The sequence below is a fragment of the Dolichospermum sp. UHCC 0259 genome (assembly GCF_009711935.1).
In the GTDB taxonomy this organism is placed as follows: domain Bacteria; phylum Cyanobacteriota; class Cyanobacteriia; order Cyanobacteriales; family Nostocaceae; genus Dolichospermum.
Map to the genome: position 1 here is coordinate 1 of NZ_VIKX01000201.1, position 50,934 is coordinate 50,934.

The 50,934-nt window shown below is 37.1% G+C and carries 42 protein-coding genes and 1 pseudogene; 20 read left to right on the forward strand and 23 right to left on the reverse strand.

All coding sequences use genetic code 11. The features are described 5' to 3' along the window. The 4 genes from FJR05_RS16245 to coaD all read right to left on the reverse strand — a co-directional run. Positions 1–824: NB-ARC domain-containing protein (locus tag FJR05_RS16245; protein ID WP_254446963.1), on the reverse strand; the 824-nt coding region annotated here is incomplete at its 3' end. 4 nt (positions 825–828) lie between these two features. Continuing rightward, positions 829–1,290, reverse strand: a complete 462-nt coding sequence (locus FJR05_RS16250; protein ID WP_168645060.1) for a hypothetical protein — start codon at positions 1,288–1,290, stop codon at positions 829–831. 218 nt (positions 1,291–1,508) lie between these two features. After that, positions 1,509–2,222 carry a DivIVA domain-containing protein gene (locus FJR05_RS16255; RefSeq protein ID WP_168645061.1) on the reverse strand — a complete coding sequence of 238 codons (714 nt, stop codon included), beginning with the start codon at positions 2,220–2,222 and terminating at the stop codon, positions 1,509–1,511. After that, entirely contained in the window at positions 2,150–2,683 is a 534-nt protein-coding gene (gene coaD, locus FJR05_RS16260) for a pantetheine-phosphate adenylyltransferase (protein WP_168645062.1), read from the reverse strand. The genes FJR05_RS16255 and coaD overlap by 73 nt, the downstream gene beginning before the upstream one ends. Before the next feature lie 13 nt (positions 2,684–2,696). Between coaD and FJR05_RS27000 the strand changes: the two genes are divergently transcribed. The 4 genes from FJR05_RS27000 to FJR05_RS16275 all read left to right on the forward strand — a co-directional run bounded on the left by FJR05_RS27000 (position 2,697) and on the right by FJR05_RS16275 (position 10,403). Beyond that, positions 2,697–2,846: a hypothetical protein gene (locus FJR05_RS27000; RefSeq protein WP_217385609.1), complete on the forward strand. Its 150-nt coding sequence runs from the start codon at positions 2,697–2,699 to the stop codon at positions 2,844–2,846. Between the two features lie 131 nt (positions 2,847–2,977). Further along, complete coding sequence (gene lgt, locus FJR05_RS16265) at positions 2,978–3,853, forward strand: prolipoprotein diacylglyceryl transferase (RefSeq protein ID WP_168645063.1); 876 nt, start codon at positions 2,978–2,980, stop codon at positions 3,851–3,853. Between the two features lie 124 nt (positions 3,854–3,977). Further along, positions 3,978–4,793: a precorrin-4 C(11)-methyltransferase gene (cobM, locus tag FJR05_RS16270; RefSeq protein ID WP_168645064.1), complete on the forward strand. Its 816-nt coding sequence runs from the start codon at positions 3,978–3,980 to the stop codon at positions 4,791–4,793. Between the two features lie 201 nt (positions 4,794–4,994). Continuing rightward, positions 4,995–10,403, forward strand: coding sequence for an ATP-binding sensor histidine kinase (locus FJR05_RS16275; protein ID WP_168645065.1), 5,409 nt, complete (start codon positions 4,995–4,997; stop codon positions 10,401–10,403). 47 nt (positions 10,404–10,450) lie between these two features. Here FJR05_RS16275 and FJR05_RS16280 read toward each other — a convergent pair whose 3' ends face one another. From FJR05_RS16280 to FJR05_RS16300, 5 genes are all read right to left on the reverse strand, one after another. Further along, positions 10,451–11,497 (reverse strand): DUF1611 domain-containing protein, encoded by a 1,047-nt coding sequence (locus FJR05_RS16280; RefSeq protein ID WP_168645066.1) that lies wholly within the window; start codon positions 11,495–11,497, stop codon positions 10,451–10,453. Beyond that, a complete protein-coding gene (locus tag FJR05_RS16285) occupies positions 11,481–12,533 on the reverse strand; it encodes a dipeptide epimerase (RefSeq protein ID WP_168645067.1) in 1,053 nt (350 codons plus the stop codon). The genes FJR05_RS16280 and FJR05_RS16285 overlap by 17 nt, the downstream gene beginning before the upstream one ends. Before the next feature lie 112 nt (positions 12,534–12,645). Next, entirely contained in the window at positions 12,646–13,518 is an 873-nt protein-coding gene (locus FJR05_RS16290) for a DUF4435 domain-containing protein (RefSeq protein ID WP_168645068.1), read from the reverse strand. Next, positions 13,515–14,726 (reverse strand): AAA family ATPase, encoded by a 1,212-nt coding sequence (locus FJR05_RS16295; protein WP_168645069.1) that lies wholly within the window; start codon positions 14,724–14,726, stop codon positions 13,515–13,517. The genes FJR05_RS16290 and FJR05_RS16295 overlap by 4 nt, the downstream gene beginning before the upstream one ends. A 586-nt stretch (positions 14,727–15,312) precedes the next feature. Continuing rightward, positions 15,313–16,152: an FAD-binding domain-containing protein gene (locus tag FJR05_RS16300; protein WP_168645070.1), complete on the reverse strand. Its 840-nt coding sequence runs from the start codon at positions 16,150–16,152 to the stop codon at positions 15,313–15,315. A gap of 198 nt (positions 16,153–16,350) precedes the next feature. On the opposite strand from FJR05_RS16300, the gene FJR05_RS16305 reads away from it, so the two are divergent. Continuing rightward, positions 16,351–18,261, forward strand: a complete 1,911-nt coding sequence (locus tag FJR05_RS16305; RefSeq protein ID WP_168645071.1) for a lipoxygenase family protein — start codon at positions 16,351–16,353, stop codon at positions 18,259–18,261. 93 nt (positions 18,262–18,354) lie between these two features. Here the strand turns inward: FJR05_RS16305 and FJR05_RS16310 are convergent, their stop codons facing one another. Beyond that, a complete protein-coding gene (locus FJR05_RS16310; protein ID WP_168645072.1) occupies positions 18,355–18,939 on the reverse strand; it encodes a hypothetical protein in 585 nt (194 codons plus the stop codon). Between the two features lie 174 nt (positions 18,940–19,113). Here FJR05_RS16310 and sipA point away from each other — a divergent pair, with 174 nt between their 5' ends. The 6 genes from sipA to FJR05_RS16340 all read left to right on the forward strand — a co-directional run bounded on the left by sipA (position 19,114) and on the right by FJR05_RS16340 (position 25,819). After that, positions 19,114–19,356, forward strand: coding sequence for a regulatory protein SipA (gene sipA, locus FJR05_RS16315; RefSeq protein ID WP_168645073.1), 243 nt, complete (start codon positions 19,114–19,116; stop codon positions 19,354–19,356). Positions 19,357–19,407: 51 nt separating this feature from the next. Further along, positions 19,408–19,965 (forward strand): peroxiredoxin, encoded by a 558-nt coding sequence (locus FJR05_RS16320; RefSeq protein ID WP_168645074.1) that lies wholly within the window; start codon positions 19,408–19,410, stop codon positions 19,963–19,965. 167 nt (positions 19,966–20,132) lie between these two features. After that, complete coding sequence (locus FJR05_RS16325) at positions 20,133–21,002, forward strand: polyphosphate kinase 2 family protein (RefSeq protein WP_168645075.1); 870 nt, start codon at positions 20,133–20,135, stop codon at positions 21,000–21,002. Positions 21,003–21,153: 151 nt separating this feature from the next. Next, entirely contained in the window at positions 21,154–21,747 is a 594-nt protein-coding gene (locus FJR05_RS16330) for a chemotaxis protein CheB (RefSeq protein WP_168645076.1), read from the forward strand. Positions 21,748–21,911: 164 nt separating this feature from the next. Then, on the forward strand, positions 21,912–23,810 hold the full coding sequence (locus tag FJR05_RS16335) for a CheR family methyltransferase (RefSeq protein ID WP_168645077.1): 1,899 nt from the start codon (positions 21,912–21,914) through the stop codon (positions 23,808–23,810). 629 nt (positions 23,811–24,439) lie between these two features. Then, on the forward strand, positions 24,440–25,819 hold the full coding sequence (locus FJR05_RS16340; RefSeq protein WP_168645078.1) for a cobyrinate a,c-diamide synthase: 1,380 nt from the start codon (positions 24,440–24,442) through the stop codon (positions 25,817–25,819). Here FJR05_RS16340 and FJR05_RS16345 read toward each other — a convergent pair. Further along, positions 25,779–26,747, reverse strand: a complete 969-nt coding sequence (locus tag FJR05_RS16345; protein WP_168645079.1) for an RsmB/NOP family class I SAM-dependent RNA methyltransferase — start codon at positions 26,745–26,747, stop codon at positions 25,779–25,781. The genes FJR05_RS16340 and FJR05_RS16345 overlap by 41 nt on opposite strands. A gap of 297 nt (positions 26,748–27,044) precedes the next feature. On the opposite strand from FJR05_RS16345, the pseudogene FJR05_RS16350 reads away from it, so the two are divergent. Together FJR05_RS16350 and FJR05_RS16355 are read left to right on the forward strand one after the other, a co-directional pair. After that, a pseudogene (locus FJR05_RS16350) lies at positions 27,045–28,496 on the forward strand (DUF2157 domain-containing protein); the annotation flags it as partial. A 746-nt stretch (positions 28,497–29,242) separates the two neighbouring features. Beyond that, positions 29,243–29,998, forward strand: a complete 756-nt coding sequence (locus tag FJR05_RS16355; RefSeq protein WP_168645080.1) for a GDYXXLXY domain-containing protein — start codon at positions 29,243–29,245, stop codon at positions 29,996–29,998. A 50-nt stretch (positions 29,999–30,048) separates the two neighbouring features. Here FJR05_RS16355 and FJR05_RS16360 read toward each other — a convergent pair whose 3' ends face one another. The 4 genes from FJR05_RS16360 to purE form a co-directional block, all read right to left on the reverse strand. Beyond that, positions 30,049–30,612 (reverse strand): Uma2 family endonuclease, encoded by a 564-nt coding sequence (locus FJR05_RS16360; RefSeq protein ID WP_168645081.1) that lies wholly within the window; start codon positions 30,610–30,612, stop codon positions 30,049–30,051. A 194-nt stretch (positions 30,613–30,806) separates the two neighbouring features. After that, complete coding sequence (gene sppA, locus FJR05_RS16365; RefSeq protein WP_168645082.1) at positions 30,807–32,624, reverse strand: signal peptide peptidase SppA; 1,818 nt, start codon at positions 32,622–32,624, stop codon at positions 30,807–30,809. A gap of 35 nt (positions 32,625–32,659) precedes the next feature. Further along, positions 32,660–33,715 carry a type 2 isopentenyl-diphosphate Delta-isomerase gene (gene fni / locus FJR05_RS16370; protein WP_168645083.1) on the reverse strand — a complete coding sequence of 352 codons (1,056 nt, stop codon included), beginning with the start codon at positions 33,713–33,715 and terminating at the stop codon, positions 32,660–32,662. A 186-nt stretch (positions 33,716–33,901) separates the two neighbouring features. Further along, positions 33,902–34,480 carry a 5-(carboxyamino)imidazole ribonucleotide mutase gene (gene purE / locus FJR05_RS16375; protein ID WP_168645084.1) on the reverse strand — a complete coding sequence of 193 codons (579 nt, stop codon included), beginning with the start codon at positions 34,478–34,480 and terminating at the stop codon, positions 33,902–33,904. 152 nt (positions 34,481–34,632) lie between these two features. Between purE and nagA the strand changes: the two genes are divergently transcribed. Continuing rightward, positions 34,633–35,805 carry an N-acetylglucosamine-6-phosphate deacetylase gene (gene nagA / locus FJR05_RS16380; protein ID WP_254446964.1) on the forward strand — a complete coding sequence of 391 codons (1,173 nt, stop codon included), beginning with the start codon at positions 34,633–34,635 and terminating at the stop codon, positions 35,803–35,805. A 21-nt stretch (positions 35,806–35,826) separates the two neighbouring features. Here nagA and FJR05_RS16385 read toward each other — a convergent pair whose 3' ends face one another. Then, on the reverse strand, positions 35,827–35,976 hold the full coding sequence (locus FJR05_RS16385; protein WP_168645085.1) for a hypothetical protein: 150 nt from the start codon (positions 35,974–35,976) through the stop codon (positions 35,827–35,829). Between the two features lie 217 nt (positions 35,977–36,193). On the opposite strand from FJR05_RS16385, the gene FJR05_RS16390 reads away from it, so the two are divergent. Then, positions 36,194–37,042: a M23 family metallopeptidase gene (locus FJR05_RS16390; RefSeq protein ID WP_168645086.1), complete on the forward strand. Its 849-nt coding sequence runs from the start codon at positions 36,194–36,196 to the stop codon at positions 37,040–37,042. Between the two features lie 168 nt (positions 37,043–37,210). Continuing rightward, positions 37,211–37,816 carry a peptidoglycan-binding domain-containing protein gene (locus FJR05_RS16395; protein WP_168645087.1) on the forward strand — a complete coding sequence of 202 codons (606 nt, stop codon included), beginning with the start codon at positions 37,211–37,213 and terminating at the stop codon, positions 37,814–37,816. On the opposite strand, the gene wecB is transcribed toward FJR05_RS16395, so the two are convergent. The 3 genes from wecB to FJR05_RS16410 form a co-directional block, all read right to left on the reverse strand. Next, on the reverse strand, positions 37,805–38,929 hold the full coding sequence (gene wecB / locus FJR05_RS16400) for a non-hydrolyzing UDP-N-acetylglucosamine 2-epimerase (protein WP_168645088.1): 1,125 nt from the start codon (positions 38,927–38,929) through the stop codon (positions 37,805–37,807). The two genes, FJR05_RS16395 and wecB, sit on opposite strands and share 12 nt — an antisense overlap. A 121-nt stretch (positions 38,930–39,050) precedes the next feature. After that, on the reverse strand, positions 39,051–39,629 hold the full coding sequence (locus FJR05_RS16405; protein ID WP_168645089.1) for a hypothetical protein: 579 nt from the start codon (positions 39,627–39,629) through the stop codon (positions 39,051–39,053). Positions 39,630–40,151: 522 nt separating this feature from the next. Then, a complete protein-coding gene (locus tag FJR05_RS16410; protein ID WP_027401051.1) occupies positions 40,152–40,871 on the reverse strand; it encodes a Crp/Fnr family transcriptional regulator in 720 nt (239 codons plus the stop codon). 374 nt (positions 40,872–41,245) lie between these two features. Between FJR05_RS16410 and FJR05_RS16415 the strand changes: the two genes are divergently transcribed. Further along, on the forward strand, positions 41,246–42,034 hold the full coding sequence (locus tag FJR05_RS16415) for a DALR anticodon-binding domain-containing protein (RefSeq protein WP_168645090.1): 789 nt from the start codon (positions 41,246–41,248) through the stop codon (positions 42,032–42,034). Between the two features lie 443 nt (positions 42,035–42,477). Here the strand turns inward: FJR05_RS16415 and FJR05_RS16420 are convergent, their stop codons facing one another. The 4 genes from FJR05_RS16420 to FJR05_RS27390 form a co-directional block, all read right to left on the reverse strand. After that, entirely contained in the window at positions 42,478–43,320 is an 843-nt protein-coding gene (locus FJR05_RS16420) for a Cof-type HAD-IIB family hydrolase (RefSeq protein ID WP_168645091.1), read from the reverse strand. 459 nt (positions 43,321–43,779) lie between these two features. Then, positions 43,780–43,977, reverse strand: coding sequence for a hypothetical protein (locus FJR05_RS27380; RefSeq protein ID WP_254446965.1), 198 nt, complete (start codon positions 43,975–43,977; stop codon positions 43,780–43,782). After that, the gene (locus FJR05_RS27385) at positions 43,974–44,189 is read right to left on the reverse strand and encodes a hypothetical protein (RefSeq protein ID WP_254446966.1); all 216 of its coding nucleotides are present in this window, start codon (positions 44,187–44,189) and stop codon (positions 43,974–43,976) included. The genes FJR05_RS27380 and FJR05_RS27385 overlap by 4 nt, the downstream gene beginning before the upstream one ends. An 11-nt stretch (positions 44,190–44,200) precedes the next feature. Further along, a complete protein-coding gene (locus FJR05_RS27390; RefSeq protein ID WP_254446967.1) occupies positions 44,201–44,428 on the reverse strand; it encodes a hypothetical protein in 228 nt (75 codons plus the stop codon). Positions 44,429–44,579: 151 nt separating this feature from the next. Between FJR05_RS27390 and FJR05_RS16435 the strand changes: the two genes are divergently transcribed. The 3 genes from FJR05_RS16435 to FJR05_RS16445 form a co-directional block, all read left to right on the forward strand. Continuing rightward, positions 44,580–45,554, forward strand: coding sequence for a transposase (locus FJR05_RS16435; protein WP_254446968.1), 975 nt, complete (start codon positions 44,580–44,582; stop codon positions 45,552–45,554). A 651-nt stretch (positions 45,555–46,205) separates the two neighbouring features. Continuing rightward, positions 46,206–49,109: a DNA polymerase I gene (polA, locus tag FJR05_RS16440; RefSeq protein WP_174783736.1), complete on the forward strand. Its 2,904-nt coding sequence runs from the start codon at positions 46,206–46,208 to the stop codon at positions 49,107–49,109. A 357-nt stretch (positions 49,110–49,466) separates the two neighbouring features. Then, a partial coding sequence (locus FJR05_RS16445) for a Calx-beta domain-containing protein (protein ID WP_305791113.1) occupies positions 49,467–50,934 on the forward strand: 1,468 nt, incomplete at its 3' end.

Below are 50,934 nucleotides of genomic sequence, written 5' to 3' on the forward strand. Positions count from 1 at the left end.
ATCCTTTCATAAAGGGAGCGGTAGAACCATCTTTTCAGCATTTCTGCTAAAGATATCTGGCGTTTTCTAATATAACGACCAACCAATTGTAAAGCCAGAGGTAAGCAACCTAAACGCTGACAAAGTTCCTGTGCTTGTGCTGTTTCTGAAGTTAATTTATCAGCACCAATCAATTCAGATAGTAATGCCAGTGCCTCTAATTCAGAAAGGATTTGCAAAGACAAAGAACCAGATAAATCTAGCTTTAGTCTCGTTGTGATCAAAACCTGAAATTGAGATGGTTGTGGCGGCAAATAAGGCTGAATCGCCGGATAATTCTGGACATCATCAAGAACTACTAAAGTATTACCTTTTTGCCAACGTTGCCAACACCAACTTACCTGTTCTAATAAATCAACATGATCCGGTGGTTGTAAACCTAAACTTGTGCGACAAAATTGAATAATTTGTAAACCAATATTTTGATCTCTAGCTTGCAACCAACAAATACCCCCAGGATAAGTATTTAATTGTAAATGCAAAAAAGAATATTGGGTTGCCAATTCAGTTTTACCAATACCACCCATACCTTCAACAGCAGCAATCACAGCCGAATTATTTGCTTCTAAATGCTGATGAATCAGTACCAGTTCCTTTTCCCGTCCGACAAACTTCTTTGTATTACTACCAGGGATATTGTGAGGAAACCCTGTAGGTGGAGGAATATCACTTAAATTATTGACGGTTTGATAAATTTGAGTAATATTTCCAACTGTGATATTACCCCCAGCTTGGACATTTTCAAAGATTTTCTGGACATTTTGAAAACTGGGATTTATAGTCATAATTTTAAGATTCTTGACTTAAATTACCCACATCAATATTGCCAGCTTTGATATCTGTGAGCATGGTTTGTTCAATTGAACCACCACTCCGGGTAGTTTTTTGGGTGATATCCTGAGCTTTTAAATCTCCAGTTAATTCAATTCCACTCAAAATCACCTGACGGATATTTTCATCTTGTGCTTTTAGTTCTTCAACCAGCAATTTCAGTTGATTGGCAAAAGTTTCATCAGCATTAATGTATGCTTGCAATTCATCTTGTAACTTAGTTTTATTTACTTCATTTGGATCTTTTTCCGCACGAATCAATAAACCTTCCATTCCTTCGGCTTTTAGCTTTTCTCTAGTAGCGCTAACCAACTTTGCAAAAGTATCCGCGACTCCTTTCGCTAAAGCTTTTCCACCTTCTTTGAGTGCTTCGGAAAAGAACAAGGAAACAATTACCGCACCAGTGAGTGGTTCTACCATAAAAATTACACCTTAATTGATTAATACAGCACAAGTATATATCATTCGCAACAGGTCAAGCAACAAACAAGAAATTTCCAGCCTTTGCTTATTTGCATTTCTGCGCGAAATAAAATCTCTACCAATACTTTTCGGTTAAGGCTAAAAAACAGTAACTTCTGGGCGAAAAAAACAGTAAATTCTGGGCGCAGGCCCTGCGCCCCTACGGTGAGGTGATACTATCTTTTTTTGGAATTATGGGGGCGTTGTTGGGGGTGATCTCCATTTTTAGGGACACTAGCAGAATTTAATTGTTTGCGACCATTAGTAATAATTTTTAACATTTCTTGAATATCCTGTTCAATATTAGCCAGAACGTTATCGGCGTATTTATCAGCACCATCTTCAATTTCTTCGGCTTGGGAAATTGCAGTTTGGCGCATTTCTTCTAATTCTTGTTGACAAGCGCGACGTTTACGGTCAATTTCTGCGAGGGTGTCTTGCATCATTGCTTCACAATCCTGCTGGACTTGTCGCCGCAGTTGGTCGGCTTCTCTCTGTGCTTGCCTGACAATATCACTTTCGGATAAAATTTGCGCTCTTTTGGCTTGAGCTACGTCTACTACCTGTTGTCCATATTCTTCTGCTTCTAGAAGAATTTCATTCTTTTGTGCCAAAATATTTAGTGCTTCCTGAAACACTGTTGGTAAAGAAAGACGGACAAAATCCAGTTGTTCGAGTAATTTATCTTCATCTACTAAGGTACGTCCCGTCAGGGGAATCCTCAAACTAGAGAGAACTATTTCCTCTAATTGGTTGAGTTCGTGCTGAATATCTACCCCTGCTGTTGGTTCTGGATTGCCAATGGAGGGGATACCATTCACGTACTCTCGTGGGGGAGGATTGTTGCCGTTGTGGTTGGGTTCGAGGCTAGGGATTTTTGGTTGTAGCATTGGTATATATCTAGGGCAATGTGTGGGGGAACAAGATGATCAACAGAGCCACCAAACCTGGCAATCTCTTTTACCACACTACTACTTAAAAAACTATACTCATTTGATGTTGCCAGAAAAACTGTCTCGATCTGAGTAGACAATGTTTTATTAGTGTGAGCCATTTGTAGCTCTATCTCAAAGTCAGAAACCGCTCTTAACCCCCGTAACAAAACTTGCGCTTGTTGCATTTGGGCATATTTTACGGTCAAACCGTCAAAGCTGTCTACTCCTACATTTGGTAAATGTTTTGTAGATAGACGAATTTGTTCTAATCTTTGCTCTACTGTAAACAATGGCATTTTATTGGGATTGCGGAGGACGGCAACTATGACTCGCTCAAATAAACGGCTACTGCGCTGAATGAGGTCTAAATGTCCCAAGGTGATGGGATCAAAACTACCAGGATAAATAGCAATCACAATGTTATTTTAAGTGATTATATTGACGGATTTTCAAGAGAACTTTATTAAATCTAACATAGGGAGGAGTCAGGAGTCAGGAGTCAGGAGTCAGGAGAGAAGAAGGAGGGAAGGAAGAAGAAGGGAAGGAAGTAGGGGCGCAGTCCCTGCGCCCAAAAGTTAAGAGTTTGTTTTTGTGTGGATTTAGCCGGAAATTTTGGATCTCATGCAAGTGCATACCGCTATAGTGACTAAGGCGTACTATATTATTGTGTTTCATCTCCATAGATTTCAAATTCCTATAGGTAATTTTGTATGGTAGTGGATTTTTCTGTTTTGCCGTTGGGGTTTTTATTTACTTCCCCTGGTCCGATTGTGGTTAAATTGGGACCTATTGTTATTCGTTGGTATGGGTTATTGATTGCTTCGGCTGTGTTAATTGGTGTTAGTCTTTCTCAATACCTAGCCAAGCGTCGTCATGTTAATCCTGATTTAATTAGTGATTTATCAATTTGGTTGGTGATTGGGGCTATTCCTGCGGCTAGGTTGTATTATGTTTTGTTTCAGTGGCCAGAATATTCTCAACACCCAGAACGGATAATTGCCATTTGGCAAGGGGGTATTGCGATTCATGGGGCAATTATTGGTGGTGCGATCGCAGCGTTAATTTTTGCTAAATTGAATAAGGTATCTTTTTGGCAATTGACTGATTTGGTTGCTCCTTCGTTAATATTAGGGCAAGCCATTGGTCGGTGGGGAAATTTTTTCAACTCGGAAGCTTTTGGTGGACCAACTAATTTACCTTGGAAATTATATATTCCCCCAGATCGTCGTCCTTTGGATTTGGTAAATTTTGAATATTTCCATCCCACTTTTCTGTATGAATCGCTGTGGAATTTAATGGTGTTTTCGCTGTTACTAACTTTATTTTTTCGCGCTTTATCTAAAAAACCCCGGTTGAAGGTAGGGACGTTATTTTTAGTTTACTGGGTTGCCTATAGCTTGGGACGGGTTTGGATTGAAGGTTTACGCACAGATAGCTTAATGCTAGGACCTTTACGGATAGCACAGATGGTAAGTTTAGGAGGAATGACTTTAGGATTATTTGGGTTGGCTTGGTTGTATATATTCAAGCGTCCTTTACCTGATGTTGTTGCTTCGCTAAATGGAGAAAAAAATGCCCCAGAGTAATTAATCTCCAGGGCTTAACCAGGGTGCATCTACCATCTATTTCTACTAGGCAAAGTGGCTGAATCCGGATAGTGCTAGGGAAATGCTAAAAGTTTTTTTTGCAAGGTTTTGAAGGGTGGCATGAATGAGTGAATCTACTAGTAATTTGAGTTTTTCTAAGTATCCAAATTCCTTGGAATCTGCGGTTTATATTGTTGGGGCAGGACCAGGAGATCCTGATTTATTAACGGTTAGAGCGCAAAAGTTGTTGAGTGCGGCTGATGTAATTTTATTTGCAGATTCCTTAATTCCCGAACAAATTCTAGATATTTGTCGTGTAGATGCCGAAATTATTAAAACAGCAAATCGGACTTTGGAAGAAATTGTACCACTGATGATTGACGCCGTGCGATCGCATAAATCAGTCGTCAGGCTACATTCTGGTGATCCTAGTCTGTATAGTGCTATTCATGAACAAATGCAGCTATTAGCCGATGCTAATATTCCTTTTGAAGTTATCCCTGGTATCAGTGCCTTTCAAGCTGCCGCAGCTAAATTGAAAATAGAGTTAACTGTCCCTGGTTTAGTCCAAACTATCATCCTCACTCGCATTAGTGGCCGTACCCATGTTCCTGATACTGAAGAGTTAGCAGCTTTAGCAGCCCATCGTGCCAGTTTATGTTTATATTTAAGTGTGAGCCATATCACTGAAGCTCAAGAGAAATTGTTAGAACATTATGATCCAGATACTCCAGTAGCAATTTGCTATCGCTTAGGCTGGCCAGATGAAAAAATCCGGGTTGTAAATTTAACACAAATGGCAGATTGTACCCATGAAGAAAAATTACGGCGAACTACACTTTATGTGATTAGTCCAGCACTACTACCAGTAAGTGGGCGCTCCCGCTTGTATCACCCCGAACATAATCATTTATTCCGTTCATCTCATAATCTTGGCTAGTACAAAACGGCGTAAATAAACCAACCATTCTAAATCCTCCAAAAGCCTATACTGTCTTCATTTTGACTTTTGACTTTTGACTTCCGCCTTGCGGTACTAGTAGTTCGTCAAATAAATTTTGATGGGTAATGGAAAAAAACTTCTGTTCTTCCCTCCCCCACCTGGCTTCACTGAAGATGAAATATCGCTGAAAAAAACAAGATGAACAAAAGTAATATTGGTACAGTTACTATTCCTGGGTATACAATTACTGAACTTATTTATGCTAGTAAAAAAACTACAGTTTATCGTGGTCAACAACAAACAACACAGATTTCAGTTATTATCAAGATTCTCAACGCAGAATATCCCGGGTTGCAGGATTTAATAGCATTTAAAAATCAATTTGCTATTAGTCAACAAATAGATCACCCAAATATTATTAAATCTTATGCCCTAGAAAAATATGGTAATAGTTATGCCCTAATTTTGGAAGATTTTAGTGGTATATCTTTAAGTGAATATACCAACTTACAAAAATTAGATATTAACTCTTTTCTGCCTATTGCCATTGCAATTACTAAAGCATTAGAGTTTTTGTATGCCAGGAGAATTATTCATAAAGATATTAAGCCAAGAAATATTCTCATTAATCCCGAAACTCAGAAAATCAAGCTGATAGATTTTAGTATTTCCTCCCTATTACCAAAAGAAACAGCGGGCATCAAAAGCCCGAATGTATTAGCAGGGACACTTACCTATATGTCTCCAGAACAAACGGGAAGAATGAATAGAGGCATAGATTACCGCACTGATTTTTATTCTTTAGGAGTAACTTTTTATGAATTACTCACAGGACAATTACCTTTTTATAGTCAAAATCATTTAGAATTAGTATATTGCCATATTGCCAAAGAGCCTATTTATCCTAGAGAAATTAATCCACAAATCCCTCAAGTTCTTGCAGATATCATTATTAAGTTAATGGCAAAAAACCCCGATGATAGATATCAAACAGCTAGAGGAATTAGATATGATCTAGAAATATGTCAAAAAATGTTATTAACTGAAGATGAGATTAATAACTTTGAATTAGCAAAAAGAGATATCAGTGATAGGTTTCTAATTCATGACAAACTATATGGTAGAGAACAGGAAATTATTGCTTTATTAAATGCCTTTGAAAGTATCAGTGCTGGTAATAAAGAATTAATGTTAGTCGCAGGATTTTCTGGGATTGGTAAAACTGCTGTAGTTAATGAAGTTCATAAACCAATTGTTCGGCAAAAAGGTTATTTTATCTCTGGTAAATATGATCAGTTTCAGAAAAATATTCCCTTTTCTGCCTTAGTGCAAGCATTACGCAGTCTCATGAGACAACTGCTAACTGAAAATATAGTGCAGTTACAAGAGTGGAAAACCCAGATTTTATCAGCTTTAGGAGAACAGGGACAGGTAATTATTGATGTTATTCCTGAACTACAACATATTATTGGACAGCAACCACCCGTTACCGAACTCACAGGTAATGCTTCAGAAAATCGCTTTAACTTATTATTTAGTAAATTTATTCAAGTATTAGCCACTAGCAAACATCCATTAGTCATTTTCTTAGATGATTTACAATGGGCTGATATAGCTTCCTTAAAATTAATAAAATTATTAATGTGTGCAAAATATACCAAATACTTATTATTAATTGGTGCATATCGAGATAATGAAATTAACCCAGGACATCCTTTAATTATGACATTAGATGATATTCGTCAAGAAAATATCACAATTAATCAAATTATTTTACAAGCTTTAGATAAATCTCATATTAGACTATTAGTCACAGATACTCTATGTTGTCCAGAATCAGATAGTCAAGACCTCACAGAACTACTTTTAAGAACTACTCAAGGTAATCCATTTTTTGCCAATCAGTTACTTAAATCATTACATGAAGATGGATTAATTACGTTTAATTTTAGCCTTGGTTATTGGCAGTGTGATATCAATGCAGCTAAAGCTTTATATCATCACCATGATATTGTTAATTTTCTGAAAACACAATTACAAAAATTACCTAGAAATACTCAAGATATTTTAAAAATAGCTGCTTGTATTGGCAACCAATTTGATTTGGCTACCCTATCTATCGTTTGTGAAAAATCCCAAATCCAAGTAGCGGCAGAATTATGGAATGCTTTACAAGAAGAACTGATTATCCCCCAAAATGAAGCTTATAAATTTTTTACGGACGAACAATCAGCATTTGATCTTTTTAACTTAAATTTCACAGTTAATAACACTGAATTAATTTTTGTTAAATATAAATTTCTCCATGACCGAGTTCAACAAGCAACTTATGCCTTAATTTCTGATGTTGATAAATCAGCAACACACTTAAAAATTGGTCAATTACTGTTAAAAAATACCAATACAGTGGAACTAGAAGAGAAAATATTTGAGATAGTTAATCAGTTAAATATTGGGATGGAATTAATTACTAATCAGTCAGAAAGATATGAATTAGCTAAGTTAAACTTAATTGCTGGTTGTAAAGCCAAATCTTCTACTGCTTATGAAGCTGCTGTCAGATATTTAAATGTAGGCTTGCAACTTTTAGCCGTAAATAGTTGGGAATATGATTATGAATTGACTTTAAATCTCTATGTAGAGTCTGTAGAAGCAGAATACTTAAATATTAATCCTGAACAAGCAATAACCTATATAGAAATAGTTAGAAAAAATGCAACTAGTGTATTAGACCAAGTAAAGGTATATAAAAAACAAATGCTCATGTATGACATGGAATCAAGCATTTATACAGGTCTACAATTATTAGAGATGTTAGGAGTTACCTTAGAACAAGTACCTCCAGAAAATGTCAATATTGAGGATTTAATAAGTTTACCAAAAATGATAGATCCTTATGCACTAGCAGCTATGGGGATATTAGTCAGTCTCAGTCTTGTGGCTTATATATCAAATCCATCATTGGTATTGCCGATTATATTTACAATGATATATCTATCTAGTAACTATGGAAATTCTGCGGAATCTGCCTATGGATATATTGTTTATGGTTTTATCCTTTGTGATACTTTTGCGGATATTGATACTGGATATAGATATGGAAAACTAGCCTTTAATTTATCAGATCAATTTGATTCTAAAGTAATCAGATTTAGAGTTGTCATGTTGTGGTATTGCGAGATAGTGTATTGGAAACAGCATTTTCGAGAATCAATCGCTCCCTTACAAGACATTGCTCACTATGGTTGGGAAATTGGTGAAACAGACTTTCTGGGATCTTGTTGTACCGGACATATTTTTATGTTATTGTTTGCCGGTGAAAATTTAGTAGATGTATATGAATATCTAGAATATTATCTGGCTTTAATATCTCATCGAAAACTGGATTGGCATACTCAAAATCTAAAAATTTGGCAACAGATCATTTTTAATCTTATAAATACAGGTACAGACATAAACTATGTTGAATGTCAATTTAATGGTGATTTTCTGACCGAGGAATTATTTTTGTTTTTTGTCAATAGTAAAAATCATAACTCTCTGTTTGGATTTTATCTTACGAAAACAATTCAATTTTATTTATTTGACCAACATAAGAATGCTGTTGATAGTGCCATTTTAGCGAAACAATCTATATCAGCAGTCATTGGACAAGTTATTGGCAGTGAACATAATTTTTACTATTCTTTGGCTCTTTTAGCTGAATATCCCTATTTGCTGGAACATGAGCAGGTAGAATCCATGCAAGAAATTATATCTAATCAGCAAAATATGAAAAATTGGGCTATTCATGGCCCCATGAATTATCAACATAAATATCAATTAATTGAAGCAGAAAAAGCGAGAGTGTTAGGAAATAATTGGCAAGCAATGGAGCTTTATGATCAAGCAATTGCTGGAGCTAAAGAAAATAAATATCTTCACGAAGAAGCACTAGCTAATGAACTAGCAGCTAAATTTTATTTGAGCTTTGATAAAGAAAAAATTGCCAAAACTTATTTAATAGATGCTTATTATTGTTATGCTAACTGGGGAGCTAAGGCTAAAATCCAGCATTTAGAAAAAACCTATCCTCATTTACTGGAAACTATTATTAATCAAACCAGAACTAAATTAACAGAAGGTGAGGTAAGTACACTAATTAGTAAACACAGTTTGACTGGTGTTTCTGCATTATTAGATTTAGAAACTGTTACTAAAGCATCTTTAGCGATTTCTTCAGAAATTCAGATTGACAGGTTATTGCATACTCTCATGGAGGTGATATCAGAGAATGTTGCCGCAAATAAATCTGCGTTGCTTTTGCAAAAAGAGGGAAATTTAATATTAGTAGCTCAATGTATAAATGAGTATGAATGTACTTTGTATACTACACAAAGTAATGGAAATCAAGATTTGCCATTAAGTATTATTAACTATGTAGCTAATATGCAAGAATACTTGCTTGTTAGTGATGCTACAACTACTAAGGATTTTGCTCATGATTTATATATTATTCAGCATCAACCTAAGTCTATATTATGTACTCCTATTATGAATAAAGGACAATTAATTGGTATTCTCTATTTAGAAAATAATCTGACTGTAAATGCTTTTACGAGTGATAGGTTAAGAATACTAAATCTCCTATCTTCTCAGGCTGCTATTTCTCTAGAAAATGCCCAACTCTATAGTGATTTAGAAGAAAAAGTCACTCAAAGGACTCAGGAACTCAATGAAAAAAATCTGCACTTAGAACAAACATTGAATGAATTAAAAGCCACACAATCACAATTAATTCAAACGGAAAAAATGTCCAGTTTAGGACAAATGGTTGCGGGTATTGCCCATGAAATTAATAACCCTGTCAATTTTATTTATGCAAATATTGAACACGCTAGTAATTATATTGAATTTATTATCAATTTACTGAATTTATATCAAAAAGAATATCCTCATCCCTCAGATACTATTGAAAAACATAAACAAGACAATGATTTTGATTTTGTTATTCAAGATTTACCTAGAATTCTTGATTCAATGATGCTAGGTTCAGAACGTATCCGCAAAATTGTTTTAGGCTTACGTAATTTTTCTCGTCTGGACGAATCTGCTACAAAACCTGTAGATATTCATGAAGGAATTGATAGTACATTAATGATTCTCCAACCGAGATTCCAAGAAAAATTAGGTTATTCTAGCAATGTAATAATTAAAAAATATGCTGATATTCCCTTAGTCCAATGCTATGCTTCCCAACTGAATCAAGTATTTATGAATATCATTAGTAATGCTATTGATGTTTTGAAACAGCGACAAGAAAATTTATCTACTACCGAACTAAAAAATAATCCTAGTCAGATAATTATTCGCACTAAAATTATTAATAATAATTGGGTACAAGTTTCTATTAAAGATAATGGTATGGGAATAAATCCTGAAGTTAAACAACGCATATTTGATCCGTTTTTCACAACCAAACCAGTGGGAGAAGGTACAGGTTTAGGATTATCAATCAGTTATCAAATAGTGGTAGAAAAGCATGGTGGTAAATTAGATTGTATCTCTGCACCCGGAAAAGGAACAGAGTTTATCATTGAAATTCCGATTAAACTTCACCAGCAATAAAACTCCTACTCTCCGCGACTCTGCGCCTCTGCGTGCAAAAAATATATTTAACTTTGCATAACTGCATCCAATAGTAACCCAGCCCCAAACCGAATAGGATCTGTACAAGGTAACTTAGTTTCTGCTATGATTTGAGCGATCGCATTTTTTGCCTCTACTTCCCCCAAATTCCGCGTATTCAAAGCAATTCCCACCACCGGAACAGGACGAAAAGCCCCCGCACCACTGGCAACAATTTCATACATCCGAATCACCTCCGATAATACTGGAATCGGTATATGAGGATTATTACGGTTATGGGTTTGTCCTGCTTGATGCACCAATATTAAATGTGTAGGCTGAGAACCCCGAATTAACGGTAAAGTTGCCGTTGAACCAGGGTGTAAAAGAGAACCCTGCCCTTCAATTTGCAAAATGTCGTAATGTTGACCAAAACGCATTACTAACTGTTCCACCGCACCAGCAGCAAAATCCACCCGCACCGCGTCTAAAGCCACTCCTTCCCCTTCCAGCATTAACCCAGTTTGACCGGTAGCCAAAAACTTAGAACGGATACCCCGCAACTTAGCCACCCGGTGTAATTCCAGACTTGTGGACATTTTGCCAATAGCCATATCCGTTCCCACCGTCAACACCCGCCGACAGGGCAAATTTTGCGCCGCTGCTGATGCTACATCTAAATTAGCCGGTTCTTTGCGGACATCCCAAATTAATTGTCCTGGTTTGAGGAGGGCAGTTAATTCCGGTATATTTGCCATTGGTGTATGTAATCCATTTACCAACGACATTCCGTCTTTGAGGGCATCTTTGATATCCACCCAATAATCATCAGGAACAGCACCACCTTTAGGCGCAATCCCAATTACGAGAACTTCCGGTTTATACTGTAAAGCTGCCGTTAAAGATGCCACAATTGGCACATCTCTCTGAATACCAGTTAACTCGACTAAAGATTTACCGACAGTTTCTCTATCAATCACCGCCACAATGGGGGACTCGCTGTAACGTAAAATTGATAACCCCGTTTTTCCCTGAACTCCAGTAATTCCCTCATGGAGAAGAATTGCTATTTTTTGATTAAGCGACAGACGCACAATGTTTCACTCCCAAACCAGGTAAATTATTCGGTAAAACTCGCCCATTTTCCACCACTGCACCAATAAAAGGATCATCAATTAAATTTAAATGACTATCTAAATCCAAATAATCAGCCAGTGGTGCAAGTTGTAAAGCGGCGGTATTAGCAAGACAACTATCAGAATAACAGCCAAACATGACTTGTAAATTGTGGGCTTTGGCTGTATTCACCATTCGCATAGCTTCGGAGATTCCCCCAGATTTCATTAATTTGATATTAATACCATCCACATAATTAGCTAATTGGGGAATATCCGCACTGGTAAAGCAACTTTCATCTACAAAAATTGGTAACGGCGAATGTTTTTTCAATTCGGCTAAATTTGCTTCTTCACCTCGTGCTAAAGGCTGTTCTACATACTTTATTCCCAAGTCAGCTAACCAATTACACATATTTATGGCATCTGTTAAACTCCAGCCGCCATTAGCATCAACAAACACATCTTTTTCGGCTGCTTCTTCCCGTACCGCTAACAACATTTTTTGATCTGCTTCTATTCCCTCGGTTGAACCTAATTTGACTTTTAATAATTGCACGTCCATAAATTGTAACCAGTCTCGCGTCCTTGCCCTTGCACCTGCTGGGGAATTAATGCCAATTGTTACCGATGTTGGTGCGATCGCATTTTTATCCAGTCCCCAAAGTTGCCACAATGGCAAATTCACGCGCTTACCCAACCAATCATGTAATGCCATATCCACAGCCGCTTTGACTGCGGAAGGAATTTGCATTTGTTCTAATAGTGCCTCAATTTCCTGCCGTTGCCAAGGGCTATATTTTTGCAAAGCAGGTATGATTTGCTGCAAACTTTCCTGGATTTTCTCGGTAGATTGCCTATGATTGCCCACACCAAAAGGTGATGCTTCTCCCCAACCTGTAATTCCTTCTGCGGTAATTTGTAACCAGATATTTGTTGTTTGTGCTGTTGTGCCGCGACTAATTGTGAGGGGAAATCGTTTGTTGACGGTAAAGGTTTGAAAATTGATTTGCATATAGGAGTTAAAGGTTTTTTGGTGTCTGGGTTTAATGATAACTTTATCATTCAGGTATAACTATACTAATCCGATTTGATTAATGAAAATAGAAAAGGTGGATATCCCAGATTTATTCAAGAATCTGTAAAACATGAAATGGTTGATTGTTGGTTTCCCATTTGCGAATTTCTAAATAAAGCTGAGTTTGATGGAAGTAATTTTCTTCATAGGCAAGTAGTAAAATATTTTCAAGAGTGTTCTTACTATCATCACTATTGGGTTTAACATCAATGGCTGGGTTAGAACCAATAGCCTTCCGTAAAGCAATTGATAAAATTTCCACTAAATCATGACCACAGCACACTTGCCAAGGATTATGGCTGCTGTTTTTCTTATTTGTTAGTCGTTTTTGTATATCTTCATTCTCCAATGAGTAGGCTTTGGATTTATTCTTTACTTCTTTAATCAGTTCAATTTCACTAATTTGAATAGTTTGGTTATCAACGAACTTTTTGAATTCAATACCCTCAAATTTCAGATTTAATCCATCAGATTGAGATACCCAGCGTAAATAGCCAACTGACTTACTACATTCAACCAATGTGGTTCTTAAATCTCGACCAAATTTGATAATTTTCTCCTCTGAACCAAACATCACAATTACTTTATCAAAAGCGGGAGACTTGATTAACATGGTTTCGATGTCGTGAGTATCCGTGCGGAGTAAATTGGGACTTGTAACAGTTGTATTTTGCAGGTGGTCAAAATCTGCATCAACAATTGCTAGAACTCCCTGAAAATTTGATTTTTCTAAAATTTTTAAAATGTCAATAGCACGCTGTTTAGCCTCAGTAATGACTAATTCACAACCTAATTTATCAACAAATCGCTCATAGAAAGTTTTATCAGAACTTCCTTCAACTAATAAGAATGTTCCTGAATAAGTGCTACGTCGTAATCTTATTTGGTTAGCAACACGGTCAACGGTTAAAAATTCTCTCATTTTACCAGACCTTTCAATTCAACCGTTAAATCCCAACGATCTTGTATAATATCTGGTGAATGAGTAGCTATGAGAATATCTAAATCAGCCAACTTTGTAATCTCTTGCAAATCCTTTAAAAACTGCACTTGCCAACCTACATGAAGAGATAATTCAGGTTCATCAATCAAAACTAAGGAATTAGGTTCAACTTTGAATAGTAGTTCATATAAAAGCACTAATTCATGTTGTTCACCCGATGATAAATCAGTTGGTGATAGAGTTTTTGAATCAGATAAAGAAGAATTATAAAGTGTTGTAAAAATGAATCCTTTTTCTTTGCTAAAATTTATCTCTTTATAGGAAAATTTATTATTAATAATCTTCTTCAATAAATTAATTTTAGTCGCTATTTCAGTAAAAACATTGAGTTTTTTTTCTACGTCTTCAACATATACTGATAAAGCATTTTTGGTACTTTCATCTATGTCTTGTGGTTGAATTTGAAACTCTGAATTTTCATCTTGATCTAAAAGACCTACTTCTATCAGACGAGAACGAGTTTCTTCAAGTTCATTGAGTTGATTACGCAATTTTTCATCTGTTATATCTGATGATAACTGTTGTTTTACTACCCTCATAGGAAAACTTCTATCAAGAGATTGAGATATTGTTCCATATTCCTTAAACTTATCTTGCATTAGGGTGGCAAGTTCATAAGAATATTCAGATACAGTTGATAACGTTGGAAATCTTTTTTTATCTGATTTGGAATAAACAGTAAGAGGTAATTTTAACAAACGTTGGGATTGTATTAAGCGAATATGGATATTTTTCTTTAATTTTCCTAGCCAATCAGGTTCTTCTCGTGATATCAACTTTAAGGGTAATGAATAACTAAACAACCTGAAGTACGACTTTTCTATGTCAACTAAACTTGGATCATAAAAATTGAAAACAATATTACTATTTACTTTGTCATAATCATCATAATTTTTTATGATCTCAACATTACTACCGTTATCAAATTCAACGCAAAATTTACTAAAGGGAATAGTTCGCAACTCTGCGTATCGAGAGTTAAAAAATCCATTCAAAATTCTCAACATTGCTGTTTTTCCAAAACCATTAGGTCCATGAATGACAGTGATTCTATCATCCATATTCAATGGAATTACATGATCAAAAATTCCAAATAAGCCGCTAACGGAAATTTGCTTAATTCGCATAATAATTAACTCCCATAACAATACTAACTTTATAAGACATAAATAACTTCTATTTGATGATTAATAATTAACTATCATATCATAGCAATTTTCCCATAAAAACAAGGTATATAGCGGTAATCACGCTTGGTGCAATATAATTGAGGGCGCAGGCCCTGCGCCCCTACAGAGTTGACAATTTGGTGACTGTATCTCATTCAATTGCATACCGCTATAAACATCTAAAAACCCGATCAAGGTTGACCGGGTTCTAGTGAATTTGCAGGTTTCAAATGATTAAAGTAAGTAAGTGAATTTAAGTTACTAAGGGTGGACTTTCTAAAACGCAATGTACAGCATCTCTACGTCTTTCCGCTCTGGGATTTGGCTTCGCCATCTCATCTAGAGTTTGGCTAGTTGCCACTTCATCATCAATAATGCTGTAATTGTTGGGCTGATGATAGGGGACACGCTGATCATTGACCCTTTCTTTTAGTTGGTTTTTATTTGCTTGGTGTCCTATGTTTTGAATATATCATTTGATTTTTGAGATAGGACTTATTCTTTACATTTATTAACAAATTGGTGATGAATAATCTGAAGGTGCTTATTTCCGATGATTGCTTTTTTGCCAACTTTGACTATTAGGCTGTTTGCTAAATTTAGCTTGAGGAAAAAGTCGCTGTTCTATTTGTTCATAACTGCCTTCAAAGTCGCATTTACCGAAATGGGGACATTGACGACAATAAATGCCTTTGCTGTACCGTTCTAGATTCTCACGGTTGAAAAAATAGGGTTTATGACTAAATGTACTTGCTACCCATTGCCATGACATATTGTTACTCGCTGGATCACCGTCGAGTAAATGTTGGAGAAACCATTGTGCGCCGGCTTGCCATTGAATATGTCGCCAATGGATGATATAAGCTGCTAACCACATTCTTATATGGTTGTGCAGGTAGCCTGTTTTTCGTAGTTCCTGACTAAAACTGTCAATGCAAACTAGTCCTGTCGTTCCGGTTGTGATATCTTCGGGTAGTTGGGCTGCGTAGTCTGTTGATTGATAACCGGTTTTGGATTCTTCTTGATTTTGCCAAATCTCGTTTCCTAGTTTGACATATAATCTTTGCCAATAATCGCGCCAGCCTAGTTCGTTAATTAGTTTATTAGCATCGTCTGGATTGTCAATTCGGTTCAGTATATATTCTCGAATTTCGCGCAAACTCAAGACTCCATGACGAAGGTATGGTGATAATTTGGTAATGTCACCGGTTAAGAAGTTGCGGGTTTTTGCGTAAGCTATGGGGTTAATTTTTTGGAGTGTTTGTTGTGCTGCTTTCCTTCCTCCGGGAATATCGCTAATGTGATCATCTTGTGCTGCGGCTTGGGGGAACTGTTCCTTGAGATATGCGACTAATTCGGCTCGATTTTGGAAATCACGTAACATAAAATTTGTATATGTCAATTTAAGATTTTAAGAATAATTAAACGCAGATGAACGCAAATAAACGCAGATGAATATGGATGAGTCAATGTATTTTGTGATTCTGTGGAGATTCCCGTAAAATTGGTATTAGTAGTCTACAATCAGATGTGGTTTTATACCTTAAATAACTGGTCTATATCCTAACTCATTTTACCTATTATGACAAAACAGCCATCTTTAAGTGAACAACAAGGTTATTATCGCTATAATCCCAGCGGTTTGGAGCAAAGGGGGGCTGCACGTTTATTCCCGTTTACGGGGGAAGATGGGTCAATACGCTATATTTTGACTAAATTATCTCAGAATTTGGTAAAAGAAGGAAAATTATCTGCTCCTTGGAGTTTGTTGTTAACGGAGTTAGAAAAGAAGGTTTGTAGGTTAGAGGAAGATTGGTTAAATATTGCTACTTTGTTGGCAGATTGTGAGGTGTTTCAGTCGGGATGGTTTAATTTTGATTTACCTCCTCATGAACAGTTTAATAGTGGTTATCTTCAAGAAAGAAAGAAGTTACTCAAAAGGTTTTGTGCGGCAAAAATAGCAATTTCTAAGTTGGATAAGAATCTGTCTGTGAGTAAACAAAATCAAGAGCAAAGAAAGTTATTTTTTGCGGCTTTTACTCAAGTTGATGGGACTAATCCGCCAATCATGAGTGTAATTCATGAACGAGATGGTGGGTTAAGTGATCATGAATTTGCTCGTCAAAGATTAGCTGGGGCTAACCCGATGGTAATCAGACGAATACAAGGAAATGATCAAGGTTTGATTCAATCTTTGGCAACTCAAGTTTATAAGTTAGCAAATAATGGGAATATAGATTTAATTAAGGCTGCTGGGGAAAATCGGTTATTTGTTGCTGATTATCCATTGCTGAAGGATTTACAAGTTACTGATTTACAGTTGGGAAAATATGTTGGTAGTCCAACAGCTTTATTTTATCGTACTGATCAGGGGTTAGAATGTGTATTAATTGAGGTGGAAAAGGGTAGGGTTGTGACTCCAGCAATTAGCGGGGGTGAGGCTGATGATTGGCTGCGGGCAAAGTTATATGTGCAAACGGCTGATGCTACTCATCATCAATTAATTGCTCATGGAACTTATACTCATTTAGCAATGGAGGCTTTGGCTATTGCTACTCCGAGACAGTTACCATATAATCATCCAGTTTATCAATTACTTTCTCCCCATTTTCAGTTTTTAATTGCGATTAATCACCGGGAAAATAGTATTTTATCAGCAGTTGATAATTTGATAGCTCCAACTTTACAAACTGCTAAAAGGTTGATGAGTAAGGCTTATCGGGAAAAGTCTTTTTGGTATTATTCGCTGTTGAATGATATTGATTTACGGGGAATTGAATCTAAGTTTTTGCCAGATTTTCCTTATCGTGACGATAGTTTGTTATTATGGGAGGCGATCGCTAAATATGTGACTCGCTTTTTACAACTTTATTATCCAGATGACAAAGCGGTACAACAAGATCCTTTTTTACAAGCTTGGGCTGAAGAGTTAGCTGCACCTTTAAATACTCGCCCCAAATCGGATTTTCCCCAAGTACCTGCATGGCTACCTCAAGAATTGGTTGCAGAATCGGGAATTGTTCCTCAAGAATTACCTACTTATCCGCGTATTCCTGGATTTACAAAAATTGGGAGTTTGCAACAATTAATAGATATTGCCTCTATTACGATTTTTACCTGTGGTCCCCAACACGCAGCTTTGAATTTCAGTCAGTTTGATTATTTTAGCTATGTTCCCAATGCGCCTTTTGCTAATTACAGTCGCCCAGACACACTGGTAAGTTTAGAGGAATTTTTACCACCGAAGGATAAAGATTTACTGCAAATGCAATTAACTTCCGCTTTGAGTGGGATTCATTGGGGAAGATTAGGAAGTTCTGATTTAATTCAATTTTCCCAAAAGAACAATATCCAAATTCTCGCTCAATTCCAAAATGATTTATCATTAATTGAAAGTACAATTAAGGGACGTAATCAACAACGCTTTACAGATAGTGGTGTCGAATATCCCTATCTTTTACCTTCTCGCATTCCCAACAGTATCAATATTTAAGGAGTCAGGAGTCAGGAGTCAGGAGTCAGAAGAAAGAAGAAAGAAGAGGTAATAAATAATTATAGAGACGTTGTATGGAACGTCTCTATTTGTTTATCTTGAAGATACATTAAAGGAGTTTAAAAATCCTTCTATACTCTTAGTTAAAAACTTCTGTCTTTTTTTGTTGGTTTCCGCACTTACTTGATATAACCGGGTTTTCACTAAATATATTCTTCCTTTGACAATGCTTCCTCCCGGTTTACTATAGCTAATTTCCCTGCCAAAATAACGACCTAATCTAATTTTTCGTTCACTAATTAAAGTTCCTTTGGCTTTTTTAATCACATTATTACGTCCATTATCTAAAGCCTTTTCAACAAGCTTTTTGCGATTTAATAATTCAATATATTCAGGTGAATAATCAACATAACCAACGGCATAATTAATTTCCTCTTGTTTGCGTTCAATGCTAAACAAATTTAATTTAATTTTCCCTGATTTTGTATTTACTGTTTGTTTAGTCTCTCTGGGATTTCCTGGCATTAAAATCCGAAAACTACCGTCAGCAGGAGAAAATAACTTCCAGATAGATTTCGCTACTTTTACCTGTTTGTTAGCGGCTATCGTCGGAGTAATTGTATATCCGCCACATAAAACCACTAGCGCAAGAGAATAATTGAGAAATCTCATTTTCATGGTTATTGAATTTAATGTTATGAAGTTTTATATAATAAAGCAATTAAAGCAAACCCCCTGTGGTTGCCCTAAATACGGGGGTAGGCACGGGGGCGCTACCCCTACATTAAATCTCAATCTTTTATATAATTTATTTTGCTTGTCTACTTATTCAAAATTACAAAGTATTACAAAATGTCTTCAGAATTTCCAATTGGTAGTAAAGTTCGTGTGGTATCATTGCCACCATATCTGAAAACGGCTGAACCAATGCCGATGTTACGTCCCCCTGAAGTAATTCATATTGGCGAAGAAGGTATAGTTCTTGACCGTCGCCCTGGTGGTTATTGGGGTGTGCGCTTTACTAGAGGTGCTTTTCTCATAGATAGCCAATACATTGAAAGTATCGAAAACCTATCTGAACCACAATCAGATTAAACGAACAACAAGAATGTAAACTTATATTAAGTTATTCTTCTGGTTGAGAAAATGGTTTCCCGTCGCACTTTTATTAGCATTTTATTTGCTTCTTGTTTGGCTGTTATTAGTTGGTTCAATTTTACCCCCCCTGCTGAAGCTTTAGGTGGTAAATTACCCACAATTAATCAACCTGCACCTGAATTTACTTTACCAACTAATACAGGCAATGGTAAAGTCTCTCTAGCTGATTTTCGGGGTAAGTGGGTAGTTCTTTATTTCTACCCCAAAGATTTTACTTCTGGTTGTACTATTGAAGCACGACGTTTTCAGCAAGATTTACCTAAATATATTCAGAAAAATACTGAGATTATTGGTATCAGTGCTGATGATGTTGATTCTCATGCAGAATTTTGTGACTCGGAGGGGTTAAAATTTCCTTTGTTAGCTGATATTAAGGGTGAAGTTAGTAAGGCTTATGGTTCTTGGATAGGTGTTGTCTCTATGCGCCATAGTTTTATTATTGATCCTCAAGGAATATTACGAGCAACTTTTGTGAAGGTTAATCCTAGTATTCACAGTATGCAAGTTTTGGAAAGGTTGAACAAATTACAATCTTCTGTTTCTTAAAAAGACGGGGATTAGAAAGACGGCGATTATAAATCGCGGCTACACAAACGAAGTCCACCTGCGTGGACTAATAAAAGATGTTTCTAACCTGCGAAGGCAGGTTTTGTCTGTGTAGCTGTGATTTCCAATCGCCAGGTATAATTTCATTGGAGCGGTAATTTTTTGATATGAATCATGATCCTTATATTGTGAAACCAGGTGATCAAATTTCTTTGGTTAAGGACTATAATCCAGGTTATAAATGTGAATTTCACCAAAAAAGTGATGCGGTAAAAAGATTAAGGACAGGTATTTTACAATTAGCTAAATATCAAGATATTCTCTATGCTCAAAATAATTATTCTTTGTTAATTATTTTTCAGGCAATGGACGCTGCTGGTAAAGATAGTACCATTAAGCACGTTATGTCGGGGGTGAATCCTCAAGGGTGTCAGGTATTTAGTTTTAAATCGCCTAGTGAGGAAGAATTAGATCATGATTATTTATGGCGCTCGATGAAATCTCTACCAGAAAGGGGAAGAATTGGCATTTTTAATCGTTCATATTATGAAGAAATGCTGATAGTTCGGGTACATCCAGAAATTCTCAAAAAACAACAATTGCCCCATTTTCCTCAAAATAATCAGATATGGCAACAGCGATTTGAGGAAATTAATAATTTTGAAAAATATTTGGTGAATAATGGGGTGATTGTGCTAAAGTTTTTTCTCAATGTTTCTAAGGCTGTGCAGAAAAGACGCTTTTTAGAAAGAATTGAATCACCGGAAAAAAATTGGAAACTTTCTGTTAGTGATGTTCAAGAGAGGGGTTTTTGGAATGATTATATGGATGCCTATGAGCAAGTTTTTAACCATACAAGTACAGAATTTGCTCCTTGGTATATTGTTCCTGCTAACCGCAAATGGTTTACTAGATTGGTAGTTGCGGATATTATTTGCAAAAAATTACAGGAATTAAATTTACAGTATCCTCAAATTAGTGAGGAAAATAAACAGCACTTGTTAGCAGCGAAGAAAATTTTAGAAGCAGAAAAATAGTTTTGTTATTTTTGCGGGTTTTACTCTTGACTCTCTCGAGGGCGCAGGCCCTGCGCCCCTACTTTTTCCTCTATATGTCTGTAGATGTAGGGAATGAGTTGAGAATTTCGATATCTTAGAGTTGGGAAAGAGGATAATTTACAGGATAAATATGCCAAATCTTCCTAACTTTGATATTGTGGCTTTAGCGGCTTCTGCTGGCGGATTAACGGCATTAATTGAGGTGCTGGCAGATTTACCCGCAGATTTTCGAGCAGCAATTGTTGTGGTTCAACATTTAGATCCTCGTCATCCATCCCTCATGGCAGAAATTCTCAGTCGTCGGACTCCACTGCAAGTAGTCCAGGCAAAAGCAGGAGATGAACTTACTCCAGGGACTGTTTATATTGCTCCTCCGAATAACCACTTGTTGGTGAATAGTGATGGTACAGCTTCGTTATCTCAGTCGGAAATGGTGCATTTTCTCCGTCCTTCGGCGGATTTGTTGTTTGAGTCGGTGGCAGCAAGTTATAAAGAAAGAGCGATCGCTGTTGTCCTCACAGGAACTGGTAGTGATGGGGCAATGGGAGTGGACGCAATCAAAAAAATGGGTGGGACGGTAATTGTCCAGGATGACAAAAGTGCTGAATTTCCGGGAATGCCATCTTCAGCAATTAAGACAGGGAATGTAGATTTCATTCTCCCTTTGGCAGAAATTTCTTCAGCTTTGATAACTTTAGTTATGTCTCATGCTAGTTTGCCATAATATGTCACCAATTTAGGCTATTATAAAAAACTGATTGTGTATAAACAATAGTTTTGCAAATTTAATATTCTTAATACATACTTAAGTATATACGTAAGCAAGATGATTGAGTTTATCATCATCTACAATGTGCATCTATTTCTAGTGAAACCCTAATTGATTCTATGAATGCTCCACACAAAGACCTTGATTTTGAAAATCTCCTCCAATATTTGAGAATCAATCGAGGATTTGATTTTACAGGTTATAAACGTTCAACCTTAATGCGTCGTGTTATGAAGGAGATGGAGACTTTAAATATAGATAGTTTTATAAATTATCAAGATTATTTAGAAGTTCATCCAGATGAATTTAGAAATTTATTTAATACTATTTTAATTAACGTGACTGCTTTTTTTAGAGATAGTTCAGCTTGGGAATATTTAGCCAAGGAAATTATCCCTAATATCATCAAAAATAAACAAAAAGATGAACAGCTTCGGTTCTGGAGCGCTGGTTGTGCTTCTGGACAAGAGGCTTATACTTTAGCAATAGTTTTAGCAGAAATATTGGGAGTGGAAGAATTTCGTAAGCGGGTAAAAATCTATGCAACCGATGTGGACGAAGAATCTCTCACCCAAGCTCGTCAAGCTAGTTATTCAGCCAAAAATATTGTTGAAGTCCCATTAGAACTGCGCGATAAATATTTTGATTTAGTCAATAAACATTATGTTTTTCGCCAAGATTTGCGTCGTTGCGTAATTTTTGGTCGTCATGATTTACTTCAGGATGCACCAATTTCTCGTTTAGATTTATTGGTTTGTCGCAATACCTTAATGTATTTTAATTCGGAAACCCAAGGAAAGATTATCAATCGGTTTCATTTCGCGCTTAATGATCATGGCTATCTGTTTTTAGGAAAAGCAGAGATGTTAGTTATGCACTCTAATTTATTTATACCTATATATTTAAAAGATCGAGTATTTGCAAAAGTATCTTTGGGAAACATCCGTAATCGTCAACTAACTATGACAAATTCGCCAGATAAAGAATCCTCTAATCCTGTTTACTCTGAAGAACTGCGAATTAGAGAGTTGGCTTTTGATACAGCATCTAGCGCCCAAGTTGTCATTGATAATCATGGTACATTAATTATGATTAATGAACAAGCTCGGAGTTTATTTAGTTTGACAATGAGAGATCTAAATCGTCCTTTTCAGGATTTAGAATTATCCTATAGACCTGTGGAGTTACGGTCATTAATTGAGCAAGTATATAATGAACGCCATCCGATTACACTCACCAATGTTGAACGTTATCAACCGAACGCAGAAGTTCAATATTTAGATGTGCGAGTCATTCCTTTACAAGATAATGATCAAACTATTTTCGGTGTCACAATCTCTTTTAATGATATCACTCGTTATATAAAACTCCAAACAGCATTACAACGTTCTCGACAGGAATTAGAAACAACCAATGAAGAACTACAATCTACCAATGAAGAATTAGAAACAACCAATGAAGAATTGCAATCTACCAATGAGGAACTAGAGACAACCAATGAAGAATTACAATCAACAAATCAAGAAATGGAGACAATGAATGAAGAACTCCAATCTGCTAATGAAGAATTACAAACAATAAATCATGAATTAAGCGATCGCACCAGTGAACTTGACCTAACTAATCTTTTTCTGTCTTCCATTTTAGGCTCTCTACAAATGGGAATGGTAGTCTTAGATACTAATTTTAATATTTTAATTTGGAATCATACAGTTGAAGATATGTGGGGTTTACGCAGTGACGAAGTAATTAATAAATCTTGGTTTAGTTTGGATATTGGTTTACCTGTAGAACAACTGCGAAATCCCCTTTGTGATATTATATCTAATAAGAAGACATTACAGGAAATGCTCCTGAATGCAGCTAATCGTCGCGGTAAAAAAATACAATGTTATATCGCCTGTCGTCCCTTAATCAAAGAAACAGTAGAAGGTATTATCATCATGATGACAGATGTGGAGAAAATCCGTAGTATGATTTCTCCAGTGGAAATTGAAGCAAGACAACGGGAAGGATAATAGGAAGGAGTTAGGAGTTAGGAGTTAGAAAGAAGAAAGAATATTTGTTTATATTAGGAATATAGAGGAGTAGGGGTAGCGCCCCCGTGCCTACCCCTATATTTGGGGCAACCACAGGGGGATTGCCCCTACAACGTACCTACCCCTATATTTGGGGCAACCACAGGGGGATTGCCCCTACAACGTGCCTACCCCTATATTTGGGGCAACCACAGGGGGATTGCCCCTACAACGTGCCTACCCCTATATTTGGGGCAACCACAGGGGGATTGCCCCTACAACGTGCCTACCCCTATATTTGGGGCAACCACAGGGGGATTGCCCCTACAACGTGCCTACCCCTATATTTGGGGCAACCACAGGGGGATTGCCCCTACAACGTGCCTACCCCTATATTTGGGGCAACCACAGGGGGATTGCCCCTACAACGTGCCTACCCTGATATTTGGGGCAACCACAGGGGGATTGCCCCTACAACGTGCCTACCCTGATATTTGGGGCAACCACAGGGGGATTGCCCCTACAACGTGCCTACCCTGATATTTGGGGCAACCACAGGGGGATTGCCCCTACAAAATTAATTGGTTTAGAGATTTTTAAAATGTTTAATTAATTTTGCTCAGTTACTTATGTCTATAATTATTGCTGGAGAACGGAGTGGAGTTGGGAAAACAACAGTTACACTGACCCTATTAGCATCTTTACGTCGTCGTGGTGTAAAAGTGCAATCTTTTAAGGTGGGACCCGATTATATTGATCCAATGTTTCATCAATATGTTACTGGTCTTCCTTGCCGGAATTTAGATGCTGTGTTAACTTCAGAAAGCTATGTGCAGCAATGTTTTTACCATCATTCTCCCCAGTCTGAATATACTTTAGTTGAAGGTGTCATGGGTTTGTTTGATGGTATTAGCCATTTATCAAGCACAAATGAAAAAACCGACTTTGCTAGTACAGCGCACGTTGCGCGATTATTAGATACACCAATAATATTAGTAATTGATTGTAGTCGTTTATCTGGTTCAGTAGCAGCGATCGCTCACGGTTATTGTTCATTAGATAGTAGAATTAAAATTGCTGGATTAGTCTTAAACCGAGTCGGCAGCGATCGACATTTATCATTATTAAAAGCTTCCCTTTTACCTTTACAATTACCCATACTTGGTGTCTTACGAAGACAAGATAATATTACCATTCCTGACCGTCATCTAGGTTTAATTCCCACCGCAGAATTACCAGAATTAGATCAAATAGTTAATAGTTTAGCTGATTTAGGTGATACTTGTTTTGACTGGGATCAACTTCTACCACTTTTAAAATCAGCATCTTCCCCAACTCCCAATTCCCAATTCCCAACTCCCAATTCTTCCGTAAAAATTGCTGTAGCGCGAGATCAAGCCTTTAATTTTTACTATCAAGACAACTTAGATTTACTAGAAAAATTAGGAGCAGAATTAGTATTTTGGAGTCCATTAAATGATGATCAACTACCCAAAGATATCCAAGGAATGTATTTTGGGGGAGGTTTTCCTGAAGTATTCGCACAACAATTATCTAAAAATATCACCCTAATACAAGCAGTCAAAAACTCAATTTTAGCAGGAATACCCACAATTGCAGAATGTGGGGGATTAATGTATTTGTGTGAGCAAATTATTGATTTTGATGGTAACTCTTGGCCAATGTTAGGAATATTACCCACTCATGCACAAATGGATAAAAGATTAACATTAGGATATCGTCGCGCAGTAGTTTTAGAAAATACCTTTTTACTTGATAGCAATAAAAACATTTTCGGACATGAATTTCATCGTTCTCATGTAATTACCAATTCTCCCCAACCATTATTTAATACCTATCGCTATGATTGTGATGAAAATACAGGTTTTGAAGGTTGGAATTTACCCAATGTTCATGCTTCTTATATTCATCAGCACTGGGGAGAAAGTTTAGAAATTCCTCAAAGATTCATCCAAGAATGTTTAAAAAATCATGATATCTCCACATAGCAGACATAGACTCTAAATCAACCCCATTTACATCACCTACCATCGTATTTTTAAACAACGCCGTAAAAGCACCAGCACCCAACCGATATTGAGGAAACATCCGATAACAAGGAGTGCTAGTTAAATGAGATTGAAAAGTAGATAAATGATCAACTTCCACAGCTTGAAAATGCGGAAACCGTTCCAAAAACCATTCACAAACCTGCTCATTTTCTTCAGGAGAATAAGTGCAAGTCATATATGCTAAATAACCTTGAGGGGCAACAACTTGGGCAGAATTAGCAATAATCCGTTTTTGACGATTGGCACTTTTATTAATGGAAGTCGAGTGAAAACATCCTGGTGCTTTCTCATTCTTAGCTAGTAAAGATTGCCCAGTACAAGGGGCATCAACTATCACCAAATTACTCGAAGCCGGTAACAATTCTGCAAAAATACTCGAATCTCTATTTACTACCCCACTGGGTTTAATTTGACAACGTTTTAAATTAGAAATTAGCATTCCCAACCGCTTACCAATCACCTCATTAGTAATTAGCAAATCAGGTTTTAAAGCCCTCCAAGCAAACACACTTTTACCACCAGGGGCAGCACACATATCAAAAACTATAGATATTGATTCAGGAATTGCCAACAAAACCGAAGCAGAAAATACCGAAGAAAAATCTAAGCAATAAAAAGATCCTTGTTCATGAAGAGAATGCTTACCGGGCTTTTCTCCCAAAGATAAACGGTCTACAAAATTCGGCTGCCAATGGGTTGGGGTTTGCACTTGAAAAGGGGAAATCTCTGGTTTATCTTGACACCAAAGAATGCAAGGTGCAAAAGGTTGGGGATGAACTAAAGCATCTATAAACTTTGTTTGTTCATCTACATTTGTAAATAACTGTCGCGTAACTTTAAGCAATAAATTAGAAGGTTTTTCCATATTAATTTCTACCAAATTAAATCAGAAGAGAAACTGTTACATGAGAACAATGCAATCAATAGATTTGGCTGCATACTAAAAAGACATTTACCGATATTTAAGCATTTAGGTGTCAGCCGTCAGCTATTAGCTTTCAAAGCTGAAATATAGGTAATTAAACCGTCCTAACTTAAAGGAAATCAACACTTCCTTGTTTTTGCTATTCCTCCTCTTTGCTGACTGCTGACTACTGATAGCTGAATGCTTACCCAAATTAGGATTTTAGATTTGGTATTACACTTATGTACCGGAGAGGTCATGATATTTAACAATTTTCAGCAAAAACTGCGCCAAGAATCACAACGTTGGCGAGACGAAGGCATTATTAGTTCTTCCCAGTATGACCAAATAGCCAAGCGACATCAATTTAATAAGATAGAAGAATCTACCCGTGATAGTTTTGGTGTCATTGCCATTGTCATCGGTGGTTTACTATTAGGCTTAGGTTTAATGACCCTTGTGGGCGCAAATTGGCAGGGTTGGTCACGGGACGTTAAGTTTATCTTGTTAATGAGTTTATTTCTCTCCACAGCCATTACCGGGTTTTTAACCTGGAGAGAACCGACACTTACCACAAATCAAGGTAAAAAATCTCAAGAAGGTAAAAGGGCAATCGGAGAAGCATTGTTAATTCTCAGTGCTTTTATTTTAGGGGCAACCCTCATGTTAATGGGGCAAATATTCAATATTAGCGGTTCAGCTTCTGAGTTATTTTTAGCTTGGGGTTTTGGGGTGTTAGTAATGGCTTATAGTCTTTCCCTCAACTCTTTGGGAATTATGGCCATTGTTCTCATTCAAATCGGTTACTGGATAGGAATTGGTAATTTAGGATTTGAATCTGGGGAAATGACTTGGGCGCGGTTAGCTATTCGCCATATGCCCTTACTATCATGGTTACTGTTTGTCCCCTTAGCTTATATTTGCAGATCCCGGTGGATTTTTGGCTTGGGAGTTGTGGCATTTATTATATCTTTGCAATATAACCTCAGACCTTTACCACTCTTAACATTTTCTGAGGCAGTTTCTTGGATAGCTTCCTTTGCTTTGGCTTTACCACCTGCCTTACTTTGGAGTTATGACGATTTACTTTTCCCCACAGTTAATTATAGATTGTTTCAACCCTTAGCACGCAATTTAGGCTTGATTTGTTTTGGTGTGGTTTTTTATCTTTTATCTTTCCGTTGGCAATGGGAATCAGTTGACACTATTGGCAGTTTATCATTTTTAAATCCTTTCAATTCAACTATTAATTCATCCAATGTATTGCCATCTTTGCCAATTATTGATTTAGGGATTCTCAGCGGTTTGGCAGTTTTGCAATGGTTATTTCTCATTCGTCAAAGCAATAGTCCACTTCGACGGGAAGTATTTTTCAGAATTGGCATTATTACTACTTTTTTAGGGTTTATTCTGATTACTCCTTTTTGGCATCAAGCTATTACCAGAATTACTGAACTAGGCATTTTTATCTTCAATGTTTTATTGGCGATATTAGCCTGGGGATTAGTTCAAGAAGGGTTGAAGTTACGAAAAAGAACCGCATTTTGGTGTGGTATTTTATTATTTACCCTGCAAATTATCAGCAGAGTTTTAGAATATAATACTGAGGTTCTTTTCCGGGCTTTAGTATTTGGTATTTGCGGTTATTCCCTCATTGCTGCCGGACTTTGGTTTGAACGTCGCTTTACTACTTCTAAAACTAGTAGTAGTGGAAATAGCGGTGGTAGTGGGAATAGTGGCGGTAGTGGGAATAGTGGTGGTAGTGGGAATAGCGGTGGTAGCGGTAATAGCGGTGGTAGCGGGAATAGTGGGAATAGCGGGAATAGCGGGAATAGCGGTGGTAGTGGAAATAGCGGTGGTAGTGGGAATAGTGGTGGTAGCGGGAATAGTGGGAATAGCGGGAATAGTGGGAATAGCGGTGGTAGAGGTGATAACAAAAGCAATAGTAGCAGTGATTATCGAAGTGGTAGTGGAGGCATTAACGACAGTAGAAGTGATAACAAAAGCAATAGTAGCAGTGATTATCGGAGTGGCAGTGGAGGCAATAACGACAGTAGAGGTGATAACAAAAGTAATAGTAGCAGTGATTATCGAAGTGGTAGTGGAGGCAATAACGATAGTAGAGAGAGGGAGAGGGAGAGAGAAAGAGAAAGAGAAAGAGATAGGGAGAGGGAGAGGAATAACAGAGGCAATAGTGGAGGTGATTACCGGAGTAGAAAGTAATAGGATAATTCTCAATCAAAATTAAGACATATTCAGGAAGAAGAATTCAGTAGTTAAAACAAATTAGTCAGGGAGATTCTGCCGGATGTTGCTGCCTATATTACGCACAAAAAATTAAATCTGAATTCTTTCTATATAAATCTCTGCGGATAAATTCCTATCGAAAAATTAGCAAGAATGGGAAAAATATTTTTTCCTATTATCTATTACCAATTACTAACTAAATTAATCCCATGAAAAATGACTTCCCTGAATCAAAAAAAACCTTAAATCCCGAAATGGAATTTTCCGAAAAATTGACATTTCGGGATTATCTCAAGGCTACAGAACAGAAGGCTAATAAACCTTTACCGATTTGGCGATTAATTGCCCCTTTACTGGTTCAAGTAGGTTTAATTCTGGCTGTACCTTCCCAGGCAATGTATACGGATGTGACTGGTAAGACAGTAATTTTGCAAACTGTACCTGTAAATTCTAATGATGTTGTCCGGGGTTCTTCATTGAACTTAGATTATAATATTTCCCGTCCTGAAACTTTGAGAAGATTACCGGGTTGGAATGATTGGTTGCGAAGAAATTCTCGCAGGGGTAGACAAATTGCCCAAGGGAGTATCTTATACTTAGTTTTGCAAGAACGACAATCTTTTGATAGCGAAGGACGATCTAGGAATCGAAATGAACTTCTGTCTTGGAGACCTATTCGGGTAAGTAGTAATCGCCCTGTTTATTTGTCTAATAATCAGGCAGCCTTAAAAGGTAATTATCAAGATGGTTTGATTAATTATGGGTTGGAAAACTATTTCATTCCTGAAGAACAAAGACAACAAATTAATGAGGATATTTCGCAAATTCAGGAAACCAGGAATGGTAGACAACAACCAATTTTAGTGAGGGTAAAAGTAGATCCTCAAGGTAATGCTATTCCTACAGGTTTATCTATAAGAGATGCGAATGGTGAACGTGGCTATCGCAATTATCGTTTTCAATAGCATTATTGAGGGTGGGCAATGCCCACCTCAAGATAAATTGTTTGTGGATTTCAAAATTGTAATTCAAACCCTAATAACACATCTTCTCCAGACAGTAATACAGGAAATTGAACAATTTCTACAGGTTGTTCCAGTCGGTAAATTTCTACTTGTTTATCGTAGGGATTAATTAACCAACACAAACGCACGCCATTATTGATATATTCGGTGCATTTTTCTTGCAGGGTTTTAAGTCTGTCTGTTTTTGATCTCAGTTCAATGACAAAATCAGGTGCGAGTGGAGGAAATTTTTCTCGTTCTTCAACAGTTAGTGCTTCCCACCGGTCTAATTTTACCCAAGCAACATCAGGAGAACGTTTTGCACCATTAGGAAGTCGAAAAACAGTAGAGGAACTAAATACTATTCCTAATTGGGTTTTGTAGTTCCAAAGACTTACTTTGAAGTTTAAATCAGATTCACTACGGCCGCTTTCTCCTCCTACTGGTGGCACGATAATTAATTCTCCCTGTGCATTGAGTTCTAAGTTGACATCTTTATTAGCCATACAGAGTTGGTAAAACTGATCATCTGTAAGGCGAACAACTGGATCTAGATTTAGGGTAACAGTGTTCATGTCAGTTTATTAGTGTAATTTTTCTGGATTAAAATCAGTGAGGTACAGTTTTAAACTTTAAAGACAGTAGGGGCGCTTTCTTCTGCACCCTCGACTATATTTTATTCGACCAATAATCGCTATATTTTGTAATTTTAGCATCAATAGTTTAATCCTCGTTAACTACCAATTACCAATTACCAATTACCAATTACCTATTCAATTTTGAAGTTAACGGGTAAGCGAGTATAAATCCCTTGAGGATCATTCATTGTTTGCAAGGTTTTGATTTCTTGTTGGAATTTTTCTAGTTCATTTAGGAGAGGGTTTGAGTTTTTAGTGTTGGTGTTTTCTATTCCTAATTTGGCTTTTGTTTCATCTAATTTTTTACCAAATAAGCGTTCTGGAAATGTACTAACTCTGGGATATTCTTGTATTTCCCAATCAGTACCTAATTTTGCTTGTTTAGCTGCATATTCAATGGCTACATTTAAACCACCAATTTCATCAACTAGACCGATTTGTTTGGCTGCTGTTCCTGACCAAACTCGTCCTTGGGCGATTTCTGCTACTTTTGCAGTGGGAATTTTCCGTCCTTGGGCAACTTTTTGTAAAAATAGATTATAAATGCGGTTAACACTGCGTTGATAAACTGCTAATTCTTGAGGTGATTTAGGACGGGAAATGGTTTGTTGATCTGCATATTGAGCCGTTTTCACGCTATCCCAAGTTATGCCATTATTATTGCCTAGTTTTTGACCATTAAATAATACGCCAAAGACACCTATAGAACCTGTAATGGTATTAGGTTGGGCAAAAATGCGGTTGGAATCACTTGCAATCCAATAACCACCGGAAGCAGCTATATCACCCATTGAGACGATGACGGGTTTAATTTGCCGAGTTAATTTGATTTCTCGCTGCATGATTTCGGCTGCGGTAGCACTACCACCAGGGCTATTAATTCTTAAAACTACTGCTTTTATTTGATCATTTTGGCGAATTTTTGAGAATATTTTTGCAAAGTTATCACCGCCAATTTGTCCTTCGTCACCGCTACCATTGACTATTTCGCCTTCTGCATAAACAATGGCAATTTTATGGTCTGAATCTGAGGATTGTCCGGGAACTTCTGCATAATCACTCAAACTTATTTTTGTGAATGTTTGATCTTTTTCACTTTTACCAGTTAATTTTTTTAAGTCGGTGAATACTTGATCTTCATAAGCAATTGTATCTACTAGACTATTAGATTTAGCTTCTGTGGCTTGTAAAATTGCTTGACTATTGGCGATCGCTTGCAATTTCTGCGGTAGAATCTTTCTACTTGCACCCACAGATGTCCGCCACTCTCCCCACACATCATCTAACACTTTCTGGGTTTGTTCCCGGTTCTCTGGACTGAGTTTATTGAGGATTAACGGTTCTACTGCACCCTTAAATTTACCCACCCTTACAATCTGCACACCAACGCCATATTTTTCAAATGCCCCTGCTAAGAACATTGGTTGTAAACTTAAACCGTTCATTTCCATTGCCCCCATCGGATTAACTATAACTTGATTGGCTACGGAACTGAGATAATATTCTTTTTCACTCCAATCTGTACTATAGGCAATAATTTTTTTGCCAGTTTTACGGAATTTTTCTAATGCTTGCCGGATTTCTTTCAAGGAAGCATAACCAACTTCATTATTCGCATTAGTTCCATCTATATAAATACCCACAATATTTTGATCACGTCCGGCTTTATCTAATGTTTCCAAAACTTTCCGCAGTGTGATGTTATTTTCTTGAACACCGCTCAAAGTTTTTTCCAAAAGTCGGCTAGAATTAGGTTCGCTATCGGTGATTTTCATAGACAAGTCGAAAACTAAAACTGACTTATCTTTGACTGTTGGGGCTGAACTTTGAGAACTAGCAACCGCAATTAATATTAATAAAAATCCCAGTGTACTGACTCCAGAAAAAATTATCAGTCCTAGTAAACTACCAATTAAACTTGCTAAGGTTTGTTTAAGAAAATTAGTCATTAGTTATTTATAAGTCAGTTGTTCGTTGTCAGTGGTCATTTGTCAGTTGTTCGTTGTAAACTTTGAGATTGCTTTAATTTATACAGATTACTATTGGCAGTGCAAAATAATACGGTGGTGATTTCGGCAATTAATACCTCTGTCAATTCTACTACAGCCGCTTCCGATACTGCCGCTGCTTTGAGAAAAGGCATTGCTAAACCAGCAATATCAGCCCCTAAAGCGATCGCTTTAGCCACATCTAAACCATTGCGTAAGCCCCCAGAAGCAATTAAGGGAACATCGGGATCATGCTCCCGAATACTGGCAATACAATCGGCTGTAGGTATCCCCCAATCCCCAAATGTTTGCCCTAACCGCCGCTGTAAGGCAGTTTCTGCCCGTTCACTTTCCACCATTGCCCAAGACGTACCCCCAGCACCAGCCACATCAATCGCTTGTACTCCCACAGCTATCAGTTTTTCTGCCATAGTTGCGGAAATTCCATTACCTACTTCTTTGGCAATTACCGGAACTGGCAATTTGTTACACAAATCAGATATTTTGTCAAGTAAGCCATGAAAATTAGTATCACCCCTGGGTTGAATGAATTCCTGCAAAGGGTTAATATGTAAAATCAAAGCATCAGCTTCGACCAGATCAATAATTCGCAAACATTCATCAATACCATAGTCATAATTAAGCTGTACCGCGCCTAAATTAGCAAAGAGGAGAATGTCTGGCGCATATTTACGAACAGCAAAAGTATTCCCAACTTGAGGTTTTTCCACTGCTACTCTTACAGATCCTACACCCATTGCTAATTTATATTCTTGGGCAACTTCAGCCAGACGACGGTTAATAATTCCCGCTTGTTCTGTACCTCCTGTCATGGAGGAAATTAACAAAGGTGCATTTAGATGTTTTCCCAAAAATGTCGTACTCACATCAATATCTTTACCATCAAGTTCCGGTAAACAGGCATGAGTAAAGCGATATTTTTCTAACCCAGTGGTAATTACTGGAGATTGGACATTATCTTCTAAACAGATGCGAATATGATCTGCTTTGCGATTTTGGGTTTGGGCTGAGGTGTTGATAGGAGGGTTCACGACTTAATATGGAGTTATGTGAATATTTATATTTTGCACTAAGCCCTGGCACTAGAAACTTGATAAATTAATGGTTTTAAAGCAGTCTTGGTGAATGAAGGTATGATTTTTTCTCACGCAGAGGCGCAGAAACACTCCAGAGTAAGAGTTTGAGAAAGAGAATGTTTAATTTTCATACCTGTATCCTCAAGCATTGATATTCTCCTTTTGCCTTCTTTCTGCTTCTGACTCCTGACTCCTGACTCCTGACTCCTGACTCCTCATGTATTTTTCATATCCAATCTGGTCTAGTTTCGCTTGCTTTTCCATGACCATATTACAAAGACTTTGCCGATAAACTTGCACTTTTTCGAGTAATTCTGGTTGGTGAGTAGCAAGAATTTGGACAGCTAAAAGTCCAGCGTTTTTAGAATTTCCAATAGCGACAGTAGCAACAGGTATTCCTGCTGGCATTTGCACTATAGAATATAAAGAATCCACACCTTGTAAATTCCGAGTAGGGACGGGAACACCAATTACAGGTAAAGGAGTTAAAGATGCTACCATACCAGGGAGATGTGCTGCACCACCAGCGCCAGCGATAATTACCTTAATACCGCGTTGATGTGCAGTTTTAGCATATTCAACCATCCGTTCTGGGGTACGATGGGCAGAGACAATGGCAACTTCAACTACAATACCAAATTCTTCACAAATAGCGATCGCATCCTTCATTGTAGGCAAATCGGAATCACTACCCATGATAATACCAACTTCGAGACTCATATAATTGGGGATTGGGGACTGGGGACTGGGGACTGGGGAAGTAGGGGAAGTAGGGGAAGTAGGGGAAGTAGGGGAAGTAGGGGAAGTAGGGGAATATTTCTTCCCAATAACAACCGACAACTGACAACTGACAACTGACAAAAATAACACCCATGCTGGCAAATGTAGATATTATCAACGCAAAAGTACCCGGTTATCAAGATTTACAAAGAATTTTGGTTAACCAATCGGGCATAATTGAGGAAATTATGCCCATGAATACAGCATGGGAAAAAGTTGTACCAAAAAACTTACAAATTTTAGATGTAGCTGGAGACTGGATTTCTTTAGGTGGTGTGGATTTACAAATCAATGGTGGACTAGGATTAGCCTTCCCGGAATTAACAGCAGAAAATTCCTCTATGCTGCCAAAAATCTCTTCATTTCTTTGGGAAGCAGGAGTTGACGGTTATTTACCCACCTTAGTCACAACCTCCATCGAAAATATTCAGCGATCGCTCGCCATTCTCGCCAATTATACCCCCAATTCTCCCACCTCTGCCCAAATTCTCGGAGTTCATTTAGAAGGTCCATTTTTAAACTACTATAAACGTGGCGCACATCCAGCCGAATATCTTCTTCCCCTAACCATAGATCAAGTTAAACGGGTCTTAGGAGATTATGCCCATATCGTCAAAGTTATCACCCTCGCACCGGAATTAGACACCACAGGTAAAGTCATACCATACTTGCGTTCATTAGGAATCACTGTCAGCTTAGGACATTCACAAGCCATAGCCACAGAAGCCCAACAAGCCTTTACCCAAGGCGCAACAATGATCACCCACGCCTTTAACGCCATGCCACCCCTACACCACCGTGAACCGGGCTTATTAGGCGCAGCCATGAACAATCCCGATGTGTTTTGTGCTTTCATCGCTGATGGTCAGCACGTTACCCCAATGATATTAAAAATTCTTCTGCGTGCCAGCGAAAGGTTATTTATTGTCAGTGATGCCCTTGCACCATTAGGATTACCTGACGGCATCTATCCTTGGGATACCCGACAAATAGAAGTTATCAACGGTACAGCCAGATTACAAGATGGTACTTTATCAGGAACAACCCTACCATTATTAACTGGAGTTCAAAATCTAGTAAAATGGGGAATTTGTGACCTGGAAACCGCTATTAGCCTCGCTACAGACGCACCTAGACAAGCTATCAACTTGCCAAAATTTGCCGCCCAACAACCCGCCCATTTATTACGCTGGAAATGGGATGAAGTTGACAAAGAACTGATATGGAATCGGTTAACTGTCTCAAGTATCAAGTTGTCAGCTTAGACTTTTTGACAACTATTTCCGCTACAACGCTTCTATCATAGCGGCGATCGCTTTAGATAAGTGATAATACTTATCGGCTAATTCCTTGTCCAAGCCAGTGGATACAAACTTACTCTCTGTATCGGTAGTGGTAAATATAGCAAGTGCCAAGGCGGTTAGGACATCAATCAACGGTCAAATTCCTGCTACCAAAGGTGTTTTCTCCTGACTCCTGACTCCTGCTATATGTAGTGAAATCTCATATTTACCACTACTAATTTAACCAACTAATTGTCCTGATGTGACACATTTGAGACTGAAATAGCAAGTAACTATAGCATTTCTCCATTTACAGTAAGTCGGCTTTGACTTCTTTTCGCTGCTATAGCAACTATTAGGCTAGAAACTGATGAAAAAAGTTAATATCTACCGCTTTTGTAATTATGCTTTGATGGCTTTAATATCTTGTACGTTGGCTATTAGTAAAGTTTCCCCCGCTTTAACTCAAACAGTTTCTTTAATTAACCCCACGTCTGTACCTGCTATTAACTTAATTTGGCCTACTCAGGGTGTGCTTTCTCAAGGTTTCCGTAAATATCAACATGAGGGAATTGATATTGCGGGTGCGAAAGGGACTCCGATTTTGGCTGCTGCTGCTGGTAAAGTTGTCAAAGCTGGTTGGGATGATTGGGGATTAGGCAATTTTATCGAAATTAAACATCTTAATGGCAATGTGACGGTTTATGGACATAATAGCCGTTTATTAGTCAGTAAAGGTCAACAGGTCAAACAAGGTCAAATTATTGCCGAAATGGGTTCAACCGGCAATAGCAGCGCTCCTCATTTGCATTTTGAATTTTATGTAAATGGTCGTTTGGCTAGTAATCCTATCAGTTTATTACCGTCTACTAATATTGCCAAAACACCAGTAAATAAACCAATTTCTCCAACTCTACAACCTGTTTTATCTGTAAGTGATTATACTGATTGTGATGGGACTACAGTTATGAATGGGGAGACGGCAACAGTTAGTATAAAAGTTTGCGAAGAAAATGGTCAGTTATTTTATTTGGGGAAATTGAAACAAGAACCCAGTCAAGTTTTAAAAATTCGGGCTTGGAAGGTTGATAATAACAAATATCAGGCGAATAACGGTAGTTTTTCCTACTTAATTAGCCCAGAAAAAATAGAGATTTGGCGCAATGGTAGTCCAATTCGTGCGGATAGTTTTCTCACCTTTAATGGTTTAGGAAAATAAAAATACTAACCTCTTTATGTAATTGATGATTTCATTACAAATACCCGATGTGACAGTTCAAATGGCGGAATATAGTAGCCAACATATTATCGTGAATAAGTATAAAATCAATAGAGATTAAAACTAGACAAAAGTATCGCAAAATTTCACATAAAGGAGCAGATGATTATGGAATATTTGGCTTATTCCTATATGTATATAGAAGATGAAAAAACAAATGAAAATTTTGCATTAAATTTTCCCAAATCGTCATTTAATTGGCGGAAAATTTTCAAATCTTCGGCATGGTTAACTTTGGCTGGTGTGACTATATTATTAGCGACAGTGACTCAAATGCAGTTTGCTTCTGCTGAATATGCCAGGACGAATGGACGTTGTCTTAATATTCGTACTGGACCTAGCACTGCAAATTCATCTGTGGCTTGTGCCCGCAATGGTTCATACATTGGTGAAACTGGTCGTGTCAGAAATGGATTTGCGAGAATTTCTTCGGGACGTTACCGAGGATATTATGCTGCTGAAAGATGGATTGGTAATACTCCTGGCCGTTCTCACCGCAGATATCGTTCTGGATACGGTGTTGGGGGTAGGGTAACGGTAGGATATGGCTCAAGAGGCGAACGAGTTAGAGAGATTCAAAGAGCTTTAGGAATTAGAGTTGATGGTGTTTACGGCTCACGAACCATTAACGCAATTCGTCACTTTCAAAGACGTAACGGACTGCGTGTAGATGGCGTTGTGGGTTATCAAACTCGAAGAGCTTTAGGTATTTAGGCTAGACGACAGATAATTTTTGATAATTTGTAGGATGCGTTCTGCTGCATGGCCATCGCCAAAGGGATTAATGGCGGTGGCCATTTTGGTGTAAGCGGCGGGGTTGCTGAGTAGTTCACTGGCGGCTGTGACAATATTTGCGGTTTGTGTACCTACGAGTTTGGCAGTCCCGGCGGTGACGGCTTCTGGTCTTTCTGTGGTGTCTCTAAGAACGAGAACTGGTTTACCCAAACTGGGGGCTTCTTCTTGGAGTCCACCGGAATCTGTTAGGATTAAATGCGATCGCTCAATAGCTCCCACTAATTCAGCATAATCCAAGGGTTCTGTGAGGAAAATTCGCGGATGATTCCCTAATAACTGTTGCAATGGTTCTCTAACTGTGGGATTTTTATGTAATGGCAGTAATAAGGCTGTATCAGGAAATTGCTCTAAAATTTGTAAAAAACTTTGAGCGATATCTTGTAGTGGTTCTCCCCAATTTTCTCGTCTATGAACTGTTGCCAATATTATCCTATATTTAGTCCAATCTAAACTAGGTATATTGCAAATTGGTTTTTTTTCAGCCACATTTAACAAAGCATCAATTACAGTATTTCCTGTTAAGTGAATTTCTCCTAATACCCCAGAATTTTGTAAGTTTTCTACAGCCAAAGTAGTCGGAGCAAAATGTAATTGTGTCAGTTGAGAAATCAACCTTCTATTAGCTTCTTCAGGAAAAGGATTAAATAAATCATCAGTCCTTAAACCTGCTTCCACATGACCGACAGGGATTTTTTGATAAAAAGCTGCCAACGTCGCCGCAAAAGCTGTTGTTGTATCTCCTTGGACAATTACAAAATCTAATTTTTGGGCTTGAAATAATGCTTCTAAACCTTGTAAACTTCGACAAGTAATATCATTAAGAGATTGTTGGCGCTGCATAATCTCTAAATTCCAATCGGCTTTAAGTTTGAACAATTGCATTACTTGTTCAACCATTTCTCGATGTTGTCCTGTGAGAATTACCTGCAATTCAAAATCTGGAGAATTTTGAAAAACTTGAATTACTGGTGCTAGTTTAATCGCTTCAGGACGAGTTCCTAAAATAATGCCAATGCGGTGTTGATTAGTCATTAGTCAAATAATTACAATTTACTTTTAATTTTCCGCGACGGTAATTAATTTTTTACCTAATTATACCAAATTGTTTATACTATTTGCGGACAAATTGTCTAATTACTTACTAAAAATAAACTTAACTGCATCCCTCCACATATTCCACTTCTGGTAGTTTACCTGCTCTATAGCTAATTACTCGCTGACCATCGGTTTCAAAAACGATGCGATAGTTTTGTTCAGCTTTATTTTTGGGGATAAAAGTTAAATAATTTCCCTTTATATATGTATGGGGTGTGACTTTAATTTGTCCAGGGTAAAGTGCTTTAATTCGCGCTTCTGTATCACCAATTTTTGCCCCAGAAAGAGTAGTAATTTTGGGGTTGTCTACATCTACTCTAGCAATAACATCGCTGGTAATATATTGCAGACGACTTTTAACATCATCTTTTGTCACCATAAATGACACACCTTTGAGTTCTCCTTCTGTTTGCAGCGAGTAACAACTCTCACTTCCAGCATAGCCAATAGATAAACGAGTATTAGCCGCAGCAGCAGCTTCAGGAAGATTCATGCCTATTTTTACTGGACCAATACTATTGATAGTTACTTTGGCTTGACTGGTGAGTTTTGTCTGTGCAATCACTGTTCCCACAGTGACAGCAAAAACTGTGAGGGTGACAGTTGTAAAAGTTAGTAATTTAGTTTTGTTATTCATTTTTTTCTCTATTTATACTGGTGGGATTTGGATGACATCGCGTAAATGCTTAATTGTCAGGACGAAGAAGAAAAACTCATCTTTAAAATTTTAAATATTCCCAGATAATTATTTATATAGCGGTATGCACTTGAATGAAATACAGAATCTACAGTAAAAGCCTTATGCTAAGAGACTCCTGACTCCTGACTTCTGACTCTTGCTATATTACACAGCCAAGATCAATAATTGGAACCAGGTGGATGGCCCCAATTTGCCGATCTAGCGTTATCAGTGCCACATTCATCATGAAGGCACTATCGAACTTTTCGTCCCAGACATCTTACATTTCATACCCGATTACCCAAAATCTGCTTGTGGTGGCCAAACAGATTGGTGAAAATGAGGAGCAGGTTCACAGAACTAATTACCCAACTTGGACTAGTTAGAATCCGCTGATACCTGCCATTGGTGTGTCCGAGAGTGGCAAGCTCTCAGTCAACATCTATCAATCTGCTGCTCATTAGAGATTTGAATTACGTCCTAGCTGGCTCTATTGATAGATTCAGCGGGTAGGCAAATCAGATTATCTCCTTGGGTAAGGATTAAGCCACGTTGACGTAATTTACCCATTAAACGAGTGACAGTAACACGGGTTGAACCAATGGCGCTGCCAATTTGAGCATGGGTAAGGGGGAAAGGTAAGCAATAACCACGAATGACATCAGGATCAGTTTCGCTCATTGAAGGCTCTCCATATTCCTCAATCAGTAGGGTGAGGAATCCTAAGAGGCGGTCAATTGTGCGACGTTGTCCTAAAGCACTCAACCATAACAACTTGCGCTGGTGCTGATATCTAAAAGCATCCATAACTTCACGGCGGAAGTGAGGCCAGTTGTCTAGGTCATGCCAGTACATCCACAGGACTGCTGTTTGGTCAACGTGGGCGTAAGACTGGAGGGTGAATGGAGATTGAGCAACAATTTCAAAAGGTTGCCCTGCTCCCACAAAACCCAAGAAAGCTTCTTCTGGTGTTCTGTTAATGCGTCTAGATGTTAACTGACTAGCAGTAGCACTGACTTGGGCAGTTCCTACCATGCGGATAGCACCTCTTTGGACTAAATAGAGCAAACCAGGTCTAGCTGGAATGCGCTCGTCTTTACTGAAGGTGCGGCAGCGGTAGTGTTCTTGGGCCCAGTCAAGAATACGTTGCCAAGTTAAGAAAGGACGCGAAGCTTCGGAAAAGGAAGATGGAGATTGCATAGGTAACAAAGAGCGTTTGGCTGAAAACAAAGACTTGATAAGAAAAGTGCAAGGAGTGTCTTTGTGTTAACGGGGGTAGGCATAACGCCTAACAGCGCCAGCCCTCCAATGGGATAGAAAGCTAAATTGCTCTCTATTTTTTCTTATACTTCCTACTGTACAACAAAGGTAGTAAAGATTACCCATTTTTTATACATTATTCATCAAATTTCATCCTACTCTCATTTTTCCTGACATCAGTAAACTTCTATCTCAAGGTAGATGGAACAGGATAAAATGATGCACACCATAATTTTTTTACAAAAGGATACGTGTCTTATAGACTACATTTTGGAGCAGACAAAGCAATTAAGCAGCTAGTAAGCAGATACTTAATGTCTTCTCTCGGTATTTTTACCAATAATGAGGAAATTACAGGCATAAAAGGGATAAAAATTCCTCTCTACCAGGGAGGATATAATCAAAAAATTATATACCTCTCTGGTGTGGCGATGAGAATATCAAAATCTCAGAATTCACCAGTTATGGAGGTTGCTGAAGGCATTGCCGGATATTTATCCCAAAACAGTGATAGTTTATTTAGGGTGAAAGTAGTTCCCTCTGGTGAGATTCATATAGAACTCATGGACTCTACTTTAGCTGCTTGGTTACAAAATTTAATAGTTGCCAAAAAAACTGGAGATTTGGGCAATAATTTTTTACATGACCAATTACCAACTTTAAGTTCATTAAATGTTTTTACAATTCAATATGCTCATGCTCGCTGCTGTTCTTTGTTGCGTTTAGGACAGCAGGAAGGATTGATTGAATTGGACAGGACAGATATTAATAATTTTATAGCTGTCAATTCTATACCTTGGCTCAATTGTGAGCAAAAACTTATTTTTAACCACGCTGATGAGAGTTTTCTGATCCATCAATTAGTCAAGGTGGTAGATGATGTGGTTTGTGCTGATAGTATTTCTATTAACTGGGAAAAGGCAGGTGGGAATTTAAGTCAAGCTTTTGAGCGGTTTTGGGGTAGTTGTCGGATTTGGGGGGAAGTGAAAATTCATGATCTAGAATTAGCTAAAGCTCGCTTGGGATTGCTGATAGCGACTCAATTGGTTTTAAGGTCTGTGTTAGAAGACAAACTAGGAATTGTTGCACCTGTGGAACTTTAATTCGGGAAAAGATTTGAATTTAATGTAGGGGTAGCGCCCCCGTGCCTACCCTGGTATTTGGAGCAACTACAGGGGGTTTGCCCCTACAAAATTAATTGGTTTAGGGATTTTTAAAATGTTCAATTAATTTTGCACGACTTACTGGAAAATAAGACCCCACCCCTAACCCCTCCCCGCAAGCGAGGAGGGGAATAAGATAAGATGTAACTCATATCATTAGAAACTGCTGTAGCTATAGCTTGCGTGATGACGTAGGAAATTATACGCGACGCTATTAGCAAAGTTTAATGGATATTCACACCAACTTTACAAAATCTTGGAGAAATTCCCTTGACAAAATAAATAGCTCCGAATAAAATTGCAGGTGTGTGAGGAGCGAAATTAGGAAGGACACCGAGACGAAACACGGCCAGTCGTCGGTGTCTTTTCTTATTTTTGGATTTTTAATTAAGTAAGAATTTTTCCATTGCGATCGCTGCACCATCTAATTCTACACTAGGTGCTACCCAATGAGCGATCGCTTGCACTTCGGCTGGTGCGTCACCCATTGCGACACTAATACCAGCATAACTGAGCATTTCCACATCATTGAAATTATCACCAATAGTCATCACATTATGACTTTCTAAACCTAGCATTTCTTCAGCTAGATAACGGACAGCATTGCCTTTATTAACATGAGTATTAGCTGCTTCCAAGAAAGTGGCTACAGATGTCGTCATATATAACTCTGTAGGTTTATATCTGCGGCGTAAATTAGCCAAAAGTTGTTGAATTAAATTTGCATCATCACACAAAGCTAAAATTTTAGTGGGTTCATGATCTAATAATTGACGTAAATCACCAACGGAAATAGCATTCACACCACAGCGCTGTTGATAATTTTCCGTTTCTTTGGTAACTTCTCGTACATAAAGTTGATCGTTGATGTAAAAATGGACCGAGAGGAGCGATCGCAAATCTGGCTGTTCAAAGTATTCTAGTAATTCTAAGGCAATCTCTTTAGACACAGATAAATGACGGTGAATTTTCTGAGTATTGGGATCTTGAATCCAAGCTCCCTGATAAGCTACTAAAGGCATCGTAGACTTAATTTCCTGATGAAACCGCAAAGCCGAACAATACATCCTTCCTGTAGCTATAGCGACTTTAATTCCCCTAGCTTGTACCGCAGCTATAACTTCCCTGACAGCATAACTGAGAGTATTAGAATGTCCAGCAATTGTCCCATCTATATCTAAAACCAACAGTTTAATATCATTTATCCCAGCAGATACTTTGTCCATAAATTCCCCAAAATTGAAGTTTTAGTCAAAAATTAACAGTAGAGACTTGCTTGCGTAAATTTGATTATAAAGGAAATGGTCAAAATTATTGAAGGTACTAAATGATAATTACAAAAAACCACAGAAAAACCGACTTGATTAATTTGTTATGGTATTTTATTTCTTACTCTACTTTAGAAACAGAAATAGTTTAACAGATAAAATCATCCGTTATAACCCAGGTTTATTGTCTATGAGAACATGATGTCCCCATAATTCATTTTTGTTGTCAGAACAATCTTTAGCAAGTGCTTTTCCAATAGCCTCAAAACTTTTTTGAATATCGCGTTTAAGACTTTCTGGCTTAGGGTTGAATACTAAAATAAATACCCTATTTCTTATATCTTCTGGAATATCACTTTGTACATAACTTAATTTATTTTGATAGGCATCACGATCAATAATTAATAAGATGTATTTTTATGAATTTTGTCGCAATTTTTGAATATAAACATCTTTGAATTCATCCATAATGTGTCCCCATCCACGCGCGTTTTCTAAAAGTTGAATTACATCAGGATTCACGTTTAAATCTAGACAAAATCCGTTAACAATTTGGCGATGAGCATCATCTTCTCCTAAAACTATAAGGTGTGGTCTGTACTCATTTGGACTCATAATTCTATGTCTCCACAAATTAAGTCATTAATTAGATCAACTCGATCACCACGACCGGGTATCTCACTAAGCAATCTAATTAAAGTTGGTTCTAAGTGACTTTTTCTATCTAGGAAAAAGGTATTTTCATCAGAGAATTTTTTGATCGCTTCAGGATTATGAGAAGTTACTAAGATTTGTCCATTATCTGTAAATGAACGTCGTAGAGACATGATAAAACGACCTACTTCTGATAGAGAAAGATAATGTCAGGTTCATCCCAAAAGCAAAAAATTGGCCCATAGAATTTATTAGCAGCTAATACAACAGCACAAAGAAAAAAGAATTTTTCACCATCTGATAAATCTTGAAAATCAACATTTAAAGTTGCATTATTTTTTTCAAATCTAACAATTAGAGTTTTCAAGTCTTTACCAATAATTTCAGTGACAAAATCTTGAAAATCTGGCATAATATTTCGGAGATATTAGGACTTACGCATTGACAAAGTAGTAAAATAGTGTATTGATAAAAAGTGTCATCTACTTATCAGGTATCGGACGATTAGAAAAATCAGCAAACCTTCCACAGCACAATGCAATCTGGAACATTACACTCTGTTTTTGCTATCAGAGCCAAAGCATGGAGGATGTTGTAGATTAGCAGAGATATTAGAAAACGTTTCACATGATAGTGTCAACAGATTTTTGTTGAGAGAGAGATACGAACCAAAAGATTTATTCGATTCCGTCAAAGAAATTATCAATACAGTAGGAGGAATTTTAAGTGTTGATGACACAGTCATAGAAAAATTGTATAGTGACCCCAAAAATGCCGAATTAATCGGTTATTTTTGGTCTGGCAAATATCATAAAAGCATCAAAGGATTAAATTTAATAACACTGTATTACAGCGATGTGTATGGGAATTCAGTACCAATAAATTATAGAATATACGATAAAAAGGAGGGAAAGACAAAGAATGATTATTTCCAAGAAATGCTGAAAGAAGTAATTGATTGGGGTGTAAAACCAAGAATAGTAACGGGAGATAGTTGGTACTCAGGAGTAGAAAACTTAAAATTTTTAAGAAACCAGAAATTGGGTTTTCTATTTGGGATTGAGAAAAATAGAACTGTATCAAATGAACCTGGAAAGTATTGCCAGGTAAGAAGTTTAGAAATTTCTGATGAAGGATTGAGAACTCATTTGAGAGAATTTGGATTTGTTAAATTGTTTAGGAAAGACTTCAAAAAAGAAGACTCTAGGCACTATATATTATATCTACCAGATGAAGGATCTCTCCAGGAAATAACCAGAAGCGAATTTGTAACAATTCATGATACCCATTGGGGAATTGAAAGTTTTCACAGAGCCATTAAACAAGTATGTGGAATTTGTCGATTTATGGTGAGAGATAGCCAAGCAATCAGAACACACATATTTTGTTCACTTCAAGCATTTGTTCGTTTAGAAAAAATGCGCTCTGAAAACATAATTTCTAATTGGTATGAAGTGCAAAGAAACTTATTCACTTTAGTTGTGCGCGACTACATTGTGGACAATCTTACCAATGCTTGTTCTGCTTCATCAACATAGATTCATTTTTTTGTCAATGCGTAAGTCCTAGTTTTCTAAACATCTGAAGTTATTTACGTATAGTCTTTGTAGCATAATAAAATTATTCCTAGAACTGGAAATAGAGAAATCAAACCAAGCATTGCTGTATTTTATCAACGCCTGATCAATGGTATGGAAGTTATCACAAAATTTAACAGCATAAGTAAAAATTATAAGAAAATAATAATACTTTTTATATTCATAACTCATGATCATGCACCTTTAGATTTTCTCAAGAATTAATTGAGAATAATCTTTATTTAGCAACGAGCTTGCAATACTTTCGGCAATTTGGTACAATTATCAAGAATTTCACAATTGGGCTAATATTGTCAATTTTCTATTTGTCTGATCAGGTGATTTTCAAAAGCCTTTATTTATAGTTGTTTCAGAAATCAATTCTGAAAAATAATATAAAACTTTACAAATTAACAGCAAGTTTCGGGACGAATTTTTAGACAGGAATTATCTCAGAAATTAGATAGAACAAATGTTCTATTGACAAACAAGACATTTCATGGAGCGAAGGATAATTTTCGGTTGTATATAAAACCGTTAAATAACTATGTTGCATATTAAATCTGGAGAAAAAAAATTAGAATGTAATAGTTACCTAATTTGGTTAAGCAGTTGACTTTTAATTCTTCAGTTATCAACAAACCCATATTCATCCTTGTAGATGGACATTCTCTAGCTTTTCGTTCCTACTTTGCTTTTGCTAAAGGTAGAGACGGAGGACTTCGCACAAAAGCTGGTATTCCCACCAGTGTTTGTTTTGGTTTTATCAAATGTTTATTAGAAGTAATATCTACACAACAACCACAAGCAGTAGCAGTAGCTTTTGATTTAGGTTCACCTACTTTTCGTCATCAAGCTGATGATACTTACAAAGCTGGGCGGGCAGAAACACCAGAAGACTTTATTCCTGACTTAGAAAATCTCCAGGAGTTACTACAAAGCTTAAACTTACCCATACTCACTGCACCTGGTTATGAAGCAGATGATGTACTAGGAACATTAGCACAAAAAGCCGCAGCCTCTGGGTATCGAGTTAAAATACTTTCCGGGGATAGAGATTTATTTCAATTAATTGATGCTGATAAAGAAATTACCGTTTTAAACTTTACTCCAGAAGCATTAAAACGTTCTGGAAATAGTATTGCTGAATTTAGAGCCGAAGAAGTTAAAGAAAAGTTAGGAGTATTACCTACACAAGTTGTTGATTTTAAAGCCTTATGTGGTGACAAATCAGATAATATTCCCGGAGTTAAAGGAATTGGGGAAAAAACAGCAGTTCAATTATTAAATACTTATAATTCCCTGGAAGAAATTTATGCAGCTATAGATGATATTAAAGGTGCAACTCAGAAAAAATTAATTACTGGTAAAGAAGATGCAGAAAAATCTCGTTATTTAGCTAAGATAGTTTGTGATGTTCCCCTAGAAATTGATTTAGAAGATTGTCAATTAACAGGTTTTGATAATAACTTGCTGATTCCCATTTTAGAGAAATTAGAATTTAAAAGATTTTTAGAAACAATTAACGAGATACAGCAAAAATTCGGCGGAGAAGTTGTCGAAAATAAAGTAGTAGAAATCCCCCTAGAAACAGATGATGACTTATGGTTTTTTAGTGCCGAAGATACAGCACAAGAAATCAAACAAAATGCTTCACCAATTCAACCACATATTATTAATACAGAAGCTAAATTAACGGAATTGGTAGAACTTTTAAAAAAATTCACAAATCCAGAAATACCCATTGCTTGGGATACAGAAACTACTGCTTTAGAACCACGAGATGCAGATTTAGTAGGAATTGGTTGCTGTTGGGGAACAGAATCAGATCAACTTGCTTATATTCCCATTGGACATAAAAACGGCGATAATTTACATCAAGATTTAGTATTAGCAGCACTGCGGCCAATTTTGGAAAGTGCTGATTATCCCAAAGCTTTACAAAATGCTAAATTTGATCGGTTAATTCTGCGATGTCAAGGAATTAATTTAGCTGGAGTGGTATTTGATACTATGTTAGCCAGCTATTTGATTAATCCCGATAGTAGTCATAATTTAAGTGATTTATCTCTGCGATATTTGGGATTAAGTGCGAAAAGTTATGGGGATTTAGTTCCTAAAGGAAAGACTATCGCTGATATTAGTATTGCTGCGGTTGCTGATTATTGCGGAATGGATGTTTATGGCACATTTGCATTAGTAGCAAAACTGCGAGAAGAGTTAGAAAAAACTCCAACTTTATATAAACTATTGAATGAAGTTGAACAACCCTTAGAAGCAGTTTTAGCGGAAGTTGAATATACAGGAGTTCGGATTGATTCAGCTTATCTTAAAGAACTTTCACAGCAGTTAGAAACAGAATTAGCAAAGTTAGAAATAACAGCTACCGAAATTGCTGGGGAGAAATTTAATTTAGGTTCTCCTAAACAATTGAGTCATATTCTTTTTGAGAAGTTAGGTTTAAGTACAAAATATTCTCGCAAAATTCAAACTGGTTATTCTACAGACGCAGCAACTTTAGAAAAACTTCAAGAAGTTGATAATACTGGTTTTGTGGAAGCGATGATTGAAAATCGGACTTTATCAAAATTAAAATCTACTTATGTGGATGCTTTACCAGCTTTAGTACATCCCAAAAGTGAAAGATTACATACTGATTTTAACCAAACTGCAACTTCTACGGGTCGGTTATCTTCTTCTCATCCCAATTTACAAAATATCCCCATTCGGACTGCTTTTAGCCGGCAAATTAGAAAAGCGTTTTTACCGGAATCTGGTTGGTTAATGGTAGCTGCTGATTACTCACAAATCGAGTTAAGGATTTTGGCGCATTTGAGTCAAGAACCTATATTAATTCAAGCGTATCAGCAAAATGAAGATATTCATACTGTGACTGCAAAATTAGTCTTTGAAAAAGAAGAAGTAACATCAGAAGAACGACGTTTTGCAAAGACGATTAATTTTGGTGTAATTTATGGGATGGGTTCTCTTAAATTTGCCCACTCAACGGGGATAGATAAAGCTAATGCAAATGAGTTTATTAAGCGATTTAATCAACGATATCCTCAAGTATTTAAATATTTGGAGGAAGTGAAAAAACAAGCTATTTCTTACGGTTATGTGGAAACAATTTTGGGTAGACGACGTTATTTTGAGTTTACTAGTAATAGTTTACGGCAGTTAAAAGGTAGTAAGTTAGAAGATATTAATTTACAGAAATTAAAGAATTTAGGTCAATATGATGCTGGGTTACTTCGTTCTGCTGCTAATGCACCAATTCAAGGTTCTAGTGCCGATATTATCAAAATAGCAATGGTGCAATTGCATGAAGTTCTCAAAAAATATCAAGCGCGGTTGTTGTTGCAAGTTCATGATGAATTAGTGTTTGAAGTTCCTCCGCAAGAATGGGAAGAATTGCAACCACAAATTAAGTCGGTAATGGAAAATGCGGTTTCTTTATCTGTGCCTTTAGTTGTTGATATTCATGCAGGGGATAATTGGATGGAAACAAAGTAAGTGTAAGTTTTTTATACCCAGCACAGCTTAATTACTTGATTTTATGGGTAGGTGTTTAGCAAAAGCCGATATGTGTCAACTTGACGTTAAATGGGCGGTTAGAAACCGCCTCTACACAGGCAAAACCCACCTACGTGGGTTTCAAATCCTTGATTTTTCCTTAGTCCGCGCAGGTGGTCCTTGAGCCTGTCGAAATGCGGACTTTGTTTGTGTAGACGTGTTCGCGTAGCGTGGCGAAGCCATATTCCATTCGCTACAAATTTAGTGCTATTTTATACTTGTTCGACAGATAATTTTATCGTTGTGATTAAACAGGTCTGAGGATATAACTGATATGTACAACTACAGGGTGCATATATGGATTCAGGTATTGTAGACAATTCATCGTACGCAAATATTGAGACAATAGGTAATACTTATTTAGTCAAGGATACAGTCAACCAATACTTTGCCCAAGTAGGAATAAATAGCCCAATTTCCATCAAAAATGGTGGACAACAAATCTACAAAGATATCTATTCAGGATGGCAAACTTTAGCCGTAGAAACTGTCAATGGAGATAATCAAGTCCTCTGGAAAAATGTGCCTGGAAACTTCCTGCATATCTGGTATTTAGATAATAACTGGAATTGGGCTTCTTCTGAGGGAGCATGGGCATTAAATTCTGCTGAAGCTTTCACTCAAGAAACTAACTTCGGTATAGATACAAATAGTGATGGCATAATTGGCAATCCTTACAGCTTAATTGAATCAGCAGGAAATACTAAATTAGTTAAAGATACAGCTAACAAATTATTTACTCAAGTAGGAAAATCTACCCCAACTTCTATCAAAAATGGTGGACAACAAATATTCCCAAATATCTATCAAGGATGGCAAACTCTAGCAGTAGAAACTGTCAATGGAGATAATCAGGTTCTCTGGAAAAATGTAGCTGGAAACTACCTGCATATTTGGCATTTAGATAATAACTGGAATTGGGTTTCTTCTGAGGGACAATGGGCATTAAATTCGGCTGAAGCTTTGGGTAAAGAATCTGTTTTTGGTATAGATGTAAATGACGATGGTGTGATTGGTAATAATGTAACTTATACCCCTATTGAATCAGCAGGTAATACTAAATTAGTCAAAGATCCAACCAACCAATACTTTGCTCAAGTAGGAATAAATAGTCCAACCCCAATCAAAAATAGTGGACAACAAATCTACCAAAATATCTACGGTTCAGACTGGCAAACTCTAGCAGTAGAAACCGTTAATGGAGATAATCAGGTCTTCTGGAAAAATGTGCCTGGAAACTTCCTGCATATCTGGCATTTAGATAGTAACTGGAATTGGGTTTCTTCTGAAGGACAATACGCATTAAATTCGGCTGATGCTTTGGGTAAAGAATCTGTTTTTGGTATAGATGCTAATGGTGATGGTGTTATTGGTATTGAGAAACCAACAATTACTATTAGTGCAAGTGATGCTAATGCAGGAGAAACTTCAACTGGACAAACTGCAAATCCTGGTCAGGTTACTTTTACAAGAGTAGGAAATATAGATTCGTCTTTATCTGTTAATTACTCTGTTGGGGGTACAGCAACTAATGGCATAGACTACAACGAATTAAATGGAATTGCGACTTTTGCAGCTAATTCTTCTACGGCTACAATTAACATTAACCCCATTGATGATACTATCTATGAAGGCAATGAAACAGTAGTTTTGAGCCTAGTAAATGATGCTAATTATGTGGTTGAAACTGCTACTAATGCCACAGTTGTAATTGCTGATAATGATAAATTAATTGGGAAAACAGACTTAATTCATTTTGTCAACA

What these genes read in the sequence shown, in the direction of transcription:
- FJR05_RS16250 (WP_168645060.1), bottom strand. Translation starts at nt 1,290, where the DNA reads ATGGTAGAACCACTCACTGGTGCGGTAATTGTTTCCTTGTTCTTTTCC.
- FJR05_RS16255 (WP_168645061.1), bottom strand. Translation starts at nt 2,222, where the DNA reads ATGCTACAACCAAAAATCCCTAGCCTCGAACCCAACCACAACGGCAAC.
- lgt (WP_168645063.1), top strand. Translation starts at nt 2,978, where the DNA reads ATGGTAGTGGATTTTTCTGTTTTGCCGTTGGGGTTTTTATTTACTTCC.
- cobM (WP_168645064.1), top strand. Translation starts at nt 3,978, where the DNA reads ATGAGTGAATCTACTAGTAATTTGAGTTTTTCTAAGTATCCAAATTCC.
- FJR05_RS16275 (WP_168645065.1), top strand. Translation starts at nt 4,995, where the DNA reads ATGAACAAAAGTAATATTGGTACAGTTACTATTCCTGGGTATACAATT.
- FJR05_RS16285 (WP_168645067.1), bottom strand. Translation starts at nt 12,533, where the DNA reads ATGCAAATCAATTTTCAAACCTTTACCGTCAACAAACGATTTCCCCTC.
- FJR05_RS16290 (WP_168645068.1), bottom strand. Translation starts at nt 13,518, where the DNA reads ATGAGAGAATTTTTAACCGTTGACCGTGTTGCTAACCAAATAAGATTA.
- FJR05_RS16295 (WP_168645069.1), bottom strand. Translation starts at nt 14,726, where the DNA reads ATGCGAATTAAGCAAATTTCCGTTAGCGGCTTATTTGGAATTTTTGAT.
- FJR05_RS16300 (WP_168645070.1), bottom strand. Translation starts at nt 16,152, where the DNA reads ATGTTACGTGATTTCCAAAATCGAGCCGAATTAGTCGCATATCTCAAG.
- FJR05_RS16305 (WP_168645071.1), top strand. Translation starts at nt 16,351, where the DNA reads ATGACAAAACAGCCATCTTTAAGTGAACAACAAGGTTATTATCGCTAT.
- FJR05_RS16310 (WP_168645072.1), bottom strand. Translation starts at nt 18,939, where the DNA reads ATGAAAATGAGATTTCTCAATTATTCTCTTGCGCTAGTGGTTTTATGT.
- sipA (WP_168645073.1), top strand. Translation starts at nt 19,114, where the DNA reads ATGTCTTCAGAATTTCCAATTGGTAGTAAAGTTCGTGTGGTATCATTG.
- FJR05_RS16320 (WP_168645074.1), top strand. Translation starts at nt 19,408, where the DNA reads ATGGTTTCCCGTCGCACTTTTATTAGCATTTTATTTGCTTCTTGTTTG.
- FJR05_RS16325 (WP_168645075.1), top strand. Translation starts at nt 20,133, where the DNA reads ATGAATCATGATCCTTATATTGTGAAACCAGGTGATCAAATTTCTTTG.
- FJR05_RS16330 (WP_168645076.1), top strand. Translation starts at nt 21,154, where the DNA reads ATGCCAAATCTTCCTAACTTTGATATTGTGGCTTTAGCGGCTTCTGCT.
- FJR05_RS16335 (WP_168645077.1), top strand. Translation starts at nt 21,912, where the DNA reads ATGAATGCTCCACACAAAGACCTTGATTTTGAAAATCTCCTCCAATAT.
- FJR05_RS16340 (WP_168645078.1), top strand. Translation starts at nt 24,440, where the DNA reads ATGTCTATAATTATTGCTGGAGAACGGAGTGGAGTTGGGAAAACAACA.
- FJR05_RS16345 (WP_168645079.1), bottom strand. Translation starts at nt 26,747, where the DNA reads ATGGAAAAACCTTCTAATTTATTGCTTAAAGTTACGCGACAGTTATTT.
- FJR05_RS16355 (WP_168645080.1), top strand. Translation starts at nt 29,243, where the DNA reads ATGAAAAATGACTTCCCTGAATCAAAAAAAACCTTAAATCCCGAAATG.
- FJR05_RS16360 (WP_168645081.1), bottom strand. Translation starts at nt 30,612, where the DNA reads ATGAACACTGTTACCCTAAATCTAGATCCAGTTGTTCGCCTTACAGAT.
- sppA (WP_168645082.1), bottom strand. Translation starts at nt 32,624, where the DNA reads ATGACTAATTTTCTTAAACAAACCTTAGCAAGTTTAATTGGTAGTTTA.
- purE (WP_168645084.1), bottom strand. Translation starts at nt 34,480, where the DNA reads ATGAGTCTCGAAGTTGGTATTATCATGGGTAGTGATTCCGATTTGCCT.
- nagA (WP_254446964.1), top strand. Translation starts at nt 34,633, where the DNA reads ATGCTGGCAAATGTAGATATTATCAACGCAAAAGTACCCGGTTATCAA.
- FJR05_RS16390 (WP_168645086.1), top strand. Translation starts at nt 36,194, where the DNA reads ATGAAAAAAGTTAATATCTACCGCTTTTGTAATTATGCTTTGATGGCT.
- FJR05_RS16395 (WP_168645087.1), top strand. Translation starts at nt 37,211, where the DNA reads ATGGAATATTTGGCTTATTCCTATATGTATATAGAAGATGAAAAAACA.
- wecB (WP_168645088.1), bottom strand. Translation starts at nt 38,929, where the DNA reads ATGACTAATCAACACCGCATTGGCATTATTTTAGGAACTCGTCCTGAA.
- FJR05_RS16405 (WP_168645089.1), bottom strand. Translation starts at nt 39,629, where the DNA reads ATGAATAACAAAACTAAATTACTAACTTTTACAACTGTCACCCTCACA.
- FJR05_RS16410 (WP_027401051.1), bottom strand. Translation starts at nt 40,871, where the DNA reads ATGCAATCTCCATCTTCCTTTTCCGAAGCTTCGCGTCCTTTCTTAACT.
- FJR05_RS16415 (WP_168645090.1), top strand. Translation starts at nt 41,246, where the DNA reads ATGTCTTCTCTCGGTATTTTTACCAATAATGAGGAAATTACAGGCATA.
- FJR05_RS16420 (WP_168645091.1), bottom strand. Translation starts at nt 43,320, where the DNA reads ATGGACAAAGTATCTGCTGGGATAAATGATATTAAACTGTTGGTTTTA.
- FJR05_RS27380 (WP_254446965.1), bottom strand. Translation starts at nt 43,977, where the DNA reads ATGAGTCCAAATGAGTACAGACCACACCTTATAGTTTTAGGAGAAGAT.
- FJR05_RS27385 (WP_254446966.1), bottom strand. Translation starts at nt 44,189, where the DNA reads ATGTCTCTACGACGTTCATTTACAGATAATGGACAAATCTTAGTAACT.
- FJR05_RS27390 (WP_254446967.1), bottom strand. Translation starts at nt 44,428, where the DNA reads ATGCCAGATTTTCAAGATTTTGTCACTGAAATTATTGGTAAAGACTTG.